Raw genomic sequence first — 46,268 nt, forward strand, 5'->3', positions numbered from 1 at the left:
GGCAACTATGCGCTGCTGCGCGATTCCATCGAACAGGTCTTCGACGACTTTTTCGACTACAACTTGCGCGTGGCCAAGCCCGGTGGCTTCCACCTGGAAATCGCCTCGCGCGAACGCGTGTGGAAGACGGCCAGCGGCAAGGCGCAATTCCTCGTCAACGCCGTGGAACAGGACACGCCGATCCACCGTGCGCGCCAGCAATATGGCGAGCGCCTGATGGTGCTGATGACCACGCGCTCGCACGACCAGTACAACACGACGATCTACGCCATGGACGACCGCTACCGCGGCGTGTTCGGCCAGCGCCGCGTGGTCTTCATCAACAAGGACGACCTGGCCATGCTGGGCTTTGCGGCCGGCGACTGGGTCGACCTGATCGGCGTGTGGCATGACGGCATAGCACGCCGGGCCGACCGTTTCCTGCTGGTCGAGTACGACATCCCGCGCGGCTGCATCGGCGCCTACTACCCGGAAACCAATCCGCTGGTGCCGCTCGACAGCGTGGGCCATGGTTCGCGCACGCCGACCTTCAAATCCATCCCCGTGCTGCTGGCGCCTTCGGCCGCCATCAGCTGAACAGGAGATCGCCATGTTCGGTTTCGATACGCTGGACCTGTCGCGCGCGCAATTCGCGATGACGGCCATCTTCCACATCCTGTGGCCCATATTGACGATCAGCCTGTCGCTGTTCCTGTTCGTCGTCGAGGCGCTGTGGCTGCGCACCAGCGACCCTGTGTACTACCGCCACGCGCGCTTCTGGGGCAAGCTGCTGGTGCTGAACTTTGCCGTCGGCGTCGTCAGCGGCATCCCCCTGGAATTCCAGTTCGGCACCAACTGGGCGCCGTTTTCGCACCACTCGGGCCAGTTCATCGGCAACATCCTCGGCTTCGAGGGTGCCATGGCCTTCATGCTGGAAGCGGGCTTCATCGGCATCATGATGTTCGGCTGGGGCCGCGTACCGAAGGGCGTGCACCTGTTTGCCACCGGCATGGTGGCGCTCGGTTCCAGCATTTCCTCGTTCTGGATCATGGTCGCCAATTCCTGGATGCAGACGCCGGCCGGCGTGCGCGTGGTTGACGGCAAGATCATCGTCACCGATTACGTGGCCGCCATCTTCAACCCGGACATGGCCTGGGCCGTGGGCCACATGTGGGTGGCCGCCGTAGAAACGGGCTTGTTCGTCATCGCCGGCATTTCCGCCTGGTATATGTTCAAGCGCCGCGAACCGGCCTTCTTCGCCCGCTCGTTCAAGCTGGCCCTGATGTTGCTGCTCGTCATCGCGCCGCTGCAGGTGTGGCTGGGCGACTCCAGCGGCGTCGACGTCTTCCAGACCCAGCCCGCCAAGGGCGCGGCCATCGAAGGCCACTGGCACACGAACCGCGATGGCGAGGGCGCGGCCTGGTCGCTGCTGGCCTGGCCCAACCAGGCGGAGCAAAAGAACGACTGGTCGCTGGAAGTGCCCGGCATGCTCAGCGTGATCGCCACGCATAGCGCCACGGGCAAGATCACGGGCCTGGCCGACATCGCCCGCGCAGACCAGCCGCCCATGCTGCCGCTGCTGTACTACGCGTTCCGCGCCATGGCCGGCATCGGCATGTGGTTCGTGCTGCTGGCGTTCTGGACGGTAGTGGTGTGGCGCAAGGAGGGCGGACGGGTGGAAGCATTTTTGCGCAACCGCAAGCTGCTGCTGGCCTGGGTACTGACCATCCCGCTGCCCTACATCGCCGTCGAATGCGGCTGGATCGTGCGCGAAGTGGGACGCCAGCCGTGGGTCGTCTACGGCCTGCTGCGCACGCGCGACGCCGTCTCGGACGTGGCGGCCCCCGCCGTGGCCGGCAGCATGCTGATGTTCTGCGTGTTTTACCTGGTGCTGTTCGTCACCTTCTTTGTGTTCGCCAAGAAATGGCTGCGCAAGGGCCCCGACGTGACGCTGCCGCCGCCGGAGGCCGCCCATGCCGTCGGCGCCCTGCTGAAGACCACGCACTGAGATGCGCCCCCATCAACCAAGGAGTGTGTAATGGATATGAATTCTCAAGCCATGCTGGACAACGCCTGGTTCGGCCTCATCGGCCTGATGCTGGTGTTTTACGTCGTCACGGATGGCTTCGACCTGGGCGTGGGCATCCTCAGCCTGTTCACGCGCCGCGAGCAGGAACGCAACCTGATCTTCCAGTCGATCGAACACGTGTGGGACGCCAACGAAACCTGGCTGGTGGTGGTGGGCGGCGCCCTGTTCGGCGCCTTTCCCGGCGCCTACGCCACCTTGCTCGAGGCACTGTACATCCCCATCATGCTGCTGATCGCCAGCCTGATCCTGCGCGGCGCCTCAATCGAATTTCGCCATGCGGCCGGCAACAAGCGGCTGTGGGACCTCGCCTTTGGCGTGGGCAGCCTGCTGGCGGCCGTGGCGCAGGGCGTGGTGCTGGGCGAAGTCATCACGGGCTTGCAGCCGGGCTGGCTGAGCGGCGTCTTTACGGCGTGCACGGCGGCGGGCGTGGTGGCCGGCTATTGCCTGCTGGGCAGCACGTATCTGATCAAGAAGACGGGCGGCCAGCTGGAAGCGGCGGCGCGCCGCTACGCGACGGCCAGCGTGCTGGCCACGGTGGCGGCGGCCATCGTGCTGTCGGCCGGCACCATGGTCTTCAGCGCCATCGGCCATGAACGCTGGGCGCAGCCGGGCGTGTTCGGCGTGCTGCTGTCGCTGGCCACCGTCGCCGCCAGCGCCTTTATTTACATCCTGTGGGCCGTGCACGTGAATGGCGTGCGCGGGCCGTTCCGCGGCGCCATCGTGCTGTTCCTGTCTTCGTTCGCGGGCCTGGCCATCAGCTTCTTCCCCGACCTGGTGCCGGGCAAGCTGACGATTGCCGCGGCCGCGTCCGATGAACCGACCCTGATCTTCATGCTGATCGGCATGGGTTCCATGTTGCCGATCATGATCGGCTACAACCTGTTCCAATACTACGTCTTCGAGGGCAAAGTCGTGCCCCGCAAGCATTGAGCGATATCACATCATGATCATCCGGCCCACCACCAACTGGTTCCGCATGCTGTTCGTCTGGGATGGCTCGGTGCTGCAAACCATCATTCCGCAGTTGCTGCTGATGCTGGTGATCAGTTCGCTTGCCCTGCTGACGGACGGCCGCATCTTCGGCGTCAAGATTCCGCTCGACACGGCGCCCTTTCCCATGGTCGGCATCAGCCTGGCGATCTTCCTCGGCTTTCGCAACAATGCCAGCTATGCGCGCTTCGCCGAGGCGCGGCATATCTGGGGGCAATTGCTGATCGCCGCGCGGGCCCTCGCTTCGCAGGCGATCACGTATCTGCCACGGCAAACGAGCGGTCTCGACCACGAGTTGCTGCTGAACCGGATGATCGCCTTCGTCTACGCGCTCAAGCACCAGCTGCGCCAGACGGACCCGCAGCACGACCTGGCGCGCTACCTGCCGGCCGAGGAAGTACTGCGCCTGCAAGGCATGCAATACCAACCCGTCGCCGTGCTGCATGCGGTGCGCACCATGCTGCACGAGGCCGTGCAGCGCCAGCCGGGCCAGCCGCAGCTGCTGTGGATGCTCGACACCCAGCTCAACGACCTGGCCGCCACCGTGGCCGGCTGCGAGCGCATCAAGAACACGCCGATACCGTATCCGTATGGCGTGCTGGTGCACCGCACCGTGTACATGTACTGCTTTTTACTGCCGCTGGGCCTGGTGGACGCCATCGGCGTGGCCACGCCCCTCATTTCCGTCTTTGTCGCCTACACCCTGTTTGCGCTGGAAGCCATCGCGCAGCAGATCGCCGAACCGTTCGGCCTGGCGCCCAACTGCCTGGCCCTCAACGCCATGACGCGCGAAACGGAACGCTCCTTGCGGGAACTCAACGGCGACGCCCTGCCGCCGTCGTTGCGGCCCTGCCCACGCTATCAGATCGATTAACGGGAGAACAGCATGGAATGCGACATCACCACCACCGAGCGCGACGGTTACCTGGAAGTGCCCATCGTGCGCCATCAGGGAGGCGCGGCCACGGCCGGCCGCGACGTGGTGGCCGAGGAATATCCCGTGGCCCTCGTCTACAACGGCATCGCCCACGCGGTGATGATGGCGACGCCGCGCGACCTCGAGGAATTCGCCGTCGGTTTTACTTTGACCGAAGGCATCGTCGGCAGCGTACGCGACATCTACGACCTCGATGTGTGTTGCGGCGAGGACAGCGCGGAAGTGCGGCTGACCATCGCGCAGCCGGATTTGATCAAGCTCAAGGGACGCCGCCGCGCACTGGCCGGGCGCACCGGTTGCGGCGTGTGCGGCATCGAAAGCCTGGCCCTGCTGGACCTGGTGCCGGAAAAGATCACGCGGCCCCTGCCGCCGCTGGTCGCCAGCAGCGCCATCATCGGGCGCGCCGCGCGCGAGCTGCTGCCCTGCCAGGAGCTGATGCACAAGACGGGCGGCGTGCATGCGGCCGCCTGGTGCACGGCCGAGGGCGCCATCGTGAAGGTGTTCGAGGACGTGGGCCGGCATAACGGCCTGGACAAGCTGATCGGTTACCTGGCCCTGCACCGCATCGCCATGCATGACGGCTTCGTTTTCCTGTCGAGCCGCGCCAGCTATGAACTGGTGCGCAAGTCGGCGCGCATGCATATCCCGCTCGTCGCCACCATCTCGGCGCCCACCTCGCTGGCCATCCGCATCGCGCGCCAGGCCGGCATGCAGCTGGCCAGTTTTTGCCGCCGCGACGGCTTTGTCGAGTACACGGCGGGCGACGGGGAAAATAACGGCCAGCATGCACCTTGAGTGGCCCTTGCTACATTCTTTGCCGTAAAGCAAGTGCACGCTTGACTTGATGCCGCCAGCCGCTTCCAATGGTCATGGTTTCCACATTAACCTTGCCCGTGCCAGCGCACGGCGCGGCAGCGATGAAAGGATGGCGCGATGGCCCAGGCACAGCAACAGCATCTGGCGGACACCTGGCACACGGGCGGCATGAAACCGCGCGCCTGCAACTGCGGCGGCACCGTGTTTACCATCCTGCACCAGCGGGTGATGGCGGACATGCGGCGCCGGCAATTTCTCGGCGGCGCGGCCGCCATGCTGGCGCCGTTCATCGGCCTGTCCGCCGGCCATGCCAGCGCCCAGCAGCCGCAAGTGCAGGATCGTCCCTTGCTGCTGACCAATCTGCGCCTGTTCGACGGCACGGGCAAGGCGCCCCGCTCCGGCATCCACGTGCTGGTGACGGGGCCAACCATTACCGCCCTGCTGCCGGCCGGCGAAAAGGTCGAGGGCGCGCGAGTGATCGATTGCCAGGGCAAGCTGGTGATGCCGGGCCTGATCGACGCCCACTGGCACACCATGCTGGCCGCCATCAACCAGGTGACGGCCATGACGTCCGATGTCGGCTATCTGTACCTGGTGGCGGCGCAGGAAGCGCGGCGCACCCTGCTGCGCGGCTTTACTGCCGTGCGCGATCCGGGCGGCCCCGCGTTTGCATTACAGCGCGCCATCGATGAAGGCATCGTCGACGGCCCGCGCATCTTCCCGTCCGGCGCCATGATTTCGCAAACCTCGGGCCACGGCGACTTCCGCCTGCGCTCGGACATCCCGCGCGCGGCGAATGCGCCGCTGGGCATGGCGGAAACGGCGGGCATGGCCATGATCGCCGATGGCGAGGCGGAAGTGCTGCGCCGCGTGCGCGAACAGCTGATGCTGGGCGCGACGCAGATCAAGATGATGGCGGGCGGCGGCGTCGCGTCCATGTACGACCCGCTCGACAGCACGCAGTATTCGGAGCGCGAACTGCGCGCCGGCGTGGAAGCGGCCGCCGACTGGGGCACCTACGTGATGACCCACGTCTACACGCCGAAAGGCATACAGCGCGCCATCCGCGCTGGCGTGCGCAGCATCGAGCACGGCCAGCTGGCCGACGAGGAATCCGCCCGCATGATGCGCGACACGGGCACATGGTGGAGCTTGCAGCCCTTCCTGCAAGACGCGGACGCGAATGTGTATCCCGATGCGGCGCGCAAGGCCAGCCAGAGGATCGTCTCAGAAGGCACTGTGAAGGCGTATGCGCTGGCGCAAAAGTACGGCATCAAGACGGGCTGGGGCACGGACATCCTGTTCAACGCGAAAAACACGCCCACGCAGGGGCGCCAGCTGGCCAAGCTCACGCGCTTTTATGATCCGCTCACCCTGCTGGCCCAGGCGACGGGACAGAATGGCGAATTGCTGGCCCTGTCCGGACAGCGCTCGCCCTACCCCGGCACCTTGGGCCGTCTGGCCGCGGGCACCCTGGCCGACTTGCTGGTGGCCGATGGCGATCCGACGAAAAACCTCGATTTCCTCGCGCAGCCGGAAGAAAACCTGCTGCTGATCATGAAAAACGGACGCATCTACAAGGATAGGCTCAGCGCCCCACTGGCGAGCTGAGGGGCTGGCGCACCGGCAAGTACGTTGGCAAGCACGGCTGCTTGCCGCATAATGCGCCCATGTTCAAACTGACCTTTCTCGGCACGTCTTCCGGCGTGCCCACGCGCTACCGCAACGTCACGTCGCTGGCCCTGCAAACGACGCACAACCGCGACTGGTGGATGATCGATTGCGGCGAAGCGACGCAGCACCGGCTGCAGCGCATCCCCCTGACCGTGCACGACCTGGTGGGCATCTGCATCACCCATGTGCATGGCGACCACAGCTATGGGCTGCCGGGCCTGCTGGCCAGCGCCTCGATGACGGGGCGCACCAAGCCGCTGCTGCTGATCGCCCCGGCCGCCATCAAGGCGTGGATCGACGCCACCCTGCTGCATACGGAACTGTTCCTGACGTATCCGCTGATTCACATCGACGTGGACAGCGCGCCAGTCGTGCATGAAGAAGCGGGCTTGCGCATCGAACGCCACGCGCTGTCGCACCGCGCACCCAGCGTCGCTTATCGTTTTACGCTGGAAACGAGCAAATGGAAGCTGGACAAGGCCGCCCTGCAGGCGACGGGCGTGGCGCCCGGTCCGGCCTGGGGCCTGCTGCAAACGGGCCACGATGCGCGGCTCGACGACGGCACGCTAGTGTCGGCGGCAACGTTCCGCCAGCTGGAAACGCAGCGCGCCACGGTGGTGATCGGCGGCGACAACGACACGCCAGCGTTGCTGGCGGAGGCTTGCACGGGCGCACAATTGCTCGTGCATGAAGCCACCTACACGGAAGCGATGCTGCAGAAAGTGGGGCCCGGCCCCACGCACAGTTCCGTGCAGCGTGTGGCGCAGTTTGCCGAGTCGAACGGCTTGCCGAACCTGATCCTCACGCACTTCAGCGCCCGCTACCACAACCCGGCCGGCATGGCCGAGCTGGAAGCGGAAGCGCGGCTCCATTATTCCGGCCAGCTGTTTTTGGCGCGCGACTTCGACAGCTATGAACTCGATGCGGCGGGCGTGCTCGGCAAGCTGGATACGCCGCACGGCAAATAAGCGGCGCGGGCAATGGAGATTACTCCGCGTCCGTGCGTTCGGCCGCCTTCCCCGCCGCCGCATTGACGGCCACCGCCGTGGCATTCACGGAGGTCGTGGCGGTGGTCACGCTTTTTGTCACCATGCGCGTGTAATCGGCCACATTCACGCCCGCCTGCGTGGTATAGCCGCTCACATGCTGGCCGACTCTCACCTTGTTCACCGAGAAACCCGATTTGAGCATCCGGCCCAGCGAGGCGATCACGATGGCCAGCAGGGGCAGCGATGCGAACAGCAGCAGCAATTCGCTGAATGGATCGCTTTTGCGCGACAGCCACGCCGTCAGGAAAAGACAGAACACGCCATATGCGAGCGGGCTATACAGGGGATGGTGGATTTCCGGCGCCAGCGCGGCGATAAACACGACGAGTATCAAGGCCGCCTTGAATGCGATGGGCAGCAATACCTGCAATGCCGCCAATACGCTGGTCAATGCATACAGTATCAGCAAGACGTCGGCGATCCAGCCGACGACGGGAATGAAAGCGCACAGCATCAATATCCCGATCAGCAGCAATGATCCCGCGATACCCTCCAGGATGGCGACCCGATTCCGGTACAGATGCGCCACCAACGATAGCAGACAGGTTGCGGCGGCCGTAATGGCGGCCAATGGCAGCCGGTCTTCCTTGCCCGCCGCGTAATACAGCAAGACATAGGGAAAAACCAGCAGCATTAATATCGAGAGCCGGAAACCGCCCGCTTTCTTCAGCACAGTCATATGATCCATCTTATATATAGTGAGCGGCACGGTAGCAATGCGCGAAGCCGGCCTTGCCGGCTTGTTGTTCGTGACCCGGCAATTCCTATATTGTAATTCTAAAAATTTCTCAAAGGAAATATTTATTGGATAATAAGTGGGTTTCCGGGGAATTGAATAACCTTGCGGCAATAATGAATTAATGCGGATCGGTGCCGTATTGCGCCGCATAGTCGGCGGCCAGCGCGCGCGCCGCCTGCTGCTGCGATGGCGTGAGTATTTCCAGCAACTGGTCGCGGTTCTTGATCGATTGCGCGCTGCCCGCCTCGGCCGGCATGGCGATCCACGCGTACGCCTGCACATAGTCGAGTTCCACGCCCTGTCCTTGCGCATACAGCAAGCCATATTCATTCTGCGCCGACAGTGAACCGGCCTCGGCCGCCTGCTTGTACCAGAAGGCCGCCTCGGCATAGTCTTGTGGCACGTCGACGCCCTTGCGGTATGCCTGCGCCAGGTTGAATTGCGACTGGCCATCGCCCGCCTCCGCCGCCTGGCGTCCATACGCGAGCGACTGCGCCATGTCTTGCGGCACGCCATCGCCGCTCGCATACATCAGGGCCAGGTTGGCCAGCGATGGCGGAAAGCCCGCCTGCGCGGCAGCCGTAAAGTTCCACGGCTTTCCCCAGGTCCTGTTCCACGCCATGGCCCTGGTAATACAGGCTGGCCAGCAAATGCTGGCCGGCTGGATCGCCGCTTTTTGCCGCGGCGTCGAATTGGCGGAACGCTTCCGCATGATTGCCATCGTTATAAGCGAGGATGCCCGCTTCATTAAAGGATGCGGCAGAGACGGTCATAAAGACTCCTGGAATGGGGAATGTCGGGCATTGTACACAGCAGCGTAGCAGCGGAATGCACGATAGGGTATGGTGTGGCGCCGGGCCGGAATCATGCAGTATGATCTTTCACCGCCCGATGCAATCCGGCGTTTTATCGAATCACCCTGCCATGAATCCTGTCCATGAAACTGATCGCCCTGCTTTTATCCTTGATTGCCACGTCGGCTTACTGCGGAACGCTGCATCTGGAAAAAGCCGCGACAGGCAAGGTGCGTCAAAGCGTGCAGATTCGCTATGCGGACCACGATGAAGTGCAGCGCTATCGCGTCAATATCCAAGGCGCGTGGATAAAGGGCCGTTGCAGCAGCGGCGGCATGGGCAATTTGCAGGCCTTGCTGCTGGATATGAATTTTGACGGCAATGCCGACCTGTGGGTCACCGGCTACACGGATAGCCAGGGGCGCATACGCTGCTCCGATGTGTGGCTATGGGATACGAAAGCGGGGAAATACCGCTTCGACAAACCATTATCGGCCATACCGAATCTGGAAATCAGCATACCCGCACGGCAAATTGAAGGCGGCATTGGCAATTGCGGCTGCGCGGCGCAATGCTTTTATGAAGACAGGTATGCGTGGCGGGCAAATATATTAACGACCATCGCCCGGCGCGAACAGGATTGCGAACGCTATCGGGAATATCGCTTGAATGAAAATAATGACCTGGTACTCATCAAGGATGAAATCATCGATACCGGCAAGCCAGATCGACGGGGAAGTGAAAACAATACCTTGTATGACTGGCGAAACCATGCGCAGACCATGCGGAAATCCGGGGAATGAATTTACCGGACCCTCTTCACCAATTAAACCAGACATGACGACACATCGAACATCCATTACCTTTCATGCCGCCAATGCGGACGACACGGCCGCGTTCATCGAATTGCGCGGCAAGACCCGGCAAAACGCCGTTTCCCAGGAACGCCTGGCGGAAGTGGGCATTACGGCCGACTCCTGGGCGGAGATGATGCGCTCGGGGAACTTGCCCGGCCACGTCTGTCATCGCGACGGCCAGCTGGCCGGTTATTGCTTTGGCGACCGCGACACGGGCGAAATCGTCGTCCTGGCGCTGCTGCCGGACTGCGAGGGCCTGGGAATAGGCAAGACCTTGCTGGCACGGGTCATGGCGGAGCTGCGCGCGCAAGGCCACGCACGGCTGTTCCTCGGCTGCTCCAACGATCCATCCTCGCGCTCGTACGGCTTTTACCGCTACCTGGGCTGGACGGCGACGGGGGAAACGGACAAGTATGGCGACGACGTGCTGGAATTCCGCTTTGCCGCCTAGCGTCTAGCCAGGTACGCGGTTGGCATCCCACAGCCGCATCAGCTGGCTGATCGCCACATCGAACACGGGGTAGCCGATGCCGTCGCGCGCCTGGATGGACAGGCCCGACAGGAAAGCATCGAAGACGGCGGCGAACGAGGCCGCGTCCATCTCCGCCGGCAATTCGCCGCGGGCGATAGCGCGCCCGACGCAGCGTACGAAACCGGCGCGCGTGCGTGAGCGCGACTGCGTAAGCGGCGCGGCCACGGCCGCATGTTCGGCCGTCGGCGCGCTCATGCAGCCGAGCGCCACCATGCAGCCGGGCGGATGCCCCGGCTCCGACTGCATGCTTGCCGACTGGCGCAAGGCCAGCTCGACCGCCTGCCGTGGCGCCAGGCCATCGTCCCACAAACATTCCGTCACGCGCGCGTACGTGTCCAGGTAGCACTGCGCCGCCTCGCGGAACAGCGCTTCCTTCGAGCCGAACGCCGCATAAAAGCTGGGCGCGGAAATGCCGCCGCCCAGACCCGCCTTGAGCTGGCTCAAGGAAGTCGATTCGTAGCCCTGCTGCCAGAATAAAAACATCGCCTGTTCGATCGCCTGCTGCCGGTCAAACGTGCGCGGCCGTCCCATTTGCGCCATTCCCCACTCCTTTTCCTTAGCCACATACATACTACTCGATACAGAAGTCGTTGACAACGCGCCCCCGCTTCGCCTATATTTGTACCGAACGATACATATGTACCGCCATCACGGTCATGGGCATGCCTGCGCCCGGCCGCCTCGTAAAATCTCTAAGGATATTTGCCTTGAATCACGCCACTCTCACCGCCGGAGCCAGCCATGCGCCGGCCGACCGCCTTCCCGTCTCGGGCCTGCTGGCCCTGGCCATGACAGGTTTTATCTGCATCGTCACGGAAACCTTGCCCGCCGGCCTGTTACCGCACATCAGCGCCGGGCTGGACATCAGTGCCGCGCTGGCCGGGCAGATGGTCACGGCCTACGCGCTCGGCTCGCTGCTGGCGGCCATTCCCCTGACCATCGCCACGCGCGGCTGGCGCCGCCGCAACGTGCTGCTGCTGACCATCATCGGCTTTCTCGTGTTCAATACCGTCACGGCACTGTCGTCGCACTACTGGCTGACACTGGCGGCGCGCTTCTTTGCCGGCATGGCGGCCGGGCTGGCCTGGAGCTTGCTGGCCGGCTACGCGCGGCGCATGGTGGCGCCGCAGCAGCAAGGCCGCGCCCTGGCGCTGGCCATGGTGGGCGCACCCATCGCCCTCTCGCTGGGCGTACCGCTGGGCACCCTGCTCGGCTCGCTCGTCGGCTGGCGCGCCGCATTCTGGATCATTTCCGCGCTGACCCTGGCCCTGATCGCCTGGGTGCTGGCGAAGGTACCGGACTATCCGGGCCAGTCCGCGCATGAACGCATGCCCTTGCGCCGCGTCTTCACGACGCCGGGCGTGCGCCCCGTGCTGGCCGTCGTCATCGCCTGGATGCTCGCGCACAACATTCTCTACACCTACATCGCCCCGTTCGTGGCGCCAGCCGGATTGACGGCGCGCATCGATCTGGTGCTGCTCGTCTTCGGCGCCGCGGCCATGGCCGGCATCTGGATCACGGGCAAGCTGGTCGAGCGCCACCTGCGTGCCACCGTGCTGGCCAGCCTGGCCACCTTTGCCGCGACGGCCCTCGTGCTGGGTGTCGCGTCGCACTTGCCTGCCGTCATCTATGTCGGCATGACCGTCTGGGGCTTGAGCTTTGGCGGCGCGGCCACCCTGCTGCAAACGGCGCTGGCCGATACGGCTGGCAGCGGCGCCGACGTGGCGCTGTCGATGAACGTGGTGGCGTGGAATGGCGCCATCGCGGCAGCCGGTGTCGTCGGTGGCGCCTTGCTGGAAACGTGGGGGGCGAGCGCCTTTCCCTGGGCCATGGCGAGCTTGCTGGCGTTGGCCTTCCTGATCGCCTGGTCGGCCCGCGCGCACGGCTTCCGGCCGGGGCGGCGCAGCGGCGGCGCGCCCGTGGCCGGGCATTGAGGCGGCGCCTTTAATTAGTCGCCGGCACCGTCACGATGCGGGGGAGATGTCCCGTATACGCGAGGAAACGGCGCAGGGCGGCATGCGACAGCGCCACCGTGGCCGTGTTACGCAGCGGATGGGCTTGCATGTATGTGGCATCCCACACGGCCTGGTCGAGCACCAGCTCCACCGCATGCGCGCTATCGTGCAGCAATGCGAACAGGCTGACGGCACCGGGCGCGATGCCCAGGTGCTGCAGCAGGCGCTCGGGCGAGGCCATGCTGAGCTTACTGGCCGGCAACAACTTTCCCAGCGCCGCCAGGTCGATGCGCTTGTCGAAGGGCACGATGACGAGAAAATGCCGGCGGCCCTTGTCGTCGCGCACGAACAGGTTTTTCACCATCAGGCCGGGCATGGCCGGCACATGGATGAGCGCTTCGTCTATCGTATGCACGGCCGGATGCTCGACGATTCGATAGTCGCCGGCGCTGCTTGCCAGCCAGCGGGACAGGGATTCTTGCATTGCCATTTCAATCAACTCGAACAAGTGCGCGATGGACGATTGTAGCGGGTCGCTGCACCGTTCGCCTGCCATCATCGTTCTGGCTTGATCTCCGCTTCCTCCTTGTCGGCCGCCGCCAGCCCCCAGTCATTCCAGCCTTCGCCAAACAGCTCGACCGGATGCTGCGTGCGCTCGGAACCATTCCCGCAGCGCATGGCGTCCGGCGGGCAATACTTGTCGCAACCCCAGCAGATGCGCTCGGGGTTCTTCGGATGCAGGGGAAACGGTTTGGCCATGGGGAGGGGCGACGAGGTCGATGAAAGTATCTCGACAACTGTAGGCCGGGCGCCGGGGGCGGTCAAACGAATTTCGGCTGGGAATTTGTCCGAGATCAATTCCAGGCAAATCGGTGGCATGCAAATGGTATGGCGACCGATCTCACTCCCTGCCCCGGCTGCCGGAAATGGCCACGTCCAGCACGGTTCGCGCATAGTGAATGCCGCCATCGGCAGCCGGCTGCGCCTTCAACTCGTCCAGCACGTAGCGAATCGCCACCGTGGCGCCGGCGATGAACAGCTTGCTATCCCGCTTGTGGTTCGTGTAGATGCTTTCCTCGACCGTCGAGCCATCGTCGAGGCGCAAGGTAATGCTGTTGACTTCATCGCCGCGGCGGCTGTCCTGGCCGGCGAAGTAGCTTCGTTCGATGATGCCCGTCACCGTTTGCGTCTGGATGCGCCCGGTGCGGATGCTTTCCCACCATGCGTCGGAGGCGAACAGGCCATGGCTGCCTTTCAGGCCGAAACGGGGTTTGCCAGGGTCGAGGGTGAGGGCTTGGGTCTTGGCGATGCGGGTCGGGTCTTTTGCCAGCGCATCGGTGAGGGTATAGACAGGTTGCATGAAGGTGCAGGATCTCTTGAAAGCGGTCAGCATAGCGTATGCGACGACGATGCCGGGTTTGAAGGGGCCGCCTGCGCCCCGCATCCTCAGCGTATTCCACCCGGATTTTCAAGGCCGGTATCGCGTGCACATCCCTTCCTCTCAACGCTTGCGCCTGACGACGTAGGCATTGCCAGCCAGTTCAAAATCGAGCGTCGGATAGTAGGACATGGCATCGGGGGCGGCAAGCAGTATCAAGGATACTTCGTCGCCGATGATTGCCTGGGTGCGCTTGACCAGCTCCTTGCCTATGCCCAAACCCTGGTATTGCCTGTTGACGGCCAGGTCCGAGAGATAGCAGCAATACGCATAGTCGGTCAGCGAGCGCGACAACCCTACCAGCTCATTATCCACCCATGCCGACAGCAAGAGGCAAGGCGCGGCGAACATGCGCGCAATTCTCGGGAGATTGTCGGTCGGCCGCTTGATTCCAGATTGATCGAAGACCCGGACGACATCCACGGGATCAAGAGGAAAGTTATGACGATATTCGACAGTGATATTTTTCATTGGTTCAAAGGTGTAAGGCCGCGCGCATGGCGTTTTGCGTCGAGGATCTGAGCGCAGGGGATTTCTCCGGACATTGCTCGTTTCCGCATATTCATAGTAGTTACGAGGATAAGGGAATATCCCCCGATGCGATAGTATAAGCAGCGGTGCGCTAAGCATGGGGACGCATGCGACATGCGCGAGAGTTCCGCACCTTTCGATACCAACAAGCTGTTTTTACTTCAATTTGTATCCGAGTAGCAGGCCTGTAACCGCCACGCATCTGACGCTCATTCAACCGCCAGGAACTTCAGGAAGCGCTGGCCTTCATACTCCAACTCGCCATCGAATGCGAAGCCGATTCTTGCAAGACCACGCATGCGAGTGCGGCTGGGCGGCAACAGGATACTGACCGGGCCAATGCCCAGTTCTTTCCGGCGATGCATGAAATGGCGCACCAGCGCGGGGCCATGTCCCCAGAATCGAGGGAGCAATACGAGTGCGAGATCAGCTTCGCCCCCTTCCTTCTGGAAACCGCCCCAGCCGGCAAAAGCGCCATCAATCCGGATCGACCACGGCCCATAGCCATTCGCGTGCCACTGCGCGTCCTTGCCTTTCGCCCATTCCATCACAGCGTGCTCCGTCCAGCTGTCGCTAGCGAGCGGCATGTGGCGGATGACGTCCCGGTGGTTTAATAGCGCGCGCCATTCTTCGCCGGGAATATCGGAGAGCGCGTGGAAGGTGAAGGTCATGGCCGTCTTGTCAGTTTAAGGAGCATGGGATGAACTGGGGCTCAACGCCATTAGAGCACGTAGCGCCCTTATTATCGTGCCACGAAAAGTACTTCATCACCAGTGAAGAGCAAGGGCGGTGGACTCGGGATTGCTGACCGTAGACGGGATTGGCGCAGACGGGACAGTTCCGCCCTCGCGGCGTTCGCAAGAGTATGGCGGGAAAGTCAGATGGGGAGCGATAATCCTGCCAGCAAACGATCAAGCTGTCGGCAGGCTGTGTGAGAATGTACGAGCTGGAAATGTGGAACCCGCCATATTTCCATCTGATATGGAATAAACTTGGCGAGGATGGCAAATATGTTGCTACCGTTACGATGGAATGAACGCGTGTACGCCTCCCTTATTGCCTCCCTTTTTCTTGTTGCCGGTATCTCATCGGCATTAGCGAGCACGCTACACGAGGATCGGACGCGAGGTGACATACATGGCTTGTTTGAGATCAGGGATGCTGCTGTGAAATTTATTGCAGCAGAAAATCTCAAAAATGGAACAGAGTGGCAGGCTCTGGAGCCGAACCGGAAAATTCTGGTTGCCAAATGCGCGCTACCTTTACGTGTAAAATGGGTTCCGAAGAGCCATGGTCTGTCCGGCCCTCATGTTGCCGTGATCTGTTCCAGGACCGTCAAGCCCGCGCCACTAGATAAATGGGAAGTATTCGTGCCAATCGCCGAGGGACCGCTCGCGCATACATGATGGCATCGCGACCATGATCGAGTGCACGCGATTTCCACGCTTCCTCATCCGGTACTGGCCGTCGGTGCCCTGTCGAATGGCGATGCAAGACAAGAAACGCCAAGCCACTTGCGCCTGGTTGTCGCGCGAAGCGGAGCAGCTGCAGCCTGCAGGCTTTTTGCTGGGACAAATCGTGTTCGCTCACAAGGGAAGTATCGGGCCAGCCGAGATACTGGTCCGGGTCGAGTATCATCATTCTCCGTTTTTCGTCATCGGGCTAGGGGCAACGCCGCATGAACGGAGGTCCATCGGCATGTACCGCCAGCATCGAAGTCGACAGCAGCAAACTTGCTGCCGGAATTCCCCTCTCCCGGCGATGGCGGCCGGCATCCCATCGGCACGCCCGATGCGCCAGGGGAAACGCTCGTCCAGTCTCATGGCAAGGTCCACAGAAATGGTCTGCGTGAGCAATGCAGAACTGTTTGCGCTCAGCAAAATGCTGTTCAATTTGATCGCCACGAAACGCGGCGTAGCGCGACAACAAAGTCCGCCGCACGTCGCCGAACCGACCGCACGAAAAATCGTTCAAGGCATGTCAAATTGCAGAAAAATATACTTCATTTCATAAAAGCAATAAAGTAAAATTATTATTTATGAAATTTTATTGGAATATAGGGATTATGAAATTTTCCTCGAAACTATCTAAAATAAGCATTTGCCTGCTTTTCTCCATGTTGAGCGGCAGCGCATTAGCTGGCTGGACCACGGCCAAGATATCATCCATCGTGGTCTATGAAGATGGCGATGTCGTTTATATCATTCCCGAAGGAGGCGTAAAGAATGCCCCTGCATGTCACGGTTCCAACGGCGACTACCTCTCATTTTCCTTAAAGCGTCCGCGTGCAAAAGAATATTACGCCGGCTTGCTTGCTGCCTATCTTGCCGGAAAAACTGTCAAGTTAAGAGGCGCAGATGTCTGCAAGGATCAATCGTTTTCTGAAACTCTCATGTATTTCGAGCTCACTTAAATTCAGTTGCGGCGGCCACGTCCGACACGGCCCTTCGCATCTCACACGCAGGGCCTGCAGGCGCCCTGCTCGCTTCCGCCAGGCAATAAAAACCGCCCGAAGGCGGTTTCATTATTTCTTGGCGTAGCGGTGCAATGCGAATAGCTAAGCCATATGCGGCTTTAACGAACTTTCAAGAGCCGTAGCTACTAAACTACCTATCTACGGACAAGCTTGCCGATACATCGCTTGTCAGACCCATATGCGGTATAACCAATAGCTCTCATCCGACTGTGCAAGTGTAATCAACTCGCGCGGGCTTGCGCCCACCAATTCGCGTGCATCACGCGACAGATGAGCCTGATCCGCATAGCCCGAACGGGCCGCCACGTCGGACAGCGACGTTTTCCCCTGCTGCTGCTCGCGCGTCGCAGCCACTAACGATTCCTCGGCCCGCGCCAGGCGGCGCAGCATACGCAAGGGATGCCCAGTCCACGTCCGTACACGACGCTCCACCATTCGTGCGCTGCGTCCCGCGCCTGCCGTGGCGGCCCGCAGGGCGAGCGCTTGCAGCCAGTCGTGGATCGGCGCCCACAATGCGCCCTCGGAGCCTCGCTCCAGGCGCCATCGCGGCTCCAGCCAGTCTTCCAGCACGGCGATGCGAGCCTCATCGTCCGCAGCCATCAGCAAGGGCGCCGACAATGCCCGCCATTCTTCACCGAGCGCAGCGCCAAGTTCGGCCATATTGTTGATCTGGGCGGACATGTCCATCCCGGTCAGCCTATGCAGCGCATCAGCAAAGAACAGCACCGTAATCGTGTGCACGGGGCCGGGATTGGCAGTAACGCACGGCTGCGTGCGCGGGCCGGAAAAGACCGCGTCACCGGGGCCTGCCTCCTCGCCGGTGGCCGGCTCCACCAATGTGGCGCTTCCCTCGATCATCCATGTAATGGCGCAGAACGGCGTCGCTGGAAAGCGATTAAGACGCTGTGCTGGCGGCAACGGAGCAGAGCCGATGGTGCTGCGTACCAGCCAGGCCCGTACGCAGGAAGCCAGCGCCACGCGGGGGGCAACGAGGCGTGCAACAGTCGGCGGATAGATGGCATCAGGTGGCGTCATGAAAGCATTGTAGCGTGTCGCAAACGTTCAAGACTTGCTTGACTGGCCAAACGATACTGCCTGCATCACATGCCAACCGAGGGAGCTTCATGAATACCGCTGCCATGCCCATTTCACGCGAGATCGCCGATTTGCCTGCTCCACCCACGCTGCCGTTCCTCGGCAATGCGCACCAGCTCAACCCACGGAATATCCACCAGACCATGGAAAAATGGAGCGGAAGCTACGGTCCGATATTCCGGGCAAGGATAGGGAGCCGACAGGTGGTGGTGCTGTCTGACAGCGCCGCAATCAGCCAGGTACTGCGTGCGCGGCCCGACACCTTCCGCCGCCCCGCCGTGACGGCCGACATCTCGGCCGAACTGGGCGGCGCGCCCGGTCTGCTGCTGGCCGAGGGCGATGAATGGCTAACGCAGCGCCGCATGGTGATGCACAGCTTTTCGCCATCCATGGTCAAAGCGTATTTTGTGCGTCTGCGTCAAGTCGGCCTGCGACTGGCGCAGCGCTGGAGCACTGCGGCACAAGCGCAGCAGGAGATGGATCTTTCTGGTGACCTCAAACGCTACACGGTCGATGTGATTGCCGGCCTCGCCTTTGGTGAAGACGTCAATACGCTGCTCAACGGCGACGACAAGCTGCAGGAAGACGTCAGCGAAGTGATGGCCGGGGTGGCCCGCCGCTCGCTGATGCCCTTCCCTTACTGGCGCTGGCTGCGGCTTCCCGCAGACCGGCGCCTGGAACGCAGCGTACGCGCACTGCAGGCGGCAACGGACGGTTTCATCGCCCAGGCACGCAAGGCGCTTGCGGCAGATTCTGCTCTGCGCGCCCAGCCCGTCAACATGCTGCAGGCTATGCTGTTGGCGGCCGAGAAACCAGGCAGCGGCGTCAACCATGCCGTCATTTCTGGCAATGTCTCCACCATGCTGCTGGGCGGCCAGGAAACAACTGCCAGCGCGCTGGCATGGCTGATATGGCTGCTGTGGCGGAATCCGACGGCATTGAAACAGGCGCAACAGGAAGTGCTGAACAAGGTATCCGATACCCGCACGATGACGCCCGAACAGATGGATAGCCTCGACTATGTGGAAGCATGTGCGCTTGAAGCCATGCGCCTGAAGCCGCCCGCGCCATTCTTGCCGCTGCAGGCGCTGTGCGAGACCACCGTATTGGATGTGCGCCTGCCGGCGGACACCCTGCTGTGGTGCGTATTGCGGCACGACAGCGTGGCCGAGGCTTTCATGCCCGCCGCACAGCGTTTCAACCCGGAGCGTTGGCTTGGTGACGATGGCGCTGCCCGCCGGTTGTCTCTACCGTTTGGCGCCGGGCCAAGAATGTGCCCAGGGCGCTACCTGGCACTGATGGAAATCAAAGTAGCGATGGTAACGCTGCTGGCCAACTTCGACGTGAATCAAGTTCGGCCACTGACTGGTGCCGCCCCCAATGAAGTGATGGGTTTCACGATGATGCCCACGCCGCTGGCGATCACCTTGCGCCAGCGCGAATCGGCGGTCATGGATTGACCGCGCTTGGACGGGGCTATTTTTTGTGGAGTACGTTATCTCTAGCGTGGCGGCAAACCGCCCCACCGCTCCAACGCCATGGGGCAGGTCCGGGCAGTAGGCAAGCACGGCAGGTTCGATTCCCGCCGTCTCCACCAATCAATTCTTAGAATCAAGCAGTAGCAAGAAGAAGGCTGTCATTATTGGGGTTGTTTTTGGGCTGTTTTAGCCTGGGAATGACAACAAAATGACAGCTTTCTTTCGCCCGCAAACTAATCCCTCTCGCCATCACTCGGTGGCTCGGCTCGCCGCTCAGCCTCTAACCTTTGTGGTTCACCCATATCCACCTTCATGCTTTCGTTCATCGTCTCAGAGTCAACGATACGAAAACTATAACCATTTGCCAAGTCGCCCTGGTAATAAATCACTGCTGATATGTATTTACCACCAATAATTTCTCTATCTTTGTAAGGGAAACGGCTAGGACGATAGATTCCTACGGGAGTTCGCAGCCCGCCCCAAAGAAACGAAATAAATTTCGACTCAGGATTCATATAAGATGCAGGAACGGCATCTCCAGAAGTTACTCTAGGCTGTCCATACTTGGCCACAAGCATAACAATAAGACTATCTCGATTAATTGGGGGACTAAAACCCTGGTCAACAAAAACACTGGCCAGAAGGTCTCCTTGTGCTTTGCCAGAAAAAATAAAACGCGCTGAAATACAATTTTGTTGCAAATCACTGGTATCAGTCGAGCGACATGAATTATCTATAATTCCTTGATCATCCCCAGCCATGATCGCAAGAATATCAAATGAATTTTCTCTAGACTCCAACTTAACGTGAGGAAATTCATTTTCAGACAATTGCAACACTTTATCCGACGCATCGCCGAGAGAAATATTGCGATACTGCAGCATCGCTTCAGCTCCAACACTTAGAGGAAGACCCAATAAATAGATCGGCAAAAATCGCCGCACACACCGAGAAAGGTTTATCATTTTCACAGCTATAAAATATTCAAATATTGCTTCACGCATATAATTTTATCGATCCGCCAACATAAAAATGCCGTCAAATCAAAGCGGACACTTAGCGAAGCCATGCATATTACGCGCACGGCCATGCTCTACCCGACCTGTTCGAATGGCATGCGGTGAGCACGGAATTGAGCCATGGCACGAATACGCCGCAAGCTGCCGCTCCGCTCGCCAGCCTAGAATAAATGTAGACCACAGGACCGCAATTCAGCCCCTCCAGGAACTGAAAACAGCCATTCCCGCGCCACCCACCACGCGCACAAAAAACCGCTCAAAGTGCGTCAAAATGCATCATAACGCACGCCCCCTCTTCGCCCTGCCACGCCAGTCCTCATGCGCCTTCGTCCATGGCGCACATTTGAGTCAAAAGGCCCCTATTTAGCGGGCAGGTGTGGAGGGGGACAACTGCGCGCGCCGGGCCGAAACGGGCTTTCTTCTTGCCTTTGCGGCAACATCATGCGCTTGGACGAGAAAAAGCCGCCTCATGGGCGGCCTGTGGGGTGGCTGCAGGTCCGCGCACAGCAGCACGACACGGTAGACGCCCTAGTGTACCGCTACCTGGGCGGCGGCACGGGCTATGTCGAGCAAACACTGGAATTCAACCACGGATTGGCGCGCCACGGCGCCGTGCTTCCGGCCGGGCTGATCGTCACCCTGCCCGAGCCGGCACCCAGCACGGGCCAGGCGGCCGCAGCCGATCTTGTACAGCTATGGGACTGATCCTGGCATTTACCCTTTATCCATCATGAAAAATCTCTTCCCCCTTACCCCGGAGTATCAAGCAATGTCCGCAGAATCGTTTGGTGGTTTCGCCACCCTGGTCAAACTGTACGGCTTCAAGGCAGCGCTGGGCATGATCGGCGCGGCCATGCTGTACATCGTGCTGCCGCCGTTGAATAGCGACGGCACCTTCAACAAGGGCGAATTCGTCGCCCGCCTGGCCTGCGCCGGCGTGTTCTCTTGCCTGCTGGGCAGCACCGTGTATCAGCTGCTATGCGCCCAGCTCCCCGCCATCGGCGCCATGGTCAACGCCTCCGCCATCGACCTCATCGTCGGCGCGCCCGGCTGGTGGGTATCGCGCGCCGTGGCCCTGTGGTTCCAGCGCCGCAGCGACAAGGACATCGCCGAGCTGGTCAAAGACGCGAAGGAACATTGATGGCCGCCACGGAAAACCCGCTGATTGCGCGCACCATCGACGCCATCCTGCGCGCCGAAGGCGGCTATGTGAACGACCCGCAAGACAAGGGCGGAGAAACAAATTACGGCATCACTGTCGCCGTGGCGCGCGCCAATGGCTACACGGGACCGATGCGCGACCTTCCCGTGACGGTGGCGCGCGCCATCTACACGGCCCGCTATATCACGGAGCCGAAGTTCGACCAGGTGCTGACCCTGCATGCAGGCATCGGCGCCGAAGTGATCGACACGGGTGTCAACATGGGGCCGCACCGCGCGGCCGAGTTCCTGCAGCGCTGGCTGAACGGTTTCAACGACACGGGCGCGCGATATCCTGCGCTATTCGTCGATGGCCGCCTCGGCGCGCAATCGCTGGGCGCCCTTGAATCCTTCCTGAAATGGCGCGGCCAGGATGGCGCCACCGCGCTGCTGCGCGCCTTGAACGGCCTGCAGGCGGCGCGTTACCTGGACATCACCGAGGCCAACAAGACCCAGCGCCGTTTCCTGTTCGGCTGGATCAAGGAACGGGTGGCCATGTGACTACGACCACCTGGCGCCCGCTGGCCGCTGTTCTCGTGTGCGGCGCTCTGGCCGGCTGGACGGCGCAAGGCTGGCGCAAGGACGCCAGCATCGCCGAACTGCAAAGGGCGGCAGCCACCGACAAGACCACCGCCGCCACCGCGCTGGCCCAGGCCACCGCCCGCGTGCTTACCTTGGAGCGCGCCGCCGGCACAGCCCTGGCGCAGCGCGCCGACCACCTCACCCAAGAGCAAACCCATGCGAAAACTGAACGTGACCTTTTTAACGATGACGTGCGCAGCGGCGCTGTGCGCCTGTCAATCCCCGTCGTCAGCGGCCAGTGCGCCGCCACTGCAGATACCTCCTCTGCCGCAGGCCATCGGATTGAAGCGCGCGCCGAACTTGACCCAGCGACTGCGGCAGCTCTTGACACCATTGCCGGTGACGGTGACGACGCCACCCGCCAGCTAAACGCCTGCATCGACGCCTACAACACCATGCGGAACACCTACCATGTACAAACCGAATAGCCTGCGCCAGCACTTGGCCGCCGCCATTCCCGACTTGCAGCGCGACCCCGACCGCCTGCTCGTATTCGCCGACGAAGGCAACGTAGTGGCCAGTGCTACCGTCTCGCTCTCCTTCGAATACCGCTTCAAGCTCAACCTGATCGTCACCGACTATGCGGGCGATGCCGACGCCATCATGGTGGCCCTGATCGCCTGGCTGAAAGTCCACCAGCTCGACCTGATGGCCAACGAGGAAACGCGCAAGCACGGCATCGCCTTCGAGGTCGATTTTAATAACCATGAAACGGTCGACATTTCCATCAAGCTGGACCTGACCGAGCGCGTGGCCGTCAAGACCGTCGAGGCGGGCCGCCTCGACATCAAGCACCTGGCCGAGATACAGCACATGCCGGCCTATGCGGACGAGTTCTGGAAACTGTACGCCGGCGAGAAGCTGCTGGCGGAATGGCGCACGCCCGAGGCCACGCCATGAGCGACGACCTGCACGCGCTGGAAGCCTGGGCTGGCGCCCTGTTGGCCAAGCTGCAGCCCGCCCAGCGCCGCGCCATCAATCACAAGGTGGCCATCGACCTGCGCCGCAGCCAGGCGCAGCGCATCAAGGCCCAGCAAGGGCCGGATGGTGCGGCCTATCCGGCGCGAAAGCGGCGCAAGGAATTCAAGGGGAAGAACGGGCGCATCAAGCGTCAGAAGGAGGCGATGTTCGCCAAGATTCGCACCGCAAAATACCTCAAGGTGCATGCCGATCCAGGCCAGTTAACTATCGGCTTCCTGGGTAAGGTGATGCACGTCGCGCGAGTACATCATGAAGGCTTGACGGATAGCGTCTCAAAAAAGGGCCCAAAATACAGCTACCCGGCCCGGCCGCTGCTGGGATTCAGTGCAGCGGATCGGACGTTGATCCGTGAATCCCTGCTGCATCATTTGGAACAGTTATAAATGAACCAATTCAAACTTCAACTGAAAAAAGTTATCATTTACGTTAGAGTTGAACGAATTACCGCTATCGGCAAGCAGCGGACAGTCGACGCCGCGATCATCTAGCCCCGTGACACTCACATTTCATGCGTTGAAAGATTTCTTGGACATTGCCATAACTTCCTTGTATTGTTTTACCGTAACTTTTACGCCCACTACGATGGCCTCGACTATTTCGTCGTGTAGTCTAAAGCTTTAACAAACTTATCAGATGAACGAAAAAGAGATCATTGAACGCTTTAAAGCCGCCCAAGACAGTTTGGTTATTCAGCAATCAGATTTTTCCCTGGCGGCAATTTTTGACATGGTCGATAGAGAATCGATCGATATCAGTCCTGGCTATCAGAGGCGAGATCGGTGGAACGTTGAGAAGCAGTCGGCTTTAATTGAGTCGTTTCTGTTGAATGTTCCTGTGCCTCCCGTATATCTATCTGAAGACGAGTATGGGAGCTACAGCGTAATTGACGGGAAGCAGCGGATAACTGCGGTGTGCGACTTTTTGAGCGGAAAACTACGATTGAAGCAGCTAAAAAAGTTCCCTGAACTAGATGGATTTTCTTTTGGCGAACTACCAGTACAACTTCAGAACGCGCTTACAGTTCGTCCTTACATTCGTGTCACCACTTTGTTGAAGCAATCAAATCAACAGCTCAAATACGAAGTTTTTTTGCGTTTGAACACGGGTGGCGATACTCTCAAGCCGCAGGAAATACGGAACGTTGCCTACTCTGGCGCGCTTAATGACCTTCTACTTGAGTTGTCGGAAGACGATTATCTGCGCGAAAGGATGAAGATTACCAGCGAGAAGTCGCCCGCCTTCAGAGCAATGGACGACGTTGAACACGTCCTTCGTTTTTTTACAATCCATCAGTACTGGCAAGGCATGCGGAACGTTTTGAGCGAGGAAATGGATCGCTTTATGGAAACTAATCGGGATGCTGACGCTAACGTTGAGCGACGCCTTTTCGACAAGGCTATCCGAGCTTGTCAAAATGTTTTTGGTGAACATGCGTTTCACAAGCCAACACCGGGAGGATGGCGGGAACAATTTATTTCGCCCCTGTATGATGCTCAGATGGTAGCCATGGCGATTATCCCTCCCGACGATATTGATGTTTTAGTAACGCGATCTAGTCAGGTGCATCAAGCAATCAGGGATAGATTCGAGCACGATGGCGAATTTGTGAAATCCGTTTCTCAATCGACGAACAATTCGGCTTCGGTGCGTCGACGCGTTCAAACGATGGTGGATATCCTTACAGAAGTGGCTGGACGCTAGCATGACATCAGCGAAGTCATTGTTCTTAGAGCGTATGGAGTCGTTGACGGCGTCCACTCAAATCGAGGCGGTAACGAATCGCCCACTCACTGACCGTGCCCACAACAACGTGGCAAGGATTTTAAGAAATGGACTGGCTGTGGTGGGATTTGCATCTCTAGAAGACTTTATAAAATCGCGGGTCTCTGAAGTCTTAAATGAGGTCGGTCGTACCGGAGTTCCATTCCGTGAACTGCCGGAGCGGCTACGTTTCGCATCGACGTTCGAATCTATTTCCGCCTTATCGTATCAGATGACAATTCGCGACAAAGCTACCCGCTTGGCTTACATCCAAGAACATGCCGCAAAGATTGCTTCGACCGCTGCAACAGCCTATGAGATTACACCTCATGCATTTGGTTATGATCAAGCGAACGTCAACAGTGATACGGTTAAGGCAATTTTGAAAAGTTTTCTGATCGATGATCCTTGGGGGGAAATGACCAAAATTGCCGCCAGGATCGGATTAGTAGGCATGCCACTGGAAGAGACATTCAAAAGCGCTGCAAATCGGCGGAATAGAGCTGCGCATGTAGCACATCACGATACTCCGCAGACTGACATCCAACAGTATACGAAGGAAGCGCACGCTATAGCGATTACGTTCGATGCGCTATTGACAAAAGCGCTGAGAAACATGCAGCAGCACAATGCTCGCTACCTCAATGGACAAGAGCGGATCAATTCTCTTTCCGTGAAAATACGGAGTGTGCGTTTTCGTGGCGGTGTCTGGCGGGAAGAGCTCGAGGGGGCGCGCCGCGCAGTCAAAACTGACCCAAACTTACTTTCCCTTCAAGGCGCTGCAAAGAACAGGTCTGCCTTAGCCAAAGATCTTTATATCGAATATAGCTCTGCCGGGGAAATTGCAAACTGGGCGTGCAATTAACAAAACGGCTGAACCATGGAGAGCCGCCTATGGTTACTGCGCAAGGTCCGCAATGGGGCAAAATCAGTGCTTTGATAATGACCGTAGCCACTAAGCTGCATATCAACCCGCCCCCGCGTGCATCCGCGCGCGGACTTCGGCAACATGCACTGCATGAACGCCGACCTGTCCGACCTCTCCCGCTTACTGCAAAACCTGATCCGCCTGGGCACCATCGCCGAGGTCGACGGGGCCAAGGCACGTGTCCAGCTCGGCCCGACACTCATCACCGAATGGCTGAAATGGGCCACACGGCGCGCAGGCAGCACGCGCACCTGGTCGGCGCCGACAGTTGGCGAACAAGTGATCGTCTTTTCCCCGGGCGGCGACCTGACACGCGGCATCATCCTGCCCGCGCTGCACTCACAGGAGTTTGACGCGCCCGAAACCAACGACAGCATCCACACCGCCCATTACCCCGACGGTGCCGTGGTGCAGTACGACCACGCGGCCCATGCCCTGACGGCCATCCTGCCCGGCGGCACCGCCACCATCACCGCCGACAAGGTGACGTCGGACGCGCCCAGCACCATCTGCACGGGCGACCTGGAGTTTGAAACGAAGACGGAAGCGGCCGAGGCCGAGCGCGAGGAAGAGAAAGACCCGGACGACGGAATCACGGGCGTGGTGACCAAGTAGAAGAACGTGGCCAGGAAGAAGAAACAGACAGGTCAGGAAATGGCCGGATCAGTGGGTAATCTCAAGACGTTGCACCACCTCTATACGACCAAGCAGAATGCAGAAAGCGCCGTCAAAAAAGGAATGGAATCGCATTATAGAAATGTGCGACATCATCCGCGAAAACTGCGAGGAGGCTTGGATGCCTGAGAAGAATGAGGCCAATCACGGCGATAAAACAGTATGAACCTATACGCGGGTACATTCAGTAGACTAGTTTATGACCAGATGGGACCTGCTAGCTGGAGCACTGATTCACAACTCAATTATTTTTGTCAGGGCACGATACCTTCTGGTTAATTGGGCGCCATTAGTGGGGGTAATACCTTACACGTTTTCGATGAAATCGTGAAAAAGCTGATACTATATCCAAATGCGGAACATATTGCCTATTTGGTAATTTGCTCCACCTATTAGGTAACTACGGAGATAATGAAATGAACGCATTTATGGAAGGCTTCATTAAGGGCGCACGGGAGACTCCTCGAGGCTTCTTCTCGCCGGCGGTCGCAATTTGGCATTTGCTGGAGAAGATGTTTAAGTTCACCACCTCAGTGATCGCTTCCAAGAAAAATTAGTTTTCTCTAAGCAGTCTGCCTTCGGTAGGCTGCTTCCCAGAACCATTCCCCTGGAAAAGACGTGAACGACGGCTCGCACATCAATAAATTGGTTTCGAACTAGCGTATCGAAATCACCATCACTAATATCCAGACCACCAGCATCTACCCAGCGCTCGAAAAAGTCAGTACATGAACTGATACCTTCAGCAATCATTGGGTCTACGCAAGCAGTAGCCGGCGCAGAAGCGGCATAAACCTGCGCCACCCAATCCGCTCAGCGGCTGCTTTCGCCCCAAAGCAGACGTTTAGAAACGTTCAATCTGACGCACTTTCTCCTGACAAATCAAACGCTCTGCTATACGGTCGGCCAAGTCGGGTTTGATTCTTATCATCCATTTTTGAAACGACGACGCTCTAACCTTAAGCACATAGATTGCCCATGCGCACATTGGTGCAGGCACGACCAACTCAAAGAAGTATCGCCCTTGGTCGTCTTCCACCAAGGTATAAACGAAATTCTGTCTGCGTATTTCCTTCATTCACCCCTCTTATTTGGCGTCTCGACGAAGTGTCTTTATTCGTTGGGCGGCAAGGAGGTACCGTGCGACTTCTATGCCGACAAAGCCGTGCGGGATGCGGTACGGAACGCAGGGGGTAAAGAGCTGCAGGACGCCATGGACCTGAACTACCTGACCGGCCAGCGACCTGCGGACGTGCTCAAGATGCGCGACGGCGATTTGAAGGATGGGGCGTTGCAGGTGCGCCAGGGCAAGAGCAACAAGCTGCTGCGCATCGTGCTCGAGCACGACGGCATCAAGTCCGAACTGGCGAAGGTCATCGAGCGCATCCACGCGCGCCCGCACCGGTCGCGCACCACCTTCATCGTCTCGCTGCCGAATGGTTGCCAGGTCAAGAAGTGGCATTTGCACCTGCGCTTCGATAGCGCCCGGAAAGCTGAGGCAGAACTGGCGCTAAAGGCTGGCGACGAGGAGCTGGCCAGCCGTATCGAGGCCTTCCAGTTCCGCGATATCCGGGCGCGCTCTGCCAGTGACATTGCCGACCTGGGCGCCGCCAGCTCCCTGCCGGGGCATAGTGAAAAAGTCATCACGGAAAAGGTCTATCGGCGCATTGGCCAGGCTGTCCGACCTACCCGCTAGCTGTCAGTTGCGGAAACCATTTCCGCAAATTGACGCTAAGTTGAAACTCAGCTTTTACATCAGGGATTTTGCAGGTGACGACACAAAAAAATAAGCCCTTGATAATCAAGGGCTTATTTCAATATTTCTGGCGGAAGCGGTGAGATTCGAACTCACGAACAGTGTAACCCGTCGCTAGTTTTCAAGACTAGTGCCTTCAACCACTCGGCCACGCTTCCAGATGGCAGCATTATACATAAAGGTCAGTGGCTTACCAATGGCTAGCGCTCTCGGGGGCTTATTTCCCCCAGCGGCAAGGACTGGGGGCGTACCGACGGGGATGAGCCCGGCTCTTCAGCCAAGGATTCAATACCTGTGCAGGCATCAGAGCAACAGCCTTACACGCCCCAGTTTTCCCGCAGCGCCGTCTCGAACTCCCGCGCCGGCAGCGGGCGCGAGAACAAATAGCCCTGCACTTCATCGCAACCCGAACTCTTCAAAAATTCCAGCTGCTCCGCCGTTTCCACGCCTTCCGCGATCACCTTGTGGTGCAGCTGCTGGGCAATGCTGATGATGGTGCTGGCGATGGCGCAGTCGCTGGCATCGGTGGGGATGCCGGTGGTGAACGAGCGGTCGATCTTTAACGTGTCGATGGGGAAACGCTTGAGGTAGGACAAGCTCGAGTAGCCGGTGCCGAAATCGTCCAGCGACAAGGCCACGCCCAGCGCCGTGATGCGGTCCATGATGCCGATCACGCGCTCGATGTTATGCATCAGCGTGCTTTCCGTGATTTCCAGTTCCAGCCAGGCCGCTTCCAGGCCGTAGCGGGCCAGGGTTGCCGCCACCCTCGCCGGCAGGGCCGCCGTGAATTCGCGGGCGGAAACGTTGACGGCCAGGCGGATCGGCGGCAGGCCGGCCAGTTTCCACGCTTGCGCCTGGGCGCAAGCCGCCTCCAGCACCCACTCGCCCACTTGCACCACCAGGCCCGTCGATTCGGCCAGGGGGATGAATTCGGCGGGCGGGATCATGCCGTGCTGCGGGTGATGCCAGCGCACCAGCGCCTCGGCGCCGATGATGCGGCCGCTGGCCAGCGCGTATTTCGGCTGGTAGTGCAGCAGCAGTTGCTGCTCCGACAGGGCTTGGCGCAAGCCCGTTTCCAGGCGCATGCGCGCCTGCATGCCCAGATTCATGTCCTGGCTGTAGAAAGCCACGCTTTCCGCTTCGCCGCCACTGTCCTGCTTGGCGCGGTACATGGCGATGTCGGCCAGGCGCAGCAGGGTTTCCGCATCCTGCCCGTCCTGCGGATACACGCTGATGCCGATGCTGGCGCCCACGCGCAGGTCGTGGCCCTCGATCAGGAACGGCTCCACCAGCGACGCCAGCAGCTTTTGCGACACCATGCTCGCTTCAAAGTGCTGGCCGATGTCGAACAGGCCGACGGCGAATTCGTCGCCACCCAGGCGCGCCACCAGGTCCTGGTCGCGTAGTGCCTGCCGGAAACGCAGCGAGACTTGCCGCAGCAATTCATCGCCGATGCGCCGGCCCAGGGTGTCGTTGATCAGTTTAAAACGGTTCAGGTCGATGAACAGCACGCAGCCGAGCATCTTGCTGCGCTGCGCCACGCTCAAGGCCTGGTCGACCAGCTTGGCCAGCAGGGTGCGGTTAGGCAGGCTCGTCAGCGGGTCGTAATACGCGAGGTGGTGCAAGCGCTCTTCGGCCAGCTTGCGCTCGGTGATGTCCGTCAAGTAGGCGATCAATCCGATGCGCTTGTCGTCCATGTCGTGCAGCGGCGACAGGGACAGGCTGGCCCAGAAGATCTCGCCCGACTTCTTTCGGCGGCGCACCTCCATCAGGCGCCCTCCCTGCTCCAGGAAGGCGTCGTGGAAACCCGTGTCTTCCTCGTCATACAGGAACAGGATGTTGCGCCCCACGGCTTCCACCGAGGAATAGCCGAACAGGCGCTCGGCGCCCTTGTTCCAGCTGGTGATGTAGCCCGTCAAGTCCATCGTCAGCACGGATTCGTGCAACTGGTCGAGGATTTGCGTCTGCTGCGCCAGCAAGGCTTCGACTTGCGCGTAGGCATGGGTCGAGCGTTGCGCCAGCGTATGTACTTGCAGCACGCCCGCCGTCAGGGATGCCAGGCTGGCCAGGTGGCGGCGGTCGGCGTCGTTGTACAGGCTGCGCCCGGCCACGGCGAAATGGCCGAAGCAATGGCCGTCAAAACTGATTTCCTGCAGCAAGGCGGGCGTATCGCGCGCAAAAGGCGCTGGCGGCGGGCCGCCATCGGCGCTGGCCGAAGGCAGGAACTGGCAATACGGGCTGGCCATCACGGCGCTGGCAATGCGCCCCAGTTCGGCCACCAGCGCCTGGCCACGCAAACGCACGACGGCGTCGCACAGGGCGGCGCTGTCACTGAGGTAATCCGACACCGGAAGCACGGTCATGCTAGAGGTTCCGGCTGACCTGGATGGCCCACTGGTACGCCTGTAGCAGGCTGCGCCAATAAGTTTCTCCATCGATGCCGGCGCGGTGCAAGCCCTCGGGCGGCGGCGCCGGACATTCGACCAGCGCCAGCAAGGTGCCCAGTTCGCCATTGCGCTCAAGCAAGGCGGCACTGACTTCGGGCGCCAGGTTCAGGGTGGCGATGATGTCCAGCATCGGCATGCCCAGCAGGATGTCGAGCAGCGAAAACACGCCGGCCATGAAGGCCAGGTCCTGCGCGTCGCGGTCGCCGCCGCGCAACTGGCACAGCGCTTCCATCTGCGCCGCGCGCACGGCCGCCAGCGGCAACAGCGCATGGATCTTGCCATCGTCCTGCTGGCGCGCATACAGCAGCAGTTGCAGCCAGCGCTGCAGCTGGCGCCGGCCCAGCAGGGTGATGGCCTGGCTGAAGCTGGTAATCGGCGCCGTGAAGCCGAAGGCGGCCGAGTTGACCAGTTTCAACAAATGATAGCTGAGCGATGGATCTTGCTTGAGCGGCACTTCCAGCTCATACGCGTCAGCGTCGCGGGCCAGCAAGCCCAGCAGCGCCAGCAGGCGCTTGCGCGAGGTGGCGTCCTCCGGCTCGCTTTGCTGGCGCGCATGGTGCAAGGCGTAGTCGCCGGCAAACCAGCTGACGCCGAGATCTTGCAATGCAGCAAGCTTCTGCGCATCGCCGATGTTGTAGGCCAGGTGCGGCCCCGGCAGCGACAGCAATTGATGCAGGCCCGGCAGTTCGCCGGCCGCGTCGATGCTCAGCGCGCGCGCCTCGACCTGCGCCGCCGTCACGGGACCGGCGCTGGCGCCGTCGAGGATGATGCGGTAGCCGGCATCGCGCCATTGCTGGCATTTCTTCTGGATCTGTTTGTCGCCGGCAAACGTGGCCGGCAAGCGGAAGATGGTGCGTTGCGGCGCCAGTTGCGCCAGCACGGCCTCGTCCACACCATGCGGGTCGGCCAGGGGAATGATGCAGTCGAGCGGCGCCAGGAAGGCATACGCATCGGCAGTGGCCAGCGCCGCGGTCAGCGCCGTCATTAGCGGCGCCGTCGATGGCTGCGGTACATGCAAGGTGACAGCGACCCACTCATTATGAGCATTGGCAACTGCTTGTAATCCCACCAATGGAAACAGGTTTGATTCAGATGCTGACATCGGTATCTCAGTGTGGGTAGGGCGCCATAGTAAATAAACTGACCAGCATTGGCAACCCTGGCCCGGCAGGGATGCCATTTCGACAGCAAGAATCATTCTATCCGAATCTCACCCACGAAACAGTTTAATATTGGCAATAAATGTTCAAAAAAAACATTCCCCCGCGAGACCCGCCTGTCATGCGGGTTTGAAAAAAATACACTGCTACGCGCAGGCAGAAATCAAGCGCCGCCGCCATCGAACTGCGCGTGCTCGACCGCGTATTTGATCAGTTCAGCCTGGCCTTCGATACCGAGCTTGCGCTTGATGTTCAGCCGGTGCGTCTCCACCGTGCGCACGCTCAGGTCGAGGTCGCGGGCGATCTGCTTGTTCGACTGGCCCGCCGCGATGTGCTGCAGCACCTGCTGCTCGCGCGTGGTGAGGAAGGAGTCGTGCACCTGCGGGCGCGACAGCTGGCGCGCCAGGGCCGCGCTGTAATAAATGCCGCCGGACATCACCGTCTCGATGGCGAACACAATATCTTTCCCTGGAGCATCTTTTAGCACATAGCCGCGCGCGCCCGCCTGCAGCGCCTGCGACACGTATTCGAGCTTGTCGTGCATGGACAGGATCAGCACGGCGATCTGCGGAAACGCCTGCTTGAACAGCGCGGTCGCCTCGATGCCATTCGTGCCGCGCATGTTGATATCCATCAATACCAGGTCCACCTGATGCGCGCGCGCCTGGGCCAGCGCCTCGTCGGCGCCGCCCGCCTCGGCCACCACGTCGAAATGCGCCACCGCTTCCAGGCGCGCGCGCAAGCCGTCGCGCACGAGGGGGTGGTCGTCCACCAGCAGGATCTTGATCGTTTCGGTCATGGTATGTATCAGTGTGTTGGGGGAAGGTCCAGCCGCGCCAGCACCAGGGTGCCGGCCGGCGAGGACGTGATGTGCAGGCTGCCGCCGATGGCTTCCATGCGTTCCGTCATGTTGCGCAAGCCGATGCCGCGCTGCGGATGCAGGGCGATGCCGTCGAAGTCGAAGCCGCCGCCATTGTCGCGGATGCGCAGCTCTACCCCCTTGCCCGCTTCGTGCAGGCTCACTTCCACGCCGCTGGCGTGGGCATGGCGCTCGCAATTGGTCAGCGCTTCCTGGGCAATGCGGAACAGCACGGTATTGACCATGTCGGGCAAGCCTTCGCCCGCGGTCGGCGGACTGGCCGCGAAACTGGCCTGGGCGCTGCTGCTGTCGTTAAATTCGTGCACCAGGTGGTCGAGCGCGGCGGCCAGACCCAGGTCGTCGAGGATGGCCGGGCGCAGGTTGTGCGAAATGCGCCGCACCTCGCCCAGCACCTTGTTGAGTTGCTCGGCGGCACGCTCGAACGTGGCGGGCGCTTTTTCCTTCTGTTCATGATTGCCGGCCAGGCGCGCGATGCCGGCCTCGATCTGCAGCTTGATCGACACCAGCCACTGGCTGATGCCGTCATGCAAGTCGCGCGACAGCCGCGCCCGCTCCTCTTCCTGCGACTCCACCACGCGCTGCGCCAGCACTTTCAGCTTGGCATCGGCCACGCGCAGCTCGCGCAAGTTCAGCGCCAGGCCGGAACCGGCCACCAGCAAGGCGCCGAGGATGGCGATGGCGGCGATCAGTTCCATGGTCGAGCGGATATTGCGCGACTGCTGGGCGTCCACCTTGGCCAGCGCCTGGTCCACATCGTCCATATAGATGCCGGTGCCCATCATCCAGCCCCATTCCGGCATCAAAATCACATAGCCGAGCTTGGGCGCGGACTTGTTCGTCGACGGCTTGATCCAGTTGTAGCGTTCGAAACCGCCGCCGCTGTTCGCCCGCTGCATCAGGCGCTGAATGGTCAGGTTGCCCTCGGCGTCGCGCAATTCCCACAGGTTCTGTCCCACCAGCTCAGGCTGGCGCGGGTGCATCAGCGACTTGCCCTGCAAATCGTAGATGAAGAAATAGCCGTCGTCGCCATAGCTGAGCGAGGCGAGGATGCGCTTGGCTTCCTCTTGCGTGGCGGCATCCTTGCGCCCCGACTGGTACAGCGAGGCGATGGAATGGCTGGCCAGCGTCACGTAATGCTTGAGTTCGGCCTCCTTGCTGGCCAGGTAGGCTTGCTGGATGGTGGCGCGCTGCTGCTCGGCCAGCGTGATGGCCTGGTGCCGCACGGCAAACGCGATCGCGCACATGGCCAGGATCAGCGGCGTGATGGCCAGGAAGATGACTTTCTGTCTGAGTTTCATGGCCTGGCGCGCTCCGGCGTCGTCGATGCTGGTGGAAATCCGTGATTTTACGTCGCGGCGCCGTGTTTGATCTGCGTAGTAATACTGAGCGTTACTGCGTAGTGCTGCGCTTGCGGCAATTATACGATTCCTGAATACTCGCCATAAGCTGCCGATACAGCAAAAGCAACATCAACCTGGCGACGACCAGGAGCGGCGGCACACCATCATCGCACGGCACAGCGCCCGTCAAATCTCTGGAGGAAGCATGAACCGCATTTTCAAACAGCTCGGCTGGGCAGCGCTTGCGCTGGCAGGCGCCGGGTCCCTGGGCGTCGTCGCCCTGCAACGTGGCGAGCCGATCAGTGCGATCTGGATCGTCGTCGCCGCCATCTGCGTCTACCTGATCGCCTACCGCTTCTACAGCCTGTTCATTGCCGACAAGGTGCTGGGCCTGGATGCCCGCCGCATGACGCCCGCCTTCAAGCACAACGATGGCCTCGACCACGTGCCGACGAATAAATATGTGCTGTTCGGCCACCACTTCGCGGCGATTGCCGGCGCCGGCCCCCTGGTCGGCCCCGTGCTGGCCGCGCAGATGGGCTATCTGCCCGGCATGCTGTGGATTTTGGCCGGCGTCGTGTTTGCCGGTGCCGTGCAGGATTTCATCGTGCTGTTCATTTCCATGCGCCGCGACGGCCGCTCGCTGGGCGACCTGATCAAGGCTGAACTGGGCGAGATTCCCGGCATGATCGCCCTGCTGGGCTGCTTCATGATCATGGTCATCATCCTGGCCGTGCTGGCCTTGATCGTCGTCAAGGCGCTGACCGGCTCCCCATGGGGCAGCTTCACCGTCATGGCGACGATTCCCATCGCCCTGTTCATGGGCGTGTATTCGCGCTTCATCCGCGTCGGCCGCATCGGCGAAATTTCCATCATCGGCTTCGTGCTGCTGATGCTGGCCATCATCGGCGGCCAGTACGTGCAGGAACACGCCGTGCTCGGCCCGATGTTCACCTTCACGGGCACGGAACTGACGTGGATGCTGATCGGCTACGGTTTCATCGCTTCCGTGCTGCCCGTGTGGCTGCTGCTGGCGCCGCGCGACTACCTGTCGACCTTCCTGAAGATCGGCACCATCCTCGGCCTGGCCATCGGCATCATCGTCGTCGCGCCTTACCTGAAAATGCCGGCCATGACCAAGTTCATCGACGGCTCCGGCCCTGTCTGGTCAGGCAATCTGTTCCCCTTCCTGTTCATTACCATCGCCTGCGGCGCCGTCTCCGGCTTCCACGCGCTGATTTCCTCGGGCACCACGCCGAAGATGATCGAAAACGAAAGCCATGCCCGCTTCATCGGCTATGGCGCCATGCTGATGGAATCGTTTGTCGCCATCATGGCCCTGGTGGCCGCCTCGACCATCGAGCCCGGCATCTATTTCGCCATGAACAGCCCGGCCGCCCTGATCGGCACCACGGCAGAGTCCGCTGCACAGGCGATCTCGCAATGGGGCTTCTATGTGACGCCGGAAATGCTGACGCAGACGGCGAAGGATGTTGGCGAGCACAGCATCATCTCGCGCGCCGGCGGCGCGCCGACCCTGGCCGTCGGCATGGCGCAGATCCTCTCCGGCGCCATCGGCGGCAAGGCCATGATGGCCTTCTGGTACCACTTCGCGATTCTGTTCGAAGCGCTGTTCATCCTGACGGCCGTCGATGCGGGCACGCGTGCCGGTCGCTTCATGCTGCAGGATTTGCTGGGCAGCTTCGTGCCTAGTCTGAAACAGACGGAAAACGTCATCGCCAACCTGCTGGCCACGGGCCTGTGCGTGGCGGCCTGGGGCTACTTCCTGTACCAGGGCGTGGTCGATCCGCTGGGCGGCATCAATACCCTGTGGCCGCTGTTCGGCATCGCCAACCAGATGCTGGCCGCCATCGCGCTGATCCTCGGCACCTGCGTGCTGTTCAAGATGAAACGGGGCCAGTACGCGTGGGTGACGATCCTGCCGACCATCTGGCTGCTGCTGTGCACGCTGACGGCGGGCTGGCAAAAGATTTTCGACGCCAATCCGCGCGTCGGCTTCCTCGCGCATGCCAAGAAATACTCGGCGGCATTGGATGAAGGCACCCTGCTGGCGCCGGCCAAGTCGGTGGCGCAGATGCAGCAGATCATCTTCAACGATTACCTGGACGCCGGCCTGGCCGCCTTCTTCGTCATCGTCGTCGTCAGCGTGCTGTTCTTCGGCATCCGCACGATTCTGAAGGCGCGCGCCGACAGCAAGCCAAGCACCAAGGAAACGCCGTTCCAGGCCATGCCCACGGTGCAATGATGATCGACGAAATCATCAAGGCTGGACGTTACCTGGGGCAAAGCATGCGGCTGATGTGCGGCTTGCCCGAGTACGACACCTATGTGGCGCACCGGGAAGTAAGCCATCCCGGCGAGCCGATGATGACGTATGAAGAGTTCTTCCGCGAACGCCAGGAAGCCCGCTATGGCGGGGCGGGCAAGCGCGGCGGCTGCTGCTAAGACACCGGACCCAGCCTGCTGCGCGTCGGTATAAGCGGCTTGCGATGCTCGCCGTACTTGAGTACGGTTGCGCTTCTCGGCCACCTCTCCCTTCCGCTCGCGACGGCTGGCTCAGGTGTTGTTATTCAGCAATAATTTGAGGGCGGTCTTGTGAGACCGCCCTATCCATTCTCTCTCGTATAAGTTCCCCTCCCCCTTTCTTCCATTAGACCCACATCAACATCAGGGTGTGTCTTCGCGTCTATATTTTTCCAATAGGAATTAAAAAACAGTCAACGGATCGAACGGAGAGCGCCGCAGCCATGTTCAATTTCCAACGCTCCAGCATCAGCCAGAAGCTGACCATGATCTCGGTGCTGTCGTCGGGCTGCGCGCTGCTGCTGGTATTCGTCGCGTTTGCCCTGACGTCCGTGCTCAGCCACAAAGACGATGAAGGCAAGCAATTGTTGTCGCTGGCGGGCGTCATCGGCGCGGCCGGGGCGGCACCCTTGCTGGCGGGCAGGCCGGCGCAGGCGGAGCAAGTGCTGGCGGCGCTGGCGGCGCGCGACGAGATCGCCCAGGCGGCCCTGTTCGACGCCGGCGGCCGCCTGCTGGCCCAGTACCGCGCGCCCCAGCATGCGCAGGGATTGGCGCCGCTGCAGAACCTGGAGCCGGCCCTGCTGGCCGGCCTGGCCACGGAAAGCATGGCGCAAGCGACGGGTCGTACCCTGGCGCCCGCCATGCGCCTGTACCGCCCCATCTATTGGACACAGGACAAGGCGCCCAAGTTCATCGGCGTCGTGCTGATCGAGGCCGACCTGAACCACATGTGGCGCGACATCGGCCGCCACGTGGGCGCCATCGGCGGCGCCACCGTGCTGTCCTTCCTGATCGCCGTGTTCCTGGCGCGGCGTTTCAAGAGCGTGATCGCCGAACCGATCACCAAGCTCATTGATACAGCGCAAAAAGTCTCGAGCAGCCAGACCTACAGCCACCGCATCGCCCACCAGCGCAGCGACGAGCTGGGCGTGCTGATCGACAGCTTCAACGACATGCTGGCGCAGATCGACAGCCGCGACAGCACCCTGGCCAATTACCGCGACCAGCTCGAACGCCAGGTGGGCGTGCGCACGGCGCAGCTGGAGAAGGCCAAGGATGCGGCCGAGGCGGCCAGCCAGGCGAAAAGCGCCTTCCTCGCCACCATGAGCCATGAAATCCGCACGCCCATGAACGGCGTGCTGGGCATGACGGAGCTGCTGCTGGCCAGCCCGCTGACGGCGCAGCAGCGCCACTACACGAGCATGGTGCAGCGTTCGGGGCAGAATTTGCTGGTGATCATCAACGACATCCTCGACTTTTCCAAGATCGAGGCGGGCAAGCTCAGCGTCGAATACATCCGCTTCAATTTCCGCGAGCTGCTCGACGATATCGAGCACGTGTTCGCGCCGCAGGCGGAAGCAAAGAATATCTGCCTGGAATTCGACATCGCCAACGATATCCCGATCGCCATCTGCGGCGACCCGAACCGCCTGCGCCAGATCATCGTCAATCTGCTGGGCAACGCCATCAAGTTCACGGAAACGGGCAAGGTCACGGTGAAGGTGGAAGTGTGCTGCGAGGACGCGCCCAGCGTGGGCTTGCGCTTCGAGGTGCACGACACGGGCATCGGCGTGTCGAACGAGGCGCAGAGCCGCATCTTCGAATCGTTCTCGCAGGCCGACGGCTCGACCACGCGCAAGCATGGCGGCACGGGCCTGGGCCTGACGATCTCGAAACAGCTGGTGGAGCTGATGGGCGGAAAAATCGGCGTCGACAATGCTTTAACGCAAGGCTCGATCTTCTGGTTCGAAGTAAATTTCGATAAGCGCCGGGTCGACAGCGATGACCCGTCCTTCAATCTGAAAACCACGCGAGGGTTACGCGCCTTGATCGTCGACCACACACCCGCCACGCGCGCCGTGCTGGAGCGGCAACTGGCCAGCTGGCACATCGTCAGCGACAGCGCCGGCACGGCCAGCGACTGCCTGGCGCGCCTGCGTGCGGCCGCGCAGGCCGGCACGCCGTATGCCGTGGCCCTGCTCGACATGGAATTGCCGCGCACCAGCGGCCTGGCCCTGGCCGCCACCATCAAGAGCGACCCGCTGCTGGCCGACCTGAAACTCTTGTTGCTGAGCACGGAACAGGGTGCGGCCGATCCCGTCCAGCGGCGCGAGGCGGGCGTGGCCTTCCAGCTGATCAAGCCGGCCCGCGAATGCGACCTGTTCGACTGCATCGTCACGCCGCCGCGCGCCAGCGACAGCCTGCGCATCCATCCGCCGCACGCTTCGCGCCAGGTGGGCCGGCGCCAGCGCCGCCGCGTGCTGCTGGCCGAGGACAATGCCGTCAATGTGGAAGTGGCGCTGGCCATGCTCGACAGCCTGGGCCTGGACGTGGTGTGCGCCCACAACGGCGAGGAAGCGCTGCAGGCGGCGCAGGCCGAGGATTTCGACCTGATCCTGATGGATTGCCAGATGCCCGTGATGGACGGTTTTGCCGCCACAGCGGAAATCCGCCGCCACGAACAGCAGTGCGGCCACGCGCGCGTGCTGCCCATCGTCGCCATCACGGCCAACGCGCTGCAGGGCGACCGCGAAGCGTGCCTGGCGGCCGGCATGGACGACTACCTGAGCAAGCCGTTCACGCAGCAAGACCTCGGCCACACGATCGCGCGCTGGATCACCCTGCCGCGCGCGGCCACCGTGCACCACAGCGAGACGCCAGAGCCGGCGATGCAGGTGCAGCCCCAGGCACAGCAGGCACCGCCACCGATGCCGGCACCCGCGGCCGCGGCCCAGCCGGCCGGCCAGCCGCTGAACCGGCAGGCGCTGGAAAACATCCGCGCCCTGTCCGGCACGGATGGCGACGCGCTGCTCGAGCGCGTCATCCTCGCCTTCACGGGCGAGACGCCGCGCCAGCTGGCCGCCATGCGCGACGCCATCGCCGGCGCCGATGCGGAAGCGCTGCGCAAGGTGGCGCACAGCCTGAAGTCCGGCAGCGCCAACGTGGGCGCCGACGGCCTGGCGCAACTGTGCAAGGAGATGGAGAAACTGGGCCGCGCCGGCAGCACGGAAGGCGCGGCCAGCCTGCTGCAGCAGATGCAGCAGGCATTCCTGGCGGTGCGCGAATCGCTGAGCGCCATCCTCGTGAAGGAACACTGACATGACAGCGCCCCTCTCCCCTCCCCGCGGCCTGGTGCTGGTGGCCGACGACGATCCCGTGATGCGCTTGCTGATGCGGCAGATGCTCACGCAGGTGGGCCTGGACGTGATCGAGGCCGAGGATGGCGTGCAGGCGCTGGCCAGCTACAAGCACAGCGGGCCGGACCTGGTCATGCTCGACGTCGACATGCCGGCCCTGGACGGCTTTGCCGTGTGCCGCGAAATCCGCCGCCAGGAAGTGGGCGGCACGGTGCCCATCATCATGGTCACGGGCGGCGACGAACTGGAAGCCGTCACGCGCGCCTACGAGGTAGGCGCCACCGACTTCATTTCCAAGCCCATCAACTGGCCCATCCTCGGCCACCGCGTGCTGTACGTGCTGCGCGCCAGCGACGCCATCGCCCGCCTGCGCATCGCCGACGCGCACAACCGCGCCGTACTGGCCGCCATCCCCGACACCTTCTTTCGCCTGAACCATGAGGGCTATTATCTCGACTACGAACAGGGCCACGACGCCAGCGCCGGCTTTTCCATCGAAAACTGCGTGGGCAGCCATATCCGCGACGTGCTGCCGCCCGAGATCGCCGCGCGCCTGCTGGACCAGGCGCACGCCGTGCTGGCCACGCAGCACATCCGCTCGGTCGACTACACGCTCACGCACGGCGACAGCACGCGCCACTTCGAGGCGCGCCTGGTGGCAACGGGCGCCGACGAGGTGCTGGGCCTCGTGCGCGACATCAGCGAACGCAAGCGCACCGAGGAACAGATCCGCCGCCTCGCCTATTGCGACAGCCTGACGGGCATCCCGAACCGCCAGGCCTTCCTGGAAACGCTGGAGCGCGAACTGTCCCGCTCGAAGGAGCACGACAAGAAATTCGCCGTGCTGTTCATGGACCTCGATGCCTTCAAGCGCATCAACGACACCTTGGGCCACGACGTGGGCGACCACTTGCTCAAGGTGGTGTCCGAGCGCCTGCGCGAAACCATCCGTCCCAGCGACCTGGTGCTGCGCGCCGAACACGAGTTTGAGCCCACCTCCGGCGGCAGCAACCTGGCGCGCCTGGGCGGCGATGAATTCACCATATTGATACCCGACCTGGAGCGGGTGGAAGATGCGCTGAACGTGGCGCACCGCGTCAAGGAAGCCATGCGCCGGCCCTTCATGATCGAATCGCACGAGATTTTCGTCACGGCCAGCATCGGCATCTCGCTGTATCCGGAAGATGGCGAGGATTGCAACTCGCTGCTCAAATATGCGGACACGGCCATGTACCACGCGAAGAACTGCGGCAAGAACAACGCCAAGCTGTACAGCTCCTCGCTGACGATGGAAATCATGAGCCACGTCAAGATGGAAGTGGGCCTGAGGAAGGCCTTGCAGAACAACGAGCTGTATCTGCTGTACCAGCCGCAGATCGACGTGCCCAGCACGCAGATCGTCGGCGTCGAAGCGCTCGTGCGCTGGCGCCATCCGGAACGGGGCATCATTTCGCCCACGGAATTCATCCCGCTGGCCGAAGAGACGGGTCTCATCGTGCCGATCGGCGAATGGGTGCTGCGCACGGCCTGCAACCAGGCCAAGGCGTGGCAAAGCGATGGCGGGCGCGCCATCCGCATGGCCGTCAACCTGTCGGCCAAGCAGTTCAAGGATGAAAACCTGATGCAGATCGTGCTCTCGGTGCTGGCCGACACGGGCCTGGACGCGCGCCTGCTGGAGCTGGAATTGACGGAAGGCACCTTGATGGACGACGCGCGCGCCACCATGGTGACCTTGGAGCAGTTGCGCGGCATCGGCGTGTACCTGTCCATCGACGACTTCGGCACGGGATATTCGTCGATGAATTACTTAAAACGCTTCGACGTGCGGGCCTTGAAGATCGACAAGAGCTTTATCGCCGGCCTGCCGCAGGACGCGGAAAACGCGGCCATCACGCGCGCCATCATCGCCATGGCGCATGGCTTGAAGATGGTGGTGGTGGCCGAGGGCGTGGAGACGGACGAGCAATTGCTGATGCTGGAAGAATATGGCTGCGACATGGCCCAGGGCTACTTTCTCGGCCACCCGTCGCCGCACGACGCCATCACGGCCATGCTGCTCAAGCAGGCCGGCCAGATGGCCAGCCTGGAAGCTAGAGCACTTCGAAGGCAAGGATTTGCGTGACTTGCTGCGCGTTGAAGTTATCGTCGGAAATCATCACCAGGCTGCGCCGGCCGTTCGCCAGGCGCGGTCCCCAGCTGATGCCTTCGATATTGTCGACCCGCGGCAGGCCGGTCTTTTCCAGGTCCAGCAGCAGGCGCTTGCGCGCCGGCACGTAGGCCGCGCCCGCCAGCGCGGGGATGGACTGGATGTCGGTGGCGCCCTGCGTATCCATTTCGTACACGCGCACGTGGTTGGCGTAGACGCCGTCCGCGTTTTCCACACCGGCCCGCTCCACCACCAGCAATTGATGGTCGTTGACGGCGAGGATTTCCGACACGCCATTGTCCGCTTCGCGTCCCGGCGCCGGCCGCGACGCCACCGGTTCGATAGCATACGCATACTGGCCCAGCACGGCGCCGGCGCGGTCCAGCCGCGTGATGCGCACGACGGAACCGCGATCGGGCGTGGCCAGCGGGCCATCCTGGTACAGGGCCGCTTCCATGCCCAGCCACAGGCTCTTGCCATCGCTGGCAAACGACAGCGCCTCAAAGCTCATGTTGTTGCGCGAGCCGGTTTCGTCCTTCGACACGCGGAACATGGCGGGAGTCGGCAAGGTGGCCAGGTAACGCCCGTCGCGGTCCGCGTGGCGCACGAACGGGTGCAAGCCCACCTTGCGGTTGCCTTCGCTGCCATACCACAGGCTGCCGTCGCGGGGATCGACGCGGATGGTTTCGATGTCGGCCACCGCGTCGCCCTGCTCCAGCCTGGCATGCGCCAGGTTCGGATAGCGGCTGCCGTCGGGCTGCGTGAAGAAATGCACGCTGTTGAAGGTCACGCCGGTGAATGCCGCGCTGTCGTAGGCGAGCGTGGCGCGGTAGAAACGGGCCGGATTGATTTCCGAGCGGTCATCGCTTTCCATCACCCAGGTGCCACTGGCCGCATCGTAGTCGATGCCGGACAGGCCGCCCACCGTGGTGCCCTGGAACGGCTGCTTCAAGGCGATGCGCTGCTCGCCGATCAGGCGCAGGCCCGTGATCGGCGCATCGTGGGGAAAGCTGGCGCAGGCGGACAGGAGGATGGCGGCACTGGCCAGGGCAAGCGCGGCGGGCACGCGGTGAAAAAATCGATGCATGATAAGTATCAGGTAATTTGCGTAGGTCGGATTAGCGGGGCAAAGCCCCGTGTAATCCGACAACATGGTTGGCCCGGCTGGTGTGTGAACGAAAGATACAGGAGCGGCCTGTGGCGATGTCGGATTACGCGGCGTACCGCCGCCAATCCGACCGACACCTTATTACAGCACGCCGTCGGCCTTCAGGCGCGCGATGGCGGCCGCGTCATAACCGAGCGACGCCAGCACCTCGTCGTTATGCTGGCCCAGGGTCGGTCCCAGCCACTGCGTCCTGCCCGGCGTGGCCGACAGTTTCGGGCTGATGGCCGGCAATTTGACGGGCGTGCCGTCGGCGAAATGGTGCTGTTCAAACATGTCGCGGGCGAGAAACTGCGGATCGCTCAGCATGTCGCGCACCGAGTAGATTTTGCCGGCGGGCACGTCGGCCGCCTGCAGCACGGCCAGCGCGCTGTCTATCGTGTGCGTGGCGCACCAGGCGCCGATGGCGTCGTCGATCTCCTGCGTGCGCGCCACCCTGCCATCGTTGCGCGCCAGTTGCGGGTCGCCCGCCATGTCGATGCGGCCCATGGCCAGCATCAGCCGCTTGAAGATGGCGTCGCCATTGCCGGCGATGACGATGTTTTCGCCATCGCCCGTCGTGTAGGTATTCGAGGGCACGATGCCGGGCAGCGAGCCGCCCGTGCGCTCGCGCACGACGCCCGCCTGGTCGTATTCGGGCACCAGCGATTCCATCAGGTTGAACACGGATTCGTACAGGGCCACGTCGACCATCTGCCCTTCGCCGTGCTCGCGCCCGCCCGTCACGTCGCGGTGGCGCAGCGCCATCATGGCGCCGATCACGCCGTGCAGGGCCGCCACCGAGTCGCCGATGGACACGCCCACGCGCACGGGCGGACGGTCGGCAAAGCCGGATACATAGCGCAAGCCGCCCATGGCTTCGCCGATGGCGCCGAAACCGGGCAAATCCTTCATGGGACCCGTCTGGCCAAAGCCGGACAGGCGCACCATGATGAGGGAAGGCTTGACCTGCTTGAGCTGCGCATAGCCGAGATCCCACTTCTCCAGCACGCCGGGGCGGTAATTCTCGATGATGATGTCCGCTTCCAGGGCCAGCTGGCGCGCGATGGCGCGGCCTTCCGGCGACTTCAGGTTCAGCGTGAGACTTTTCTTGTTGCGCGCCTGCACCGACCACCACAGCGAAGTGCCATCCTTCAGCACGCGCCAGGTACGGATGGGGTCGCCGCCATCGGGCGACTCGATCTTGATCACGTCGGCGCCGAATTCGGCCAGCATGCGGGCGCAGAACGGTCCCGCGATCAGGGTGCCCAGTTCCAGGACTTTGATGCCTTTGAGGGGGCCGGAAGATGCGGAAGCGTCTGTCATGTCGTGTTCAGGTTGCCCTGCGGTCGAGCATCGCGCGGGCGATGGTGCCCGCGTCGACGTATTCCAGTTCGCCCCCCACGGGCACGCCGCGGGCCAAGCGGCTCACGCGCAAGCCCCGCGCCTTCAGCATTTCGCTGATGTAATGGGCCGTCGCTTCGCCTTCATTCGTGAAGTTGGTGGCCAGCACCACTTCGCCGACCACGCCATCGTTGGCGCGGTTCAGCAATTTTTCGAGGTGGATATCTTTCGGGCCGATGCCGTCGAGCGGAGACAATCGCCCCATGAGCACGAAATACAGGCCCTTGTAGGTGAGCGTCTGCTCGATCATCAGCTGGTCGGCCGGCGTTTCCACCACGCACAGCAAGCGCTTGTCGCGCTCTTCGTCGAGACAGGTCTCGCACACTTCATGTTCGGTAAAGGTATTGCACAGGCCGCAGTGATGCACGGCATCGACGGCCTGGAACAGGGCGCGCGACAGCATGGCCGCGCCTTCCCTATCGTGCTGCAACAAATGAAATGCCATCCGCTGCGCCGACTTGGGGCCGACGCCGGGCAGGCGCCGCAGCGCCTCGGTCAAAAATTCAAGCGACTTGGACATGGATCAACCTTGCCCCGTGCCGCAGATCGAGCGCATGCGGCGTGTCATCAGAATGGCATTTTGAAGCCGGCTGGCAAGTTCATGCCGCCGGTCAAGCCTGCCATTTTTTCAGCGGACGTCGCTTCCGCCTTGCGCACGGCGTCGTTGAAGGCGGCGGCCACCAGGTCTTCCAGCATATCCTTGTCGTCAGCCAGCAGCGACGGGTCGATCGATACGCGCTTGACGTCGTTCTTGCAGGTCATGACGATTTTCACGAGGCCGGCGCCCGACTGGCCTTCCACTTCCACCAGCGCCAGTTGTTCCTGGGCCTTTTTCATGTTGTCTTGCATTGCTTGCGCCTGCTTCATCAGGCCAGCCAGTTGATTTTTCATCATGAGAATGCTCCGTTCAATTCAGTTTGTGAGTGTGTTAATCATCAATGCAGGGTCGGCGCGGCGGAGCCGGCCGGTGCAGGGGTAATCGTTCCCGGCACGACAAAAGCGTCGAATGCACGCTTCATGTCGAGCACGAAGGGGTCGCTGGCGATGGTTGCTTCCGCTTGCAGCTGGCACGCCTCGCGGTGCGCCTGCGCTTCCGCGCTGGCCGTGTACCAGACGGCGCCCAGTTCCGTATCGACATTCACCTTGCGCCCGAAGCGCTCGGTCAGCGCGGCCGCCAGTTTTTCCACGTTGGCGGGACTGCGCCACGTGTCGATCGGCACGCGCAGGCGGAACGTGGTGCTGTGGCCGTCGTGCAGGCATTCGATCAGCTCGGCCTGCACGGCCAGCTGCTGGGCCACGCCGCGCAAGGGCAGCACGGCGGCGACGGCCGGCCAGTTGCCGTCCCAGTCCAGGCCGGGCACGGGCGTGATCACATACGGTGCGCTGGGCGCGGCTTGCTTGGCGGCACGCTGCGGCATGATGACGGCCGGCTGCTCGTTGCCTTGCATGGCTGGCGCGCCAGCCGGCGCCGAGACGGCGGCCGAGGCGCTGTCGTCGGAGAATTCGGTGACCCATGGCGGCAAGTCGTCGTCGGCCGGCGCCTGCTGTGGCGCCGCCGCAGGACGCGCCTGCTGCACGGGCGCGGGCGCGACTACCGGCGCGTCCATCACGGCCACCGGTGGCGCGTCGTCCCACGGCGCCGGCGCTTTCGCGGCGGCAGGCGGTGGCGGCGCAGCCTGGACAGGCACGGCCGGCGCGGTGGCTGGCGCGGCTACGGCGGTGGCCGGGGCTGGCG

47 protein-coding genes, 1 tRNA gene and 1 pseudogene (1 of these 49 only partly in view) are annotated in these 46,268 nt (G+C 61.7%); 29 read left to right on the forward strand and 20 right to left on the reverse strand.

Annotated elements, in window-relative coordinates; translation table 11 throughout:
* The 7 genes from AC1RDJ_RS21590 to AC1RDJ_RS21620 form a co-directional block, all read left to right on the forward strand.
* A protein-coding gene (locus tag AC1RDJ_RS21590; protein WP_493028632.1) for an FdhF/YdeP family oxidoreductase crosses the window boundary here: on the forward strand, nucleotides 1-576 show its end. The gene continues 1,737 nt to the left of window position 1, outside the view; the window shows 576 of its 2,313 coding nt (coding positions 1,738-2,313); the start codon falls outside the window, past its left edge; it ends in the stop codon at nucleotides 574-576.
* Nucleotides 577-589: 13 nt separating this feature from the next.
* Nucleotides 590-1,987 (forward strand): cytochrome ubiquinol oxidase subunit I, encoded by a 1,398-nt coding sequence (locus AC1RDJ_RS21595; RefSeq protein ID WP_493028633.1) that lies wholly within the window; start codon nucleotides 590-592, stop codon nucleotides 1,985-1,987.
* 30 nt (nucleotides 1,988-2,017) lie between these two features.
* Nucleotides 2,018-2,998, forward strand: coding sequence for a cytochrome d ubiquinol oxidase subunit II (locus tag AC1RDJ_RS21600; RefSeq protein ID WP_493028634.1), 981 nt, complete (start codon nucleotides 2,018-2,020; stop codon nucleotides 2,996-2,998).
* A 13-nt stretch (nucleotides 2,999-3,011) separates the two neighbouring features.
* Nucleotides 3,012-3,932 carry a bestrophin family protein gene (locus AC1RDJ_RS21605; RefSeq protein WP_493028635.1) on the forward strand — a complete coding sequence of 307 codons (921 nt, stop codon included), beginning with the start codon at nucleotides 3,012-3,014 and terminating at the stop codon, nucleotides 3,930-3,932.
* Between the two features lie 12 nt (nucleotides 3,933-3,944).
* Nucleotides 3,945-4,790 (forward strand): formate dehydrogenase accessory sulfurtransferase FdhD, encoded by an 846-nt coding sequence (gene fdhD, locus AC1RDJ_RS21610; RefSeq protein ID WP_493028636.1) that lies wholly within the window; start codon nucleotides 3,945-3,947, stop codon nucleotides 4,788-4,790.
* A gap of 138 nt (nucleotides 4,791-4,928) precedes the next feature.
* A complete protein-coding gene (locus AC1RDJ_RS21615; protein ID WP_493028637.1) occupies nucleotides 4,929-6,422 on the forward strand; it encodes a metal-dependent hydrolase family protein in 1,494 nt (497 codons plus the stop codon).
* 59 nt (nucleotides 6,423-6,481) lie between these two features.
* Nucleotides 6,482-7,453, forward strand: a complete 972-nt coding sequence (locus AC1RDJ_RS21620; protein ID WP_493028638.1) for a ribonuclease Z — start codon at nucleotides 6,482-6,484, stop codon at nucleotides 7,451-7,453.
* Between the two features lie 19 nt (nucleotides 7,454-7,472).
* Here AC1RDJ_RS21620 and AC1RDJ_RS21625 read toward each other — a convergent pair whose 3' ends face one another.
* Together AC1RDJ_RS21625 and AC1RDJ_RS21630 are read right to left on the reverse strand one after the other, a co-directional pair.
* Nucleotides 7,473-8,423: a hypothetical protein gene (locus tag AC1RDJ_RS21625; RefSeq protein ID WP_493028639.1), complete on the reverse strand. Its 951-nt coding sequence runs from the start codon at nucleotides 8,421-8,423 to the stop codon at nucleotides 7,473-7,475.
* Complete coding sequence (locus AC1RDJ_RS21630; RefSeq protein ID WP_493028640.1) at nucleotides 8,392-8,985, reverse strand: tetratricopeptide repeat protein; 594 nt, start codon at nucleotides 8,983-8,985, stop codon at nucleotides 8,392-8,394. Before AC1RDJ_RS21630 ends, AC1RDJ_RS21625 begins: the two co-directional genes overlap by 32 nt.
* A gap of 225 nt (nucleotides 8,986-9,210) precedes the next feature.
* On the opposite strand from AC1RDJ_RS21630, the gene AC1RDJ_RS21635 reads away from it, so the two are divergent.
* A complete protein-coding gene (locus AC1RDJ_RS21635) occupies nucleotides 9,211-9,870 on the forward strand; it encodes an XAC2610-related protein (protein ID WP_493028641.1) in 660 nt (219 codons plus the stop codon).
* Nucleotides 9,871-9,904: 34 nt separating this feature from the next.
* Nucleotides 9,905-10,375: a GNAT family N-acetyltransferase gene (locus tag AC1RDJ_RS21640; protein ID WP_493028642.1), complete on the forward strand. Its 471-nt coding sequence runs from the start codon at nucleotides 9,905-9,907 to the stop codon at nucleotides 10,373-10,375.
* A gap of 3 nt (nucleotides 10,376-10,378) precedes the next feature.
* On the opposite strand, the gene AC1RDJ_RS21645 is transcribed toward AC1RDJ_RS21640, so the two are convergent.
* Nucleotides 10,379-10,996 carry a TetR/AcrR family transcriptional regulator gene (locus AC1RDJ_RS21645; protein WP_493028643.1) on the reverse strand — a complete coding sequence of 206 codons (618 nt, stop codon included), beginning with the start codon at nucleotides 10,994-10,996 and terminating at the stop codon, nucleotides 10,379-10,381.
* Nucleotides 10,997-11,244: 248 nt separating this feature from the next.
* Between AC1RDJ_RS21645 and AC1RDJ_RS21650 the strand changes: the two genes are divergently transcribed.
* A complete protein-coding gene (locus AC1RDJ_RS21650; protein ID WP_493028672.1) occupies nucleotides 11,245-12,390 on the forward strand; it encodes an MFS transporter in 1,146 nt (381 codons plus the stop codon).
* A gap of 10 nt (nucleotides 12,391-12,400) precedes the next feature.
* Here AC1RDJ_RS21650 and AC1RDJ_RS21655 read toward each other — a convergent pair whose 3' ends face one another.
* From AC1RDJ_RS21655 to AC1RDJ_RS21675, 5 genes are all read right to left on the reverse strand, one after another.
* Nucleotides 12,401-12,895, reverse strand: a complete 495-nt coding sequence (locus tag AC1RDJ_RS21655; protein WP_493028644.1) for a prolyl-tRNA synthetase associated domain-containing protein — start codon at nucleotides 12,893-12,895, stop codon at nucleotides 12,401-12,403.
* 71 nt (nucleotides 12,896-12,966) lie between these two features.
* Nucleotides 12,967-13,170: a DUF3079 domain-containing protein gene (locus AC1RDJ_RS21660; protein WP_071324665.1), complete on the reverse strand. Its 204-nt coding sequence runs from the start codon at nucleotides 13,168-13,170 to the stop codon at nucleotides 12,967-12,969.
* Between the two features lie 142 nt (nucleotides 13,171-13,312).
* Complete coding sequence (locus AC1RDJ_RS21665) at nucleotides 13,313-13,771, reverse strand: immunity protein RhsI2 family protein (RefSeq protein ID WP_493028645.1); 459 nt, start codon at nucleotides 13,769-13,771, stop codon at nucleotides 13,313-13,315.
* Between the two features lie 141 nt (nucleotides 13,772-13,912).
* On the reverse strand, nucleotides 13,913-14,320 hold the full coding sequence (locus AC1RDJ_RS21670; protein ID WP_071324666.1) for a GNAT family N-acetyltransferase: 408 nt from the start codon (nucleotides 14,318-14,320) through the stop codon (nucleotides 13,913-13,915).
* A 269-nt stretch (nucleotides 14,321-14,589) separates the two neighbouring features.
* The gene (locus AC1RDJ_RS21675) at nucleotides 14,590-15,051 is read right to left on the reverse strand and encodes a GNAT family N-acetyltransferase (protein WP_493028646.1); all 462 of its coding nucleotides are present in this window, start codon (nucleotides 15,049-15,051) and stop codon (nucleotides 14,590-14,592) included.
* 369 nt (nucleotides 15,052-15,420) lie between these two features.
* Between AC1RDJ_RS21675 and AC1RDJ_RS21680 the strand changes: the two genes are divergently transcribed.
* From AC1RDJ_RS21680 to AC1RDJ_RS21690, 3 genes are all read left to right on the forward strand, one after another.
* Nucleotides 15,421-15,786 (forward strand): hypothetical protein, encoded by a 366-nt coding sequence (locus tag AC1RDJ_RS21680; protein WP_493028647.1) that lies wholly within the window; start codon nucleotides 15,421-15,423, stop codon nucleotides 15,784-15,786.
* 82 nt (nucleotides 15,787-15,868) lie between these two features.
* The gene (locus tag AC1RDJ_RS21685; RefSeq protein ID WP_493028648.1) at nucleotides 15,869-16,393 is read left to right on the forward strand and encodes a hypothetical protein; all 525 of its coding nucleotides are present in this window, start codon (nucleotides 15,869-15,871) and stop codon (nucleotides 16,391-16,393) included.
* A gap of 52 nt (nucleotides 16,394-16,445) precedes the next feature.
* A complete protein-coding gene (locus tag AC1RDJ_RS21690) occupies nucleotides 16,446-16,793 on the forward strand; it encodes a hypothetical protein (RefSeq protein WP_198043759.1) in 348 nt (115 codons plus the stop codon).
* Nucleotides 16,794-17,024: 231 nt separating this feature from the next.
* Here AC1RDJ_RS21690 and AC1RDJ_RS21695 read toward each other — a convergent pair whose 3' ends face one another.
* A complete protein-coding gene (locus tag AC1RDJ_RS21695; protein WP_071324668.1) occupies nucleotides 17,025-17,891 on the reverse strand; it encodes an AraC family transcriptional regulator in 867 nt (288 codons plus the stop codon).
* Nucleotides 17,892-17,980: 89 nt separating this feature from the next.
* Here AC1RDJ_RS21695 and AC1RDJ_RS21700 point away from each other — a divergent pair, with 89 nt between their 5' ends.
* A complete protein-coding gene (locus AC1RDJ_RS21700; protein ID WP_493028649.1) occupies nucleotides 17,981-19,411 on the forward strand; it encodes a cytochrome P450 in 1,431 nt (476 codons plus the stop codon).
* 251 nt (nucleotides 19,412-19,662) lie between these two features.
* On the opposite strand, the gene AC1RDJ_RS21705 is transcribed toward AC1RDJ_RS21700, so the two are convergent.
* Complete coding sequence (locus AC1RDJ_RS21705; RefSeq protein ID WP_493028650.1) at nucleotides 19,663-20,433, reverse strand: hypothetical protein; 771 nt, start codon at nucleotides 20,431-20,433, stop codon at nucleotides 19,663-19,665.
* 495 nt (nucleotides 20,434-20,928) lie between these two features.
* Here AC1RDJ_RS21705 and AC1RDJ_RS21710 point away from each other — a divergent pair, with 495 nt between their 5' ends.
* The 11 genes from AC1RDJ_RS21710 (at nucleotide 20,929) to AC1RDJ_RS21760 (ending at nucleotide 28,271) form a co-directional block, all read left to right on the forward strand.
* The gene (locus AC1RDJ_RS21710; protein ID WP_493028651.1) at nucleotides 20,929-21,153 is read left to right on the forward strand and encodes a tail protein X; all 225 of its coding nucleotides are present in this window, start codon (nucleotides 20,929-20,931) and stop codon (nucleotides 21,151-21,153) included.
* A 64-nt stretch (nucleotides 21,154-21,217) separates the two neighbouring features.
* Complete coding sequence (locus tag AC1RDJ_RS21715) at nucleotides 21,218-21,589, forward strand: hypothetical protein (protein WP_493028652.1); 372 nt, start codon at nucleotides 21,218-21,220, stop codon at nucleotides 21,587-21,589.
* Complete coding sequence (locus tag AC1RDJ_RS21720) at nucleotides 21,589-22,149, forward strand: glycoside hydrolase family 108 protein (RefSeq protein ID WP_493028653.1); 561 nt, start codon at nucleotides 21,589-21,591, stop codon at nucleotides 22,147-22,149. The genes AC1RDJ_RS21715 and AC1RDJ_RS21720 overlap by 1 nt, the downstream gene beginning before the upstream one ends.
* Complete coding sequence (locus AC1RDJ_RS21725; protein ID WP_493028654.1) at nucleotides 22,146-22,658, forward strand: lysis system i-spanin subunit Rz; 513 nt, start codon at nucleotides 22,146-22,148, stop codon at nucleotides 22,656-22,658. Before AC1RDJ_RS21720 ends, AC1RDJ_RS21725 begins: the two co-directional genes overlap by 4 nt.
* Nucleotides 22,642-23,130 carry a phage tail protein gene (locus AC1RDJ_RS21730; RefSeq protein ID WP_493028655.1) on the forward strand — a complete coding sequence of 163 codons (489 nt, stop codon included), beginning with the start codon at nucleotides 22,642-22,644 and terminating at the stop codon, nucleotides 23,128-23,130. The genes AC1RDJ_RS21725 and AC1RDJ_RS21730 overlap by 17 nt, the downstream gene beginning before the upstream one ends.
* On the forward strand, nucleotides 23,127-23,594 hold the full coding sequence (locus tag AC1RDJ_RS21735) for a phage virion morphogenesis protein (protein ID WP_493028656.1): 468 nt from the start codon (nucleotides 23,127-23,129) through the stop codon (nucleotides 23,592-23,594). The genes AC1RDJ_RS21730 and AC1RDJ_RS21735 overlap by 4 nt, the downstream gene beginning before the upstream one ends.
* 250 nt (nucleotides 23,595-23,844) lie before the next feature.
* Complete coding sequence (locus AC1RDJ_RS21740; RefSeq protein ID WP_493028657.1) at nucleotides 23,845-24,912, forward strand: DUF262 domain-containing protein; 1,068 nt, start codon at nucleotides 23,845-23,847, stop codon at nucleotides 24,910-24,912.
* 1 nt (nucleotide 24,913) lies between these two features.
* Entirely contained in the window at nucleotides 24,914-25,837 is a 924-nt protein-coding gene (locus tag AC1RDJ_RS21745; RefSeq protein ID WP_493028658.1) for a HEPN domain-containing protein, read from the forward strand.
* 153 nt (nucleotides 25,838-25,990) lie between these two features.
* Entirely contained in the window at nucleotides 25,991-26,515 is a 525-nt protein-coding gene (locus tag AC1RDJ_RS21750; protein ID WP_493028659.1) for a phage baseplate assembly protein V, read from the forward strand.
* Nucleotides 26,516-26,991: 476 nt separating this feature from the next.
* On the forward strand, nucleotides 26,992-27,132 hold the full coding sequence (locus AC1RDJ_RS21755) for a hypothetical protein (protein WP_493028660.1): 141 nt from the start codon (nucleotides 26,992-26,994) through the stop codon (nucleotides 27,130-27,132).
* A gap of 467 nt (nucleotides 27,133-27,599) precedes the next feature.
* On the forward strand, nucleotides 27,600-28,271 hold the full coding sequence (locus tag AC1RDJ_RS21760; RefSeq protein ID WP_493028661.1) for a site-specific integrase: 672 nt from the start codon (nucleotides 27,600-27,602) through the stop codon (nucleotides 28,269-28,271).
* 128 nt (nucleotides 28,272-28,399) lie between these two features.
* Here AC1RDJ_RS21760 and AC1RDJ_RS21765 read toward each other — a convergent pair.
* The 5 genes from AC1RDJ_RS21765 to AC1RDJ_RS21785 form a co-directional block, all read right to left on the reverse strand.
* Nucleotides 28,400-28,489 (reverse strand) — tRNA-Ser (locus AC1RDJ_RS21765).
* A 159-nt stretch (nucleotides 28,490-28,648) separates the two neighbouring features.
* Nucleotides 28,649-30,694, reverse strand: coding sequence for a putative bifunctional diguanylate cyclase/phosphodiesterase (locus tag AC1RDJ_RS21770; protein ID WP_289889262.1), 2,046 nt, complete (start codon nucleotides 30,692-30,694; stop codon nucleotides 28,649-28,651).
* 1 nt (nucleotide 30,695) lies between these two features.
* A complete protein-coding gene (locus AC1RDJ_RS21775; protein WP_493028662.1) occupies nucleotides 30,696-31,763 on the reverse strand; it encodes an EAL and HDOD domain-containing protein in 1,068 nt (355 codons plus the stop codon).
* Between the two features lie 338 nt (nucleotides 31,764-32,101).
* Nucleotides 32,102-32,737, reverse strand: coding sequence for a response regulator transcription factor (locus AC1RDJ_RS21780; RefSeq protein ID WP_071324683.1), 636 nt, complete (start codon nucleotides 32,735-32,737; stop codon nucleotides 32,102-32,104).
* Nucleotides 32,738-32,745: 8 nt separating this feature from the next.
* Nucleotides 32,746-34,116, reverse strand: coding sequence for a cache domain-containing protein (locus AC1RDJ_RS21785; protein WP_493028663.1), 1,371 nt, complete (start codon nucleotides 34,114-34,116; stop codon nucleotides 32,746-32,748).
* 247 nt (nucleotides 34,117-34,363) lie between these two features.
* On the opposite strand from AC1RDJ_RS21785, the gene AC1RDJ_RS21790 reads away from it, so the two are divergent.
* The 4 genes from AC1RDJ_RS21790 (at nucleotide 34,364) to AC1RDJ_RS21805 (ending at nucleotide 41,961) form a co-directional block, all read left to right on the forward strand.
* The gene (locus tag AC1RDJ_RS21790) at nucleotides 34,364-36,424 is read left to right on the forward strand and encodes a carbon starvation CstA family protein (protein ID WP_071324685.1); all 2,061 of its coding nucleotides are present in this window, start codon (nucleotides 34,364-34,366) and stop codon (nucleotides 36,422-36,424) included.
* Nucleotides 36,424-36,624, forward strand: coding sequence for a YbdD/YjiX family protein (locus AC1RDJ_RS21795; protein ID WP_071326614.1), 201 nt, complete (start codon nucleotides 36,424-36,426; stop codon nucleotides 36,622-36,624). The genes AC1RDJ_RS21790 and AC1RDJ_RS21795 overlap by 1 nt, the downstream gene beginning before the upstream one ends.
* 302 nt (nucleotides 36,625-36,926) lie before the next feature.
* Nucleotides 36,927-39,800, forward strand: a complete 2,874-nt coding sequence (locus AC1RDJ_RS21800; RefSeq protein WP_071324686.1) for a hybrid sensor histidine kinase/response regulator — start codon at nucleotides 36,927-36,929, stop codon at nucleotides 39,798-39,800.
* A 1-nt stretch (nucleotide 39,801) separates the two neighbouring features.
* Complete coding sequence (locus AC1RDJ_RS21805) at nucleotides 39,802-41,961, forward strand: putative bifunctional diguanylate cyclase/phosphodiesterase (protein WP_493028664.1); 2,160 nt, start codon at nucleotides 39,802-39,804, stop codon at nucleotides 41,959-41,961.
* Here AC1RDJ_RS21805 and AC1RDJ_RS21810 read toward each other — a convergent pair.
* The 5 genes and pseudogenes from AC1RDJ_RS21810 to AC1RDJ_RS21830 form a co-directional block, all read right to left on the reverse strand.
* The gene (locus tag AC1RDJ_RS21810; protein WP_493028665.1) at nucleotides 41,930-43,072 is read right to left on the reverse strand and encodes an esterase-like activity of phytase family protein; all 1,143 of its coding nucleotides are present in this window, start codon (nucleotides 43,070-43,072) and stop codon (nucleotides 41,930-41,932) included. The two genes, AC1RDJ_RS21805 and AC1RDJ_RS21810, sit on opposite strands and share 32 nt — an antisense overlap.
* A gap of 162 nt (nucleotides 43,073-43,234) precedes the next feature.
* Nucleotides 43,235-44,455 carry a CaiB/BaiF CoA transferase family protein gene (locus AC1RDJ_RS21815; RefSeq protein ID WP_493028666.1) on the reverse strand — a complete coding sequence of 407 codons (1,221 nt, stop codon included), beginning with the start codon at nucleotides 44,453-44,455 and terminating at the stop codon, nucleotides 43,235-43,237.
* 7 nt (nucleotides 44,456-44,462) lie between these two features.
* Nucleotides 44,463-45,053: a recombination mediator RecR gene (gene recR / locus AC1RDJ_RS21820; RefSeq protein WP_034786598.1), complete on the reverse strand. Its 591-nt coding sequence runs from the start codon at nucleotides 45,051-45,053 to the stop codon at nucleotides 44,463-44,465.
* Nucleotides 45,054-45,100: 47 nt separating this feature from the next.
* The gene (locus AC1RDJ_RS21825) at nucleotides 45,101-45,427 is read right to left on the reverse strand and encodes a YbaB/EbfC family nucleoid-associated protein (RefSeq protein ID WP_034759121.1); all 327 of its coding nucleotides are present in this window, start codon (nucleotides 45,425-45,427) and stop codon (nucleotides 45,101-45,103) included.
* Between the two features lie 41 nt (nucleotides 45,428-45,468).
* Nucleotides 45,469-46,268: pseudogene (locus tag AC1RDJ_RS21830) on the reverse strand (DNA polymerase III subunit gamma/tau); the annotation flags it as partial.

This window comes from Janthinobacterium sp. GW822-FHT07H10 (assembly GCF_058798675.1).

Excerpts from the sequence above, each read along its gene's own strand:
- AC1RDJ_RS21595 (WP_493028633.1), top strand. The coding sequence starts at position 590 with ATGTTCGGTTTCGATACGCTGGACCTGTCGCGCGCGCAATTCGCGATG.
- AC1RDJ_RS21600 (WP_493028634.1), top strand. The coding sequence starts at position 2,018 with ATGGATATGAATTCTCAAGCCATGCTGGACAACGCCTGGTTCGGCCTC.
- AC1RDJ_RS21605 (WP_493028635.1), top strand. The coding sequence starts at position 3,012 with ATGATCATCCGGCCCACCACCAACTGGTTCCGCATGCTGTTCGTCTGG.
- fdhD (WP_493028636.1), top strand. The coding sequence starts at position 3,945 with ATGGAATGCGACATCACCACCACCGAGCGCGACGGTTACCTGGAAGTG.
- AC1RDJ_RS21615 (WP_493028637.1), top strand. The coding sequence starts at position 4,929 with ATGGCCCAGGCACAGCAACAGCATCTGGCGGACACCTGGCACACGGGC.
- AC1RDJ_RS21620 (WP_493028638.1), top strand. The coding sequence starts at position 6,482 with ATGTTCAAACTGACCTTTCTCGGCACGTCTTCCGGCGTGCCCACGCGC.
- AC1RDJ_RS21625 (WP_493028639.1), bottom strand. The coding sequence starts at position 8,423 with ATGCGGCGCAATACGGCACCGATCCGCATTAATTCATTATTGCCGCAA.
- AC1RDJ_RS21630 (WP_493028640.1), bottom strand. The coding sequence starts at position 8,985 with ATGCGGAAGCGTTCCGCCAATTCGACGCCGCGGCAAAAAGCGGCGATC.
- AC1RDJ_RS21635 (WP_493028641.1), top strand. The coding sequence starts at position 9,211 with ATGAAACTGATCGCCCTGCTTTTATCCTTGATTGCCACGTCGGCTTAC.
- AC1RDJ_RS21640 (WP_493028642.1), top strand. The coding sequence starts at position 9,905 with ATGACGACACATCGAACATCCATTACCTTTCATGCCGCCAATGCGGAC.
- AC1RDJ_RS21645 (WP_493028643.1), bottom strand. The coding sequence starts at position 10,996 with ATGGCGCAAATGGGACGGCCGCGCACGTTTGACCGGCAGCAGGCGATC.
- AC1RDJ_RS21650 (WP_493028672.1), top strand. The coding sequence starts at position 11,245 with ATGACAGGTTTTATCTGCATCGTCACGGAAACCTTGCCCGCCGGCCTG.
- AC1RDJ_RS21655 (WP_493028644.1), bottom strand. The coding sequence starts at position 12,895 with ATGCAAGAATCCCTGTCCCGCTGGCTGGCAAGCAGCGCCGGCGACTAT.
- AC1RDJ_RS21660 (WP_071324665.1), bottom strand. The coding sequence starts at position 13,170 with ATGGCCAAACCGTTTCCCCTGCATCCGAAGAACCCCGAGCGCATCTGC.
- AC1RDJ_RS21665 (WP_493028645.1), bottom strand. The coding sequence starts at position 13,771 with ATGCAACCTGTCTATACCCTCACCGATGCGCTGGCAAAAGACCCGACC.
- AC1RDJ_RS21670 (WP_071324666.1), bottom strand. The coding sequence starts at position 14,320 with ATGAAAAATATCACTGTCGAATATCGTCATAACTTTCCTCTTGATCCC.
- AC1RDJ_RS21675 (WP_493028646.1), bottom strand. The coding sequence starts at position 15,051 with ATGACCTTCACCTTCCACGCGCTCTCCGATATTCCCGGCGAAGAATGG.
- AC1RDJ_RS21685 (WP_493028648.1), top strand. The coding sequence starts at position 15,869 with ATGCAAGACAAGAAACGCCAAGCCACTTGCGCCTGGTTGTCGCGCGAA.
- AC1RDJ_RS21690 (WP_198043759.1), top strand. The coding sequence starts at position 16,446 with ATGAAATTTTCCTCGAAACTATCTAAAATAAGCATTTGCCTGCTTTTC.
- AC1RDJ_RS21695 (WP_071324668.1), bottom strand. The coding sequence starts at position 17,891 with ATGACGCCACCTGATGCCATCTATCCGCCGACTGTTGCACGCCTCGTT.
- AC1RDJ_RS21700 (WP_493028649.1), top strand. The coding sequence starts at position 17,981 with ATGAATACCGCTGCCATGCCCATTTCACGCGAGATCGCCGATTTGCCT.
- AC1RDJ_RS21705 (WP_493028650.1), bottom strand. The coding sequence starts at position 20,433 with ATGCGTGAAGCAATATTTGAATATTTTATAGCTGTGAAAATGATAAAC.
- AC1RDJ_RS21715 (WP_493028652.1), top strand. The coding sequence starts at position 21,218 with ATGTCCGCAGAATCGTTTGGTGGTTTCGCCACCCTGGTCAAACTGTAC.
- AC1RDJ_RS21720 (WP_493028653.1), top strand. The coding sequence starts at position 21,589 with ATGGCCGCCACGGAAAACCCGCTGATTGCGCGCACCATCGACGCCATC.
- AC1RDJ_RS21730 (WP_493028655.1), top strand. The coding sequence starts at position 22,642 with ATGTACAAACCGAATAGCCTGCGCCAGCACTTGGCCGCCGCCATTCCC.
- AC1RDJ_RS21735 (WP_493028656.1), top strand. The coding sequence starts at position 23,127 with ATGAGCGACGACCTGCACGCGCTGGAAGCCTGGGCTGGCGCCCTGTTG.
- AC1RDJ_RS21740 (WP_493028657.1), top strand. The coding sequence starts at position 23,845 with ATGAACGAAAAAGAGATCATTGAACGCTTTAAAGCCGCCCAAGACAGT.
- AC1RDJ_RS21745 (WP_493028658.1), top strand. The coding sequence starts at position 24,914 with ATGACATCAGCGAAGTCATTGTTCTTAGAGCGTATGGAGTCGTTGACG.
- AC1RDJ_RS21750 (WP_493028659.1), top strand. The coding sequence starts at position 25,991 with ATGAACGCCGACCTGTCCGACCTCTCCCGCTTACTGCAAAACCTGATC.
- AC1RDJ_RS21755 (WP_493028660.1), top strand. The coding sequence starts at position 26,992 with ATGAACGCATTTATGGAAGGCTTCATTAAGGGCGCACGGGAGACTCCT.
- AC1RDJ_RS21770 (WP_289889262.1), bottom strand. The coding sequence starts at position 30,694 with ATGACCGTGCTTCCGGTGTCGGATTACCTCAGTGACAGCGCCGCCCTG.
- AC1RDJ_RS21775 (WP_493028662.1), bottom strand. The coding sequence starts at position 31,763 with ATGACGGCGCTGACCGCGGCGCTGGCCACTGCCGATGCGTATGCCTTC.
- AC1RDJ_RS21780 (WP_071324683.1), bottom strand. The coding sequence starts at position 32,737 with ATGACCGAAACGATCAAGATCCTGCTGGTGGACGACCACCCCCTCGTG.
- AC1RDJ_RS21785 (WP_493028663.1), bottom strand. The coding sequence starts at position 34,116 with ATGAAACTCAGACAGAAAGTCATCTTCCTGGCCATCACGCCGCTGATC.
- AC1RDJ_RS21790 (WP_071324685.1), top strand. The coding sequence starts at position 34,364 with ATGAACCGCATTTTCAAACAGCTCGGCTGGGCAGCGCTTGCGCTGGCA.
- AC1RDJ_RS21795 (WP_071326614.1), top strand. The coding sequence starts at position 36,424 with ATGATCGACGAAATCATCAAGGCTGGACGTTACCTGGGGCAAAGCATG.
- AC1RDJ_RS21800 (WP_071324686.1), top strand. The coding sequence starts at position 36,927 with ATGTTCAATTTCCAACGCTCCAGCATCAGCCAGAAGCTGACCATGATC.
- AC1RDJ_RS21805 (WP_493028664.1), top strand. The coding sequence starts at position 39,802 with ATGACAGCGCCCCTCTCCCCTCCCCGCGGCCTGGTGCTGGTGGCCGAC.
- AC1RDJ_RS21810 (WP_493028665.1), bottom strand. The coding sequence starts at position 43,072 with ATGCATCGATTTTTTCACCGCGTGCCCGCCGCGCTTGCCCTGGCCAGT.
- AC1RDJ_RS21815 (WP_493028666.1), bottom strand. The coding sequence starts at position 44,455 with ATGACAGACGCTTCCGCATCTTCCGGCCCCCTCAAAGGCATCAAAGTC.
- recR (WP_034786598.1), bottom strand. The coding sequence starts at position 45,053 with ATGTCCAAGTCGCTTGAATTTTTGACCGAGGCGCTGCGGCGCCTGCCC.
- AC1RDJ_RS21825 (WP_034759121.1), bottom strand. The coding sequence starts at position 45,427 with ATGATGAAAAATCAACTGGCTGGCCTGATGAAGCAGGCGCAAGCAATG.